The following is a 56,102-nucleotide window of genomic DNA, read 5'->3' as shown; positions in this document are numbered from 1 at the left end:
TCTTACTTTGTAAAGGCCGGCGGCTTGGGCGTTCCGCCCGGTCAGCTCCAGGCTGCGCCGGTTCACATCGACGGCCCACACCGTCGCCCCGGGCGCCCGCGAGGCCATCGTCAGCGCGATGGGCCCGTAGCCGCAGCCCAGGTCGAGCAGGTCGCCCTCCTGCGGCGGCGGCGGGACGGACTCCAGCAGCGCGCGCGTGCCGACGTCGACCCGGTCGGGTGAGAACACGCCCCGGTCGGTCTCCAGCCGCAGATGCAGGTCGGGCAGGACCAGGTCGACCGAGCCCGGCCTGCTCGCGGTCTCGGGACGTTCGGAGAAGTAGTGGGCCACGTGGGAAAACGTTACGGGATTCGGGTGCCGAACAAGACCGCGGCGCCGGCCACCAGCAGCCCCAGCACGATCGCGGCCACGATGAACCACTGGGTGATCTCCTGGCTGACCAGCTTGAACCCCAGCGAGGTGCCGATCTGCTCGTAGACGTCGCGCAGTTCGCTGCCGGACTCGGCGGCGTAGGCCCGGCCGCTGGTGCCGTCGGAGAGCGACTGCAGGGTCTGCTTGTTGACCGGCACGTTCACGGGCCTGCCGTCGATGTCGACGGTGCCCTCCTGGGTGCCGTACGCGATGGTGGAGACCGGAACGTGGGCCTGCTGGGCGGCCTCGATGGCCTCGTTCACCGACCGGCCGGAGGTGTTGTCGCCGTCGGACAGCAGCACGATCGCGGCGGGCGGCGGGTCGGTGGCGGCCTGCTGGTCGAAGGAGCGCACCGAGTCGAGCGAGTTGAAGACGGCCTCGCCGATCGCGGTGCCGGGCCGGGTGGTCAGGTTGCCGATGGCGGTGACGACGGCCTGATGGTCGGTGGTGGGGGAGATGACGACGTTGGCCGAGCGGGCGAAGGAGACCACGCCGACGTTGAAGCGGTCGGGCAGCTCCCTGGCGAACGCCTGGGCGGCGGCCTTGGCGGCGCTGATCCGGTTGGGCTGGACGTCGCCGGCGTCCATGGACAGGGAGACGTCGAGGGCGATCATGATGGTGGCGCGGTCGCGGGGGACGCGTACCTGGTCGGCGGGTTTGGCGGCGCCGACCACCAGGAGCGACATCATGACCAGGAACAGCGCGGGGGGCACGTGCCGGCGCCAGCTCGGCCCGGCGGGGGCGACGAGGTTGAGCAGCGCCAGGTTGGTGAAGCGCACGGTGTAGCGGCGGCGGGCGAACTGCGCCACGACGTATCCGGCCACCAGCAGCGCCACCAGCACGAACAGCCACAACCAGCCGGGCGCGAGAAACGTCATACGGGTCTCCGGTGGGCGAGGTGGCTCATGCGGCGCTGACGCAGGACGAACTGCGCCACGTCGAACACCCAGTCCCTGTCGGTCCGCAGCACCAGGTGGGCGATCCCGGCGCGGCGCAGGGCGAGCCGGGTGCCCTCACGCTGGAGGGCGGCGGCTTCTGCATATGCTTGCCGGACTTTGGGAGAAAGGTGCACTTCACGTACGTTCCCGGTCTCGGGATCGGTGAACGCCACCCGGCCGACGTCCGGCAGCTCCAGCTCGCGCGGGTCGATGACCTCCACGGCCAGCACCTGGTGGCGGGAGGCCAGCCGCCTGATCGGGCGTTCCCAGGGGCGTTCGGCGTCGGGGTCGAGCTCGGGACGGTCGTCGAGGAAGTCGGAGACGACCAGGCGCAGGCCCCTGCGACGCCGGGTGGCCGCCAGCACGTCGATGCCCTCGGCCAGGTCGGGGGCGTCGGGCACGGCCCGGCCGCGCGGGGCGTCCATGAGGGAGTGGAGCAGCCCGTACAGGGCCGGGCGGCCGGTACGGGCGGGCATGCGGTGGACGTACTCCTCGTGCAGCACCAGCGCGCCGAACCGGTCGCCCATGCGGCTGGACAGGAAGCCGATCGCGCCGACGGCGGCCACGACCAGGTCGCGCTTGTCGGTGTCGGCGGTGCCGAAGTCCATGCTGGCCGACAGGTCGGCCAGCGCCCAGGTCTCCAGCTCGCGGTCGGCGATCAGGTCGCGGACGTGGGGGACGGTCGTGCGGGCGGTGACGGCCCAGTCCATGCGGCGCACGTCGTCCTCGCCGGGCACGTACAGGCGGCTGTCGCCGGTCTCGCTGCCGGTGCCGGGCAGCAGCCCCTGGTGGGCGCCGTGCAGCAGGCCGTCGAGCCGCCGCGTGACGGTCAGCTCCAGCCGTCGCAGCGCCTGCTCGGCGGTGTTCAACGGTTCTGGTTCCAGACGACCAGGGGCGGCGGCACGGCGTGCAGGATCTGCTTGACGACCTGCTCGGGATCGACGCCGTCGGCCAGGGCGTCGAAGGTCAGCATGAGCCGGTGGGACATGACGTCGACCGCCACGTCGCGCACGTCGTCGGGCAGCAGGTAGTCGCGGCCGCGCAGCAGGGCCAGCGCGCGCCCGGCCGAGACCAGCCCGAGCGTGGCGCGGGGGCTGACGCCGATCTCGATCGTCTCGGCCAGGTCGCCCAGCCCGTAGTCGGCGGGCGCGCGGGTGGACATGACCAGGCGCACCACGTAGTCGGCCACGAGCTGGTGCACCGAGACCTGCTCGGCGGCCTGCTGCAGGGCCAGCAGCCTGGCCGGGTCGAGCACGCGGTCGGGCACGGGCGGCGTGACGCTCATGCGGTGGAGGATCTCCAGCTCCTCGTGCGCGCTGGGGTGCGGCACCCGTACGCGGAACAGGAAGCGGTCGCGCTGCACCTCGGGCAGCGGGTAGACGCCCTCGGACTCGATCGGGTTCTGGGTGGCCAGCACGATGAACGGCCTGGGCAGCGGATGGGTGACGCCGGCCAGCGTGACCTGGCGCTCGGCCATCACCTCCAGCAGCGCGGACTGCACCTTGGCGGGGGCGCGGTTGATCTCGTCGGCCAGCAGGAAGTTGACGAACACCGGACCCAGTTCGACGTCGAACTTCTCGTTGGAGGGGTGGAAGACGCGGGTGCCGACGATGTCGCTCGGCACGAGGTCGGGGGTGAACTGGATCCGGGCGAACGTGCCGCCCACGACGGTGGCCAGAGTGGAGGCGGCGAGGGTCTTGGCGACTCCCGGCACACCTTCGAGCAGGCAGTGACCGCGGGCCAGCAGGGCCACGACCAGCCGCTCGACCATGTGCTCCTGTCCCACGATGACACGCCGGACCTCGTCGAGACTTCGACGCAGCAGTGCCGCGTCGTTTCCGTCCGGCAACTCTTCGGCGACGCTCATGACGCCATTCCACCAAACGCGCCGCGAACGTGCACGACGCCACGTCTGTGCTTTCATGGCAAACGTGGCAAGTCCCCTGCAGTACGGTGATCCGCCCCAGCTGGGGCGCTACGTCGTGCAGGCCCGCCTGCACACGGCTCCGGCCGGGTTCGTCTACCTGGGACAGGGCCCCGACGGACGCGCGGTGTCGCTGGCCGTGCTCACGCGGGGCGCCGCCCTCGACGCGGCGGCGCGCGACCGGTTCCTGACCGCGATCAAGGAGGCGTCGGGGCGTTCCGGCGGGCGTGGGTGGCTGGGGCTCGGCCGGGCGCGCGCCTCGGTGCTCGACGGGACGCCCGAGGTGCTCGACGTGCAGGACGGGCCGGCGCCGTGGGTCGCGGTGCCGTACGCGCCGGGGCAGCCGGGGGCCGAACGGTTCCTGGACCCGGTCATGGTGGGCGGGACGTTCATCGGGCAGGCGCACGGGCCGGACTTCGTGCCGTACTGGCTGACCGACCGCGCGCCCGCGCTGCCGGGGCCGCTGGCGCGGCGGCTGCCGCTGACCGAGACGCGCCGGCGGGTGCTGCTGGCCGCGCTGGCGCTGGCGCTGCTGCTGGTGCTGGTCGCGACGATCCTGCTGTTGCTGCTGTTCGGCAGGCGCGACAGCGAGCCGATGCCCCGGCAGCTCCCGCCGACGGTGTTCGTGCCCACGCCGCCGCCCACGCCCGCCACGCCGGTGCCGGAGCCCTCGCCGTCGCAGTCGCCGTCGCCGACGCGCACCGGTCCCGGCACGCCGGGGCAGTCGCCGGGGGACGAGCTGGGCGAGTCGCCGCTTTAATGCGTTTGAGCCTCACGTTACGTGAGGCTTTAGCGTCCGCGGCATGGAGTTCATCGTTCACGACACGCTCACGGCCATGGCGGACCTGCTCGCCCGGCCGCTCGCCGACCGGCCCGAGGCGCTGCGGGAGATGCTGACGCCGATCCGGCCGGCGATCCCGGTGCCCGGCGACATCGTCGACATCCACCACCAGGGCGGCGGCTTCCGCGTCGACGCCGACGACGCGCGTTACCTGCCCGCCGTCCGGGCCATGATCGAGGCCGACGTGCTCGGCCAGGTGCGCAGGGAGCTGGAGCGCGCCTCCCACGCGCTGAAGGAGGCCAGGCAGGCTTCCTCGCTGCAGGTGATGTTCGTGCTCGGCGACCCCGACAACGAGCACCTGATGAAGATCAGCGGCGGCTACTACGGGATGGGCGGCTCGCCCGGCTGGCTGTACCTGCTGGGCTGGCCGTCGGAGGAGGTCATCGGCCGGATCGCGCACTGCGCGGTGCACGAGTTCCACCACAACGTGCGCTACACCAACGTCGAATGGGACCCCCGGAAGGTCACCGTGGGCGAGCACGTGGTGGCCGAGGGGCTGGCCGAGGCGTTCGTCCGGGAGCTGTCCGGCCCGGAGGCCATGGGGCCCTGGTCGCGGATGGTGACGGGGGAGGAGCTGGAACGCGCCCACGAGCTGATCATGGACGCGTTCGACCTGGAGGGCATGGGGAACACCCCGGCGTACGTGCTGGGCGACAGCGCTATGCGACGCTTCGGCCAGGAGCCCCGCGGCATTCCCGACATGGCGGGCTACGCGGTGGGGCTGCGCCTGGTGGACCGGGCCCTGGCCGAGAAGGGGCTGAGCGCCGCCGAGGCCACCCTGCTGCCGGCCGCGCAGCTGCTCGATCAGCCGGGGGAGACGAACCCGGACTCGTAGGCGGCGATCACGGCCTGGGTGCGGTCGCGCGCGCCCAGCTTGGCCAGGACGTTGCCGACGTGCGTCTTGACGGTCTCCTGGCTGACGACCAGCTCGGCGGCGATCTCGGTGTTGGACATGCCCTTGGTCATCAGCCGCAGCACGTCGCCCTCGCGGCCGGTGAGCCGGTCGATCCCCGGCACGTGGGCGCGCGGGCGGCGGCCGGCCAGGGTGCGGATCGCGGCCGGGAACAGCAGCGACTCGCCGGCCGCCACCAGCCTGATCGCCTGGAGCAGGTCGTCCGGTCTGGTGCGTTTGAGCAGGAAGCCGCTCGCGCCGGCGCGCAGGGCGTCGTAGACGTGGTCGTCGTTCTCGAACGTGGTCACGACCAGGACCTTGGGCGGGTCGTCGAGCGCCACCAGCCGGCGGGTGGCCTGGATGCCGTCCATGGCGGGCATGCGGACGTCCATCAGCACGACGTCGGGGCGCTCGCGGCGGACGACCGGCAGGACCGCGGCGCCGTCCCCGGCCTCGCCGACCACGCTCAGGCCGGGCTCGGCGTCGATGATGACGCGCAGCCCGGCGCGGATGAGGTCCTCGTCGTCGGCGATCACGACCTTGAGTGTCATGCCCCCGACCGTAGCGGCACCCGGGCGGGGAACGTTCCGGGCGTCATGGGGCTGACGGTGGGGGAAAGGTTCCGGGGTTTTCGGGACTGACTGTGGTGGGAGGGTTCCGGGGTTCACGGGACCGACTGTGGCGGCAGGCGGGTCGTCGCGAGGTCGCGTCCGGCTGGAGGGGTTCGGAGGGGGCGGGGTCATGGGCTCGGGCGCAGGGGGAGGCGGACCGAGACCGTCCAGCCGTCCTCGTCGGGGCCGGCGCGCAGGTCGCCGCGGAGCAGGCGGACGCGTTCGCGCATGCTCGCCACTCCCCGGCCGCCGCCCCGCCCACGGCCCCCACCGCGCCTCCCGCCGGGGTTGCTGACCTCCAGCCGCAGGTCGTCGCCCTGGACGGCGGCGGCCAGCCGGACCGTGCCGCCGCCGTGCCGGATCGCGTTGGTCAGCGCCTCCTGCAGGATGCGGTACGCCTCCCTGGAGACCACGGCGGGCACGCCGGACAGGTCGCCCACGTCCTGCCGCACCTCGGCGCCGGAGCCCGCCACCAGCGCCCCGAGGTCGGCCAGCGTCGCCTGTGGCGCCCGCCGCGCCTCCTCCCTGCCCTCCCGGTGGCTCTCGCGCCCGTCCTCGCCTGCGTCCTCGCGCCCGTTCTCGCGTGCGTCCTTGCGCCTGTCCTCGCGTGCGTCCTCGCGCAGGACGCCGAGCACGTGGTCGAGGTCCTCCAGCGCGGCGCGGGCCGACTGCTCGATGGCCGCCAGGGCGGTCCTGGCGGTGGCCGGGTCGCGGTCGAGGACGCGTCCGGCCGCGGCGGCCTGCAAGGTGACGACGCTGAGCGCGTGCCCGACCGAGTCGTGCAGCTCGCGGGCCAGCCGGTTGCGTTCGGCCAGCGTACGGGCGTGCTCCTCGGCGGCGGCGAGCCGTTCGGCGGGGGTGGGGCCGAGCAGCGGGGGAGCCAGGGCGGCCAGCAACGCGCCCGCGCCCGCCGCGCCCGCCACCAGCAGCACCAGCGCCCCCACGCCCGCCGCCGCCCACAGCAGGGCCGGCCACCCCGGCTCGGCCGTGAGTCCCAGCACCGGCATCGGCTCCCCGATGAACGGCAGCGCCAGCGTGAACCCCGTGAACGGCACCACCGCCAGCGTGAACCCGCTCACCACGCCGCCCACCGCCAGATGCAGCGTGAACCACGCGGCGGTGCGCCGCCGCTCCTGCCACGACCGCCGGGCCTGCCGCGGCGGGGTCTCCACGCGGGCCCCGAGCAGCCCCTGGGCGGCGTTCACCTCCAGCGCGCGCACCGGCAGGAACAGCCCGGTCACCGCCACCACCGGCAGCACCGCGACGAACACCCCGACCTGGATCGGCATCAGCAGCTCGGACGACACACCGCGCCACAGCCCGGCGACCAGCACCCCGGCCATCATGTACGGCATCAGCAGCGCCCCGCCCAGGATGAGGCACGCCCAACGGCGGGGGAGGTTCCTTCTCACATCCGGGATTGTATGTCGATACTTTTTCGCGCTGGGAGTAATGCGCCTTGAGTGAAATGCGCCCCCAGCGAAAATGGGCCGGAATTCACCGCCGCCGGGTCTAGCGTTTTTCGCAGAATTAGTTTCGGCAGAAAGGTGACGTCAATGACGGAGACCCAGCGCGCGGTCTGGCCTGACCAGCTCAGTCAGCGCCTGCTGAAGGAGCGCATCGTGGTCCTCGGCCAGGAGGTCGACGACGAGATTTGCAACCGGCTCTGCGGCGAGCTGCTTTTGCTGGCGGCCGAAGACCCCAACCGGGACATAACGCTCTACATCAATTCTCCGGGCGGCTCGGTGACGGCCGGCATGGCGCTCTACGACATGATGCAGTTCGTCCCGTGCGACGTGGCGACGGTGGCGATGGGCTTCGCCGCCTCCATGGGGCAGCTGCTGCTGACCGCCGGCGCGCCGGGCAAGCGTTACGCCCTGCCCAACGCCCGCGTCGTCATGCACCAGCCGCTGGGCGGCATCGGCGGCTCGGCCAGCGACATCCAGATCCAGGCCGACAACATGCTCTACACCAAGCGCAGGATGGCGGAGATCATCGCCCACCACACGGGCCAGCCGCTCGAGCGCATCCAGGCCGACTCCGACCGCGACCGGTGGTTCACCGCCCAGCAGGCGCTGGAGTACGGGTTCGTCGACCACATCGCCGAAGGGATGAACTGACCATGAGCGGTCGTTACGTGCTGCCCTCCTTCACCGAGCGCACCTCCTACGGGGTGCGGGAGATGAACCCGTACAACAAGCTGTTCGAGGACCGGGTGGTGTTCATCGGCGCCCCGATCGACGACACGGTGGCCAACGACGTCATGGCCCAGCTCCTCACGCTGGAGTCGCTCGATCCCGACCAGGACATCAACATGTACATCAACTCGCCGGGCGGGTCGTTCACGGCGATGACGGCCATCTACGACACGATGCAGTTCGTCCGGCCGGAGATCCACACGGTCTGCATCGGGGAGGCGTCCTCGGCGGCGGCCGTCCTGCTCGCGGCGGGCGCGCCGGGCAAGCGGGCGGCCCTGCCGCACGCGCGCGTCCTGCTCCACCAGCCGGCCACGGAGGGCAGCCGGGGGCAGTCGAGCGACCTGGAGATCCACGCCAGGGAGATCGTGCGGATGCGTGACCAGCAGGAGGAGATCCTGGCCCGGCACACCGGGCGCGGGGTGCTGGAGATCAGGAAGGACATCGAGCGCGACCGCATCTTCACCGCCGAGCAGGCGCGCAGCTACCAGCTGATCGACGACATCTACGCCTCCAGGAAGCGCGCCCTGGCCGCCACCCGCTGACCTACCCGCCCAAACCTGCCCTGGGCCCCTGTGGCTGGTCTGCCCGCTGGTCTCCCCGGCCTCTGCGGGCCGGTGTGGCTGGGGCCCGGCCCGCTGGCCTCCTTGGGCCCCGGGGCCCCTCCCCGGGGCCGCGGGATCATCACGCCCGCTCGTCTTGTACGGCGCGCAGGCGTCGCAGGGCCAGCAGACCGCCGACCCCGGGGACGAACGCGCTCCAGCGCGCCCCGGGCGTCCCTTGCGCCCTGGGTGTCATGGCCGCCGTGGCGATGACGACGAGGTAGGACATGCCGTGCAGCGGGCCGGCGTACGTCGTGACCGCCTGGGCGTGCACGGTGAGCAGGTTGGTCAGCAGAACCGCCAGCGTGGCGGCCTCGGCGGCGGCGGCGATACGCAGGGTCAGCACGCTCAGGCCCCCGTCTGCTCGCCGGGGCGGACGATCATGAGCACGACGACGGCCGCCCACAGCAGGTTGTAGACGCCGGTGAGCATCGTCAGCGTGCGCAACCGGCGGCCGTCGTCGGGAGCGTCGAGGGCCTGGCGCTGGCGGGGGTGGATCTGGGTGGCCAGCAGGGCGCCCGCGCCGGCGGTGAGGACCATCGACACGATGATCCAGGTCTGCCCCATGCGTCCCTGCACACTGGCCAGCACGATCCCGGCCAGCGGGACGATCAGCCCGAACGCGGCATAGCCGCCGGTGATGCGGTGCAGCGCGACTGCTACGGCGGCGCTGCGCTCCGCACCGGCGACCTTGGTGGCGGCGCCGGTGGTGGCGCCGGTGGTGGCGCCGGGGGTCGCGGTGGGGGTCGCGGTGGGGGTCGCGGCGGCGACGGGGGCGTAACGGGGGAACAAGCTCGACGCGACCGCCGAGCCGCCGACGAACACGATCCCCGCCAGCACGTGGATGGACAACAGGACATGATTCATGGATCGCCTCCAACCTTCAGGATGGCTGAAGCTTAGCGAAACCTTCAGCCACCCTGAAAGTCAGCCTGTCATTTGGGACGGCGGCGCAGCCTTCGCCTCGGTCCTCACTGGCGGCGGCGCGCCGGCCGGCTGACCGGCGGCACGTCCTGACCGGCGCCCGCCACTCTCAGCCCTGGACGGCGGAAGTTCGCCGCCCTGGCCTCGACTGCGGTTGCCGTTCGAGGCTGGACCAGGGGGATTGCCGGTAGCGCGGAGGTGAAGAAGCCAGATGTGATCAAGGCGCACGGCGGCGTTGTCGCGGTTGCGGACGCTGCTGCAGCTGACTCCCGCCTGACGCCCCGGCGACGCTGATCGCGTACGGGACGGCCCGGCTGCGCGTCCTGTACACCGACTTCCGCCACCAGATGGCCGACCTCGTCACCCGCGACCAGCAGACCGGCCGCATCCCCACCAGCCTCGACCCGTTCGACACAGCGCTCGCCCTGGTGGCGCTGGCCGAAGGGCTGTCCGCCTACGTGCTCACCGGCGTCACCGCCCGCAACCAGGTGCCGGCGGTGGCCGCAGGGGTCTACCGCTGAGTCCGCGGAGGGGAGAAAACAGGGCTGGGAGGCGGTGGGGTCAGGGGGTGGGGAAGGCGGTGCGGATCGCTTCGCCCACCTGTTGCTGGACGGGGTCGGCGTCGGGGCCGAAGAGGCGTTCGTCGACCTTGGTGATGGCCTGGGCGGCCTCCCGAAGGAGGCGTTGTCCCTCGGGGGTGAGCTCGATGGTCGAGGCCGACCCCGCCCGCGCCGTACGGTCGCGTACCAGCCCCGCCTGGACCAGCCCCTTGACCGCCGTGTGCACGCTCTGCACCGAGATGCCCGACATGCGGGCCAGATCGCTGAAGGACGCGCCGGGCACCCCGGAGATGTGTCCCAGCAGCCCCAGGCGGCTGATCGTCAGCTCAAGCGGCGCCAGCTCGGCGGAGAGCTCCGTCTCGACCCGCCGCGCCAGCGTCAGCACCACGATGGAGGTGCTCGACACGGGCGGTCCGTTCTCGATCGTCACCGGTCCAGTCTCGCCTACCCGGCCGGGACGGCGCCCGCCGGTCGCCCCGGTGCCGGGTAGACGGTGTGCAGGAGGTCGCGCAGGAAGGCGTCGAGGTCGTCGAGGCCGTACTCGGCCAGCGTCTCGGCCGGTTGGGTGAGCAGGTAGGTCAGGGCGGTGTTGAGGCACATCGTGACCGTCGCGGCGGTACGCCGGGTCGCCGGCAGGCCGGCCGCCTCGTGGGCGCGCAGGTGCAGGGCCAGGTCGGCGCGGGTGAGCTCGGCCAGCGTCGTGCGCAGCTCCGGTCGGCGTGCGGCCTCGGCGTGCAGTTCGAGGTAGGCCAGGACCCTCGACCTGTTGGCCGTGACCGCGTGGTCGACCAGGCGGCGCAGGAACGCGGCCAGCCCGTCGCGCCCCTGGATCTCCTCGGCCGGAGCCACTTGCAGGTCGGCCCAATAACGCTCGACGCAACGTTCGGCGGCGGCCCGCAGGAGGGCGTCGCGGGTGGCGAAGTCCCTGGGCCAGGGCGCCTGCCAGGCTCTCCTGGACGCCGACACCCCCACCACCTGCCTGCGGGAAGCCGGGGACGTGACGTCCGCGCTGCGTCGCTACGACGCCTCGCGCAGGAGACCGGCGCAACGCGTGGTCACCATGTCGCGCCTCATGACCCGCCTGGCCGGGCACCACCTGCAAGGCCCCCGCAACCTGCTGCTCCGCCTCCTCGCCGCCTGACTCCAGCACCGGAGGGGTGGGTGGTTGGAGGGGGGCTGTAGTCTTCTGGGCGTTTCCTGGGGGAGTGGGGGAGCGGCGTGCCGCTGGAGCAGGTTGTGGTGTTGCTGGCGGCCGCGGCCGGTGCCGGATGGGTCGACGCGGTCGTGGGCGGCGGCGGGCTGGTGCAGCTGCCCGCCCTGCTGATGACCGGCATGCCGCCCGTCCAGGCCATGGCGACCAACAAGTTCTCCCCGGTGTTCGGCACGGCCTCGGCCGCCGTGGCGTACGCGCGTTCCACCAAGATCGACCGTCAGGTGGCGTTACCGGGTGCGGCGCTGGCCGTGGTGAGCGCCGGGCTGGGCGCGTGGGCGGCCGCGGCGATCTCGGCCGACGTGCTGCGCCCGGTCGTGATGGTGGTGCTGCTCGGCGTGGCGGCGTTCGTCACGTTGCGCCCCTAGATGGGCGCCGTGCCGCAGCCGCACCTGCGGACCGACGCCCGGGTGGTGGCGGCGGTGGCCGCGGCGGGCGTGGGCATCGCCTTCTACGACGGCATCATGGGGCCGGGCACCGGCACGTTCCTCATCATCGCCTTCACCACCATCCTCGGCCTGGACTTCGTCGCCGCCTCCGCCTCCGCGAAGATCATCAACGTGGGCACCAACCTCGGGGCGCTGGCGGTGTTCGGGCTGCAGGGCCACGTCCAGTGGGCGCTCGGGCTCGGCATGGCGCTGTGCAACGTGGCCGGCGCCCAGCTCGGCGCCAGGATGGCGATCAGGCGTGGCACGGCGTTCGTCCGGGTCGTGCTGCTGTGCGTGGTGGTGGCGATGGTGATCAGGCTCGGCTGGCAGCAGTTCGGCTGACCCCCGGCACGCCGCCCCCGCGATCGGACGCCTAAGGGCGCAGCGCGGGGGCCGTCAGGGCGACGAAGGCCGCCATCAGCGCCGGTACGGCCAGCGCCCGCGGCAACCCGGCGACCTGGGCCACCGCCCCGATGATCACCGGCCCCGACAGGAACCCCAGGTACCCCACGGACGCCACCCGCGCCAGCGCCCGCCCGGCGAAGGCCGGGTCCCGGTGCCCCGCGGCCGAGAACACCTGCGGCACGATGCACGACAACCCCGCCCCGAAGCAGCCGAACCCCACCACCCCGGCCACCGGCCCCCCGCCGAGCAGCGCCAGCCCGAGCCCCGCCGCCGCCAGCAGCCCGCAGCACCGCACCAGCGCCACCGGCCCGAACCGGGCCGCCAGCCGGTCACCCGCCAGCCGCCCCGCGGTCATCGCGATCGAGAACGCGGCGTACCCGGCGGCGGCGAACCCCGCCGAGGAGGCCAGGTTCTCGCGCAGGTAGACCGAGCTCCAGTCGGCCGCCGCCCCCTCGCCCACCAGGCAGCAGAAGGCCAGCACGCCGAGGAACAGGATGCCCTTGGGCCGCCCGGCCCCCGGGCTTCCGGCCGGAAGGGGAGCGGGCACCGAGCGCAGCGCCCACCGCCCGGCCCACACCGCCAGCACGGCGATCACCGCCCCCACGCACCCGAACGTCACCGACGGCGGCAGCCCGGCCTGCGCGAACACCCCGCCCGTCGTCGCCCCGGCGAACCCGCCGATGCTGTAGACGGCGTGGAAGGACGACATCACCGGCCGCCCGTGGGCGCGTTCCACCTCGACGGCGTTGGCGTTCATGGACACGTCCAGGACGCCGTGGACGATCCCGAAGACCAGCAGCGCGGCGGCCAGCGCGCCCAGGTTCGGGGCGAAGGCGGGTGGCACCAGCACCACGCCCTGCAGCAGGGCCGCCGGGATCGTGACGCGGCTGCTGCCGTAGCGGTCCACCAGGCGGCCGACGGTCGTCATGCCCGCGACGGCGCCCGCGGCGATGGCCAGCAGCGCCAGGCTGAGCCGTCCCGCGTCGAGCCCGAGGCCCTCCTTGATGGCGGGGATACGGGCCGTCCACGTGCCGATGGCCAGGCCGGCCAGGAAGAACAGCAGGTAGACGGCCGTCCGTTCGCGTCTCACCCGGCCTCCTTGACGTCCACCCCGGCCGCGACGAGCGCGTCACGCTGCTCGGGCGGCACGCCCTCGTCGGTCACCACGACGTCCAGGCGGGAGATCGGGCAGACCGCGCCGAAGGCCGTACGGGAGAACTTGCCCGAGTCGCAGGCCACGACCACCCGCCGGGCGGCGGCGATGGCCGCCCGTTTGACCGCGACCTCGGGCAGGTCGTGCGCGGTCAGGCCGTGCTCGGCCGACAGGCCGCAACAACCGATCACCGCGGTGTCGAAGCGCAGCGCCGCGATCGAGCTCTCGGCGAGCGGACCGGTGACGTTCAGCTCGCCCTTGCGGACCTCGCCGCCGGGCAGCACCAGGCGCACCCGCGGCGCGGCGGCCAGCACCGAGACGGCCTGCAACGCCAGCGGCAGCACGGTCAGCCGCCGTCCGGCCAGGGCACGGGCCACCTCCAGCACAGTGGTGCCGCCGTCCAGCACGACCGCCTCCCCGTCGGCGATCAGCGCCGCGACCTGGACACCGATGCGCCTCTTGGTTTCCACCGCCTCCCGCTCGCGCACCCCGAACGGCGGCTCCTCGCCGCGCAGCAGCAGGGACAGCGCCCCGCCCCTGACCCGGCGGACCACGCCCTGCTGGGCCAGGTCGTCCAGGTCGCGCCGGATCGTCATCTCCGACACGCCGTGCCGCTCGGCGAGCTCGGTCACCGAGACGCTGTCCTGGGCGCGAAGGGCGTTCATGATGGCGGTCAAACGTTCCATCTGTTCATACAAACATCGAAAATGTGCGCAATACAATGACGAATATGCGTGCCAGTCGTCTGCTCTCCCTCCTCCTGCTCCTGCAGACGCGAGGCCGCATGACCGCGCCCGAGCTGGCCGCCGAGCTGGAGGTGTCGATCCGCACGGTCTACCGGGACGTCGAGGCCCTGTCGGCGGCCGGCGTCCCGGTCTACGCCGACCGCGGACCGGCGGGCGGCTACCAGCTCCTGGACGGCTACCGCACCCGCCTGACCGGGCTGACGGCCGAGGAGGCGTCCTCGCTGTTCCTGGCCGGGCTGCCGGGACCGGCCGCCGAGCTCGGGCTGGCCGAGGTCGCGGCGACCGCGGAGCTGAAGCTGCTGGCCGCGCTGCCGCCCGAGCCGCGCTCGCACGCCTCGCGCATGCGCGAACGCTTCCTGCTGGACGTGCCCGGCTGGTACCGCTCGGCCGACGACGTGCCGCACCTGAGCGACGTGGCCGAAGCGGTGTGGGAGCAGCGGCCGCTGCACATGACCTACCGCCGGTGGGGCCGGCGGGAGGTCGACCGGGTGATCCACCCGTACGGGCTGGTGCTCAAGGGCGGCTCCTGGTATCTGGTCGCCGCCCCGCCCGAGGGCACACCGCGCACCTACCGGGTCTCGCGCATCCTCACCGTCGAGCAGCTTCCCGGCCGTTTCCGCAGGCCGGAGGGGTTCGAGCTGGCGGCGTTCTGGCGGGAGTACGCCAAGGAGTTCCGCGAGCGCATGTACACCGCCGAGGCCGTCATCAGGCTGGCGCCCGGCCGGGAGGACCTGCTGGCGTACACGATGGGGTCCGACGTGGTCGCCGCGGCGCTGGGGGCGGCGGGCGAGCCCGACCCCGAGGGCTGGCGCACGATCACCGTGCCGGTCGAGTCGCTCACCCACGCCCGCTGGCTGCTGCTGCGCATGGGCGCCGACGTCGAGGTGCTGGAGCCGGCCGAGTTGCGGGCGCTGATGGCCGAGGCGGTGGCCGGCCTCGGCAAGCTGTACCTCTAGATCAACCTGTCCGGATAAATCGCGAGAAAAAAGGCCGCTTTCTCTGTCAGCATGCCCAGCATGTACCTTCTGGCTTTCGTGGGCGCATGCTTCCTGGTGGCCATGGTCCCCGGCGTGAGCACCGCCATCATCCTGCGTCAGACGCTCCGCTCCGGTCGCGGCTCCGGCCTGGCGGCCACGCTGGGCAACGAGACCGGCATCCTGCTGTGGGGGCTGGCCGCCGCGTTCGGGCTCTCGGCGCTGCTGGTGGCCTCGCAGGTCGCCTACGACGTCATGCGCGTCACGGGCGCGGTCGTGCTGGTGGTGATGGGCGCGCAGGCGCTGTGGAACTCACGCAGGGGGACCCCGCCGGTGGAGGGCGAGGCGGTGGCCGGGCTGCGCAGGTCCTACCTGTCGGGGCTCGGCACCTGCCTGGCCAACCCCAAGGCCGCGGTGTTCGCGATGTCGTTCCTGCCGCCGTTCGTGCCGGCCGGGCAGAACGTGCCGCTGACGCTGGTCACCCTCGCCGTCGTGTGGGTGCTGGTGGACACCGTCTGGTACGGCCTGCTCATCTGGACCGTCGCCAAGGCCAGGGACTTCCTCGGCCGCCCGGCCGTCAGGCGCCGCCTGGAGCAGATCTCCGGCGTCGTGCTCATCGGCCTCGGCGTCCGTCTGGTCCTGGACGCGCGATGACCCGCTGAGCCGGCGGGAGATCGTGGACTACCTTTAGGACATGACCAACGACCTGGCGTCCCTGATGAGGCAGGCGCAGGACGACGATCCGCTGCTGGCCCTGCACGCCACCACCGCGCTGCGGCGCGAGATCGAGCGCCTGGAGGCCGTCCAGGTGCGCCGGGCCAGGGTGGCGGGCCTGCCCTGGGCGCAGATCGCCGACGCGATCGGCGTCAGCAAGCAGGCCGTGCACAAGAAGTACGGCCGCCGCTGATCACGCTCGCGTCCATCGGGCGGCGAACCAGCCCAGGACGATGTTCCAGGAGTAGCCGCGGCGGATGCGCCCGGCCACGTCCGGGGGCAGGGTGTCCAGGCCGCGGTGTTCGAGCAGCACCTGCGTGCCGTCCTCGACCGGGGTGAAGGCCACCTCGATCTCCATCCGGCCGCCCGGGTTGAGCAGGTCGGCCCAGACCAGGCGGCGGGGCGGCTCCCAGCGCACGATCCGGCCCATGTCGGCGTGGCCGCCGTCGTCCCACAGCTCGCGCAGGTAGCCGTCCTGGAAGCGGATGGCCACCGCGCGGGCGGGGTCGACCGAGCTGTGGCGGCCGCGCACGTACCACTGGTCGATCTCGTCGGTGAACATCCGGAACGCGGTCGCCGGATCGACCGGCACGACGACCTCCGCCCGCACCGCGTTCACCGCCCGCGCTCCACGTGGTCCTTGAACGAGCCGAGCTGCTCGGCCCAGAACGCCTGCACCTGGTCCAGCCACGCCTGCAGCGCCGCGAACGGCTCCTGGCGCAGGGTGTAGAGCCGCAGCCGGGCGTCGTCGCCGTCCGCCTCCGCCCGCACCAGGCCGCCGGCCCGCAACACGCGCAGGTGCCTGCTGAGCGCGGGGGCGCTCATCCGCACCGCCTGGGCCAGCTCGCCGGCCGGGCGCGGGCCCTCGCGCAGCAGGTCGATCACCTTGCGCCGGGTGGGGTCGGCGAGGGCGGCCAGCGTGGCGTCCAGATCGTTAACGTCGCTGTTAATCTTTGCCTGCTTCCGTTATGGTGTTGGTGCTTAACGATAACGGCAATTGTTGCGGGGAGACGTGCATGAGTGTCCAGCTGGGTTACTACACCCTGTCGGTCGAGGACCTGGAGCGGGCGGCGGCCTTCTACGGGCCGCTGTTCGGCTGGGAGTTCAGGCGCGAGCACGAGCGCTACCTGCACGTCACCAACACCGACGTGCCGATGGGCCTGCACGCCGCCGGCCCGTCCGCGCAGCCCAACCTCTACTACCACGTCGAGGACATCGACGCCGCCGTCGAGCGGGTGCGCGAGCTCGGCGGCACGACCGGCGAGGTCTACGAGAGCAAGTCCGGCCGCGGCTGCTCCTGCACCGACGACCAGGGGACCGAGATCAGCCTGTGGCAGCCCGCCCCCGGCTTCGAGTGACCCTGACCCGGCCGGGCTCGCTGTCTGGGTAAGCTCCGCCGGTGACGACAGACGCGTGGCGCATCACCGGCCAATCCCAAATAGACAGTTATGTCGGAAGATGGGTGGATCTGGCCGTCCTGCTGGTCAACGAACTGGCCGTCACCCAGGCGCGCGGCCGTCCCGCCGAGCCGCCCGCCGACCGGCGCGCCGCACTCGACGCCGCCTTCGTCCGGTACGGATGGACGCCCAGCCGGGCGCTGACCAGCGCCGACGCCGACCGGCTGGCCGGAGTGGCCGACGAGCTGTGGCCCGCCTTCACCGCCGGCCCCGCCGCGCCGGCCGCGCTGAACCGGGCCCTGCTGCGGCACGGCGCCGTGCCCAACCTGCACGGCGACCCGCCCGTCCTGGCCTTCCACGGCCCCGCCGCCGGCCTGGTGGACGCGTGGGCGGCCGACACGGCCACCGCCCTGGCCATGGTGATCGGCGTCGGCCAGGGGGTACGGCTGCGCACGTGCGAGGCGGCGGCCTGCGAGCTGGTCTTCTTCGACGCCACCCGCAACGCCTCGCGCCGGTTCTGCGGCCTGTCGTGCCAGAACCGCGCCAAGGCCAGCGCCTACCGCGCCCGCCGCCGCGCCTGATGTGATCTACAATGTAAAGGCGTCGGGCCGGAACGGCCGCCACCGTCAGTGCACGGAGAAACCGCCGTCGACGAAGAGCAGCTGGCCGGTGACGAACGCCGAGGCGTCCCCCGCCAGGAACACCGCCGCGCCCGCGAAGTCGCCGGGCAGGCCGTTGCGGCCGGTCATGTGCCGGGCGGCCAGCTCCTCGACGCGCCCGGGGACGGCCTGGGCGGGCTCGGTGAGCGGGGTGAGCACGAATCCGGGGATGATCGTGTTGACGCAGACGCCGTGGGCCGACCACGCCTCGGCCTGCGAGCGGGTGAGGCCGGTGACGGCGGCCTTGGCCGCGCCGTAGACGCCGCTGTGGCCGAAGGCGCTGATGGACTGCTGGGAGCCGATGTTGATGATGCGGCCCCGGCCGCGGGCGGCCATGCGCGGGCCGAAGTGCTGGCCGAGCAGGTAGGGGGCGGTCAGGTGCACGGCGATGGTCTGCTCGTAGTCGCCGGGGGTGAGCTCGGCCATGGGCTTGCGGATGTTGTTGCCGGCGGCGTTGACCAGGATGTCGATCTCTCCGGCGGCGGCGCACAGGCGGGCGAGGTCGTCCCGGTCGTGCAGGTCGGCGCTGACGGCGGAGGTGGTGACGCCGTGGGCGCGCAGCCGTTCGGCGGCCCGGTCGAGCTCGGCGGGCCTGCGGGCGGCGAGAACGACCTCGGCTCCGGCCCGGCCGATCGCCTCGGCCATGGCCAGGCCGATGCCGGAGCTGCCGCCGGTGACGAGCGCGCGGCGGCCGTGCAGGGAGAACAGGTCACGCAGATAGTCCGACACGACCGCTCAAGTTAGCACCAGCCACGGCAAGGCGGACGGGCGGCGTCGGTTGCCGGGAAGGCGAAGGAGGGCTAAGCTCGTGAGCTCGGCAATACGATAAGCGGCTCCACAGAGCTCCCGTAAAGGAGTATAGCAGGGAATGGCTAATCGTCAAGATGGTCTCGCGGAAGCTCTTGACAACGAGCAGCGTACGGTCCGGTGGCTGTACGCCCGGCTCGACGCGGCCAGGGAGCGGGCGCAGGCGACGCTGCGCCAGGTGTACGCCGGCGGTGGCGCGCTGGGCAGCCGGCAGGCGCGGGTCGAGCGCGAGGTGACCGCCTCCGAGCAGGCGCGGCGGCTGGCCCAGCTCAACGCGGTCGAGCGCGGCCTGTGCTTCGGCCGGATCGACGACTCCGGCGGCGTCAGCACGTACGTCGGCCGGATCGGGCTGCGCGACGAGGACCACGAGTCGGTGCTGATCGACTGGCGGGCCCCGGCCGCGCGCCCGTTCTACGTGGCCACCGCCACCGACCCGGGCGGCCTGGTGCGGCGCAGGCATCTGCATCTGAAGGACCGCACGGTGGTCGGCATCGACGACGAGGTCTTCGACCTGGACGGCATGTCCGACGGCGACCGGCGCACGCTGGTGGGGGAGGCGGCGCTGCTGGCGGCGCTGCGGCGCGGCCGTACCGGCCGGATGGGCGACGTGGTGGCCACGATCCAGATCGAGCAGGACCGGGTGATCAGGGCGGGCCTGCAGGGGGCACTGGTGGTGCAGGGCGGGCCGGGCACCGGCAAGACCGTCGCGGCCCTGCACCGGGCCGCCTACCTGCTCTACACCCACCGCGACACGCTGGAGCGGCGCGGGGTGCTGGTGGTGGGGCCCAACCCGATGTTCCTGCGCTACATCGGGCAGGTGCTGCCGGCGCTGGGGGAGACGCAGGTGGTGATGGCCACGGTGGGCGAGCTGTTCCCCGGGGTGCGGGCGGTGGCCGCCGATCCGCCGGCGGCCGCGGTGGTCAAGGGCGACCTGCGGATGGCCGAGGTGGTGGCCGCGGCGGTGGCCGACCGGCAGCGGGTGCCGGCGGGGGATCTGCAGGTGGAGCTCGACGGTCTGCGGCTGCGCGTGCCGCACGCGGTGTGCGTGCGGCTGCGCGAACGGGCGCGGGCGGTGCGCCTGCCGCACAACATGGCTCGCAAGCTGTACGTCACCGAGCTGCTGAAGGAGCTGGCCAGGGCGGAGGCGCGGGCGCTGGAGGAGTCGCTGCACCTGGAGGAGCTGGCGGTCGACGACCCGGAGCTGGCCGAGCCGCTGGACCTGGAGGGCGACCTGGACGAGACGGACATCGCGCTGGCGGCCGAGCGGCTGTGGGGGAGGAGCCGGTGCGGCGCGCGGTGGCCGAGCTGTGGCCGGAGCTGACGCCGCAGGAGCTGGTCGCCGATCTGCTGTCCGCGCCGGACACGTTGTGGTCGGTGTGCCCGCCGGGCCTGGACTGGACTCCGCTGGTACGGCCCCGCGAGTCGCCGTGGACGGTCGGCGACGTGCCGCTGCTGGACGAGGCGGCCGAGCTGCTGGGCCACGACGACTCGGCCGACCGGACGGCGGCGCGGCGCGCGGGGGAGGAGTGGGCCGAGCAGGAGCTGTACGCGCGCGAGGTGCTGGAGACCACCGGCCTGCTGGAGGAGGGCGTCTTCGACCGGGCCGACGTGCTGGCCGAGCGGCAGGCCGACGACGGCGCGGGGCTGACGACGGCCGAGCGGGCGGCGGCCGACCGCACGTGGGCGTACGGGCACGTGATCGTGGACGAGGCGCAGGAGCTGTCGCCGATGGCCTGGCGGACGGTGGTGCGGCGGGTCCCGGCGCGGTCGCTGACCGTGGTGGGCGACCTGGCCCAGACGGGGTCGGCGGCGGGGGCGCGCTCGTGGGCGCAGGTGCTCGACCCGTACCTGGAGGGGCGCTGGCGGGAGGAGCGGCTGCTGGTCAACTACCGCACGCCGGTGGAGATCATGCGGGTGGCGGCCGACGTGCTGGCGGCGGTGGCGCCGTGGCAGGAGCCGCCGGAGTCGGTGCGGGACGGCGGCGACGAGCCGCGCGCGGTGCGGGCGGCGGTGGAGGAGCTGCCGGCGCTGGTGGCGGCGGAGCTGGCCGAGCTGGGCGCGCGGGGCGAGGGCGGCCGGTTGGGGATCATCACGTCCGACGGGCTGCACGCGCGGGTGGCGGCCCTGTTCCCGGGGGCGGACGACCTGGACGCGCCGGTGGCGGTGCTGACGGTGACGCAGGCCAAGGGCCTGGAGTTCGACGGGGTGGTGGTGGTCGACCCGGCGGGGATCCTGGAGCAGTCGCCGATGGGCGGCCACGACCTGTACGTGGCGGTGACGCGGGCGACGCGGCGGCTGACGGTGGCCCACGAGGGCGAGCTGCCGGCGATGTTGTCCCGCCTGAAATCTACAATGTAAAGCCGCCGGGTTGGTGACATTCATCCGGAATTCACCGAAAAAGCGGCCACGATCGGGAGCGCGCCGGACGGGTCACTCGTTGTAGAGCTTGTCCGCGACTTCGTGGATGCGGCGGATGGCGTGGTCGAGGGCGCGCAGGGTCTCGGTGTCCAGGTGGGACATGATGCGCTTGTAGTGTCTGAGGCCCGCGTCGTTGATCTCGGCGATCAGGGTGGCGCCGGCGGGGGTGAGCTCGACCCGGCGCACCCGGCGGTCGTTGGGGTCTTCGTGCCGGCTGACCAGGCCCTGGGCGACCAGGCGGTCAACGATGCCGGTGACGGTGGCCAGGCTGACGCCGAGGGTGTGGGCGAGGTCCTGACCCGAGGCGGAGCCCTGCGTCGACAGCTGCATGACGACGCGGAGCTGCCGGATGGTGAGATTGGAGCTGAACAGGGGGGACTGTTGCCGGGTGAACAGTCTTCCCAGGTCGCGCTGTGTCTCGGTGATCCGGCGGATCAGGTCTTCGCGGTCGTCGCTCACGCTCACCTCTCGCTTCCTGAGAAGGTTATCAGGAAAGCTGCATCAGGCTAAATATTCGTATTAGGCAAAGTGTTAGTCTGGGGCGAACTTTGGAGGGGAGCCTATGACCGCTTTCGCCCGGTTGAGTCTGCTCAACCGCAGTCTTGTCATCTTGGTAGCGGTCGTGATCACCGCGTTCGGCGCGTTCACGATTCCGCAGTTGAAGCAGCAGCTCCTGCCGTCGTTGGCGTTCCCGGGCGTGTTCGTCATCGCGCCCTTCCCGGGCGCCTCGCCGGAGATCGTCGAAGACCAGGTGACGAAGCCGATCGAGGACTCCTTCCAGGGGATCCCCGGCATGGAGCAGATGACCTCCACGTCGAAGGAGGGCATGGCCCAGATCCAGGTGGCCTTCGAGTACGGCACCGACGTCGAGGCCTCACTGAACAAGATGCAGCAGGCCGTCGCCAGGATCACGCTCCCGCAGGGCGTCGATCCGCAGGTGGTGGCGGGCAACACCGACGACATCCCGGTGCTGGTGCTGGCGGTGGGCGACGGCGGCGACGAGCGGGCGATGGCCGACAAGCTGCGCCGCATCATGGTGCCGGAGCTGCAGAGCGTCGAGGGGGTGCGCGAGGCCGCGGTCACCGGCACCCGTGACGAGGTCGTCACGATCGAGCCGGACGTCAAGAAGATGGCTCTGGCCGGGGTGTCGGCGGCGCAGATCCCCGAGGTGCTCAAGGCGAACGGCACGCCGATCCCGGCCGGGTCGCTGACCTCCGACGGCAGGTCGCTGACCGTGCAGGTGGGGGCGCGGGTCGACTCGCTGGAGAAGCTGAAGAACCTCTACCTGACCCCCGCGCAGCCCGCCCAGCAGCAGGCCCAGACCCCGGCCCAGACTCCGGGGCAGGCACAGGGCCGCCCGCAGGCCGGTCAGCCGGCCCAGACGGGCCGGGCGGCCGTGCCGCAGCAGGTGGCGCGGCCCAAGCCGCTCAAGCCGGTCAAGCTCGGTGACGTGGCCGAGATCAAGCGCGGCCTGGCCGACGCCTCGACGATCACCCGTACCGACGGCAAGACCAGCCTCGGCGTGTCGGTGACGATGACGCCCGACGGCAACGCGGTGACGATCTCCCACGAGATCCGCGAGAAGCTGCCGGAGCTGACGCGGTCGCTGGGCGACTCCTCCGACACGCAGGTGTCGGTGGTGTTCGACCAGGCGCCGTACGTGGAGGAGTCGATCGAGAACCTGACCACCGAGGGCCTGCTGGGGCTGGCGTTCGCGGTGCTGGTCATCCTGGTGTTCCTGCTGTCGGTGCGTTCGACGCTGGTCACGGCGGTGTCGATCCCGCTGTCGGTGGTGATCGCGCTGCTGGCGCTGTGGGCGGGTGACTACTCGCTCAACATGCTGACGCTGGGCGCGCTGACGATCGCGGTGGGCCGGGTGGTCGACGACTCGATCGTGGTGCTGGAGAACATCAAGCGCCATCTGGGTTACGGCGAGGCCAAGCTGCAGGCGATCCTGACCGCGGTGCGGGAGGTGTCGGGGGCGGTGACGGCCTCGACGCTGACGACGGTGGCGGTGTTCGCGCCGATCGCGATCGTGGGCGGCATGGTCGGCGAGCTGTTCCGGCCGTTCGCGGTGACGGTGGCGGTGGCGTTGCTGGCCTCGCTGGTGGTGTCGCTGACGGTGGTGCCGGTGCTGGCGTACTGGTTCCTCAAGGCGCCGGCGTTGTCGCCGGAGCAGGCGCGGGCCCAGCGTGAGGAGGCCGAGGCCAAGGAACTGCGCAGCCCGTTGCAGCGGGCGTACCTGCCGGTGTTGCGGTTCGCCACGCGGTACAAGCTGGTGACGGTGCTGATCGGGGTGGCGGTGTTCGTCGGGACGATGGGCCTGGCGGGCGGTCTGCGGACGAACTTCCTGGACTCCTCCGGGCAGAACACGATCTCGCTGACGCAGAAGATGCCGGTCGGCACCGATCTGGCCACGACGGACAAGGCCGCCAAGAAGGTCGAGGGCGTGCTGTCGGGGCTGGCCGGTGTGGAGACGTACCAGGTCAACGTGGGTGGCGGCAACGCCATGCAGGGCGGCGTGGGCGGTGGCGCGGACCGGGCGTCGTTCTCGGTGACGGTCAAGGACGGCGCCGAGCCGGCGACCGTGGAGCAGCAGCTCCGCGAGAAGCTCACGGGCCTGTCCGGGGTCGGCGAGGTCACCGTCGGCGGCTCCGGCGGGGGCGGGTTCTCCTCCGACACGGTGAGCGTGATCGTGCAGGCGCCCGACGCCGAGTCGCTGCGCACCGCGACCGACGCGGTCAAGGGCGCGATGGGCCAGGTGAAGGGTCTGCGTGACCTGTCGTCGAACCTGGAGGCCAGCGCGCCGCGCATCGAGGTCGCGGTGGACCGGGAGAAGGCGGCAGCCAAGGGGCTGTCGGAGGGGCAGGTCGGCCAGGCGGTGGCGCAGGCGTTCCGCGGCGCGCCGCTGGGCCAGATCACTCTGGACGGCCGTAGCAGCGACCTGGTGCTGCGCGGGGGCGAGGCGCCCGAAGACGTCAAGGCGATCGAGGACCTGAAGCTGCCGACGGCGGCGGGGCTGGTGAAGTTGTCGTCGGTGGCCAAGGTGGAGCAGGTGGCCGCTCCGACGCAGGTGACCAGGATCGACGGTGAGCGTTCCGCGACGGTGTCGGGCAAGGTGGAGGCGTCGGATCTGGGCACTGTCACGCAGGAGCTGACGACGAAGCTGGAGTCGGTGGCACTGGGCGCCGGTGCTCGGTACGAGATCGGCGGCGCCTCGGCCGACCAGGCGGACGCGTTCTCCGACCTGGGCATGGCGATGCTGGCGGCGATCGCGATCGTGTTCATGATCATGGTGGCGACGTTCCGGAGCTTCGTCCAGCCGCTCATCCTGCTGGTGTCGATCCCGTTCGCGGCGACCGGCGCGGTGGGGCTGCTGGTGGCGACCGACACCGCGATGGGCGTGCCGGCGCTGATCGGCATGCTGATGCTGATCGGCATCGTGGTGACGAACGCGATCGTGCTGATCGACCTGATCAACCAGTACCGGGATCAGGGGATGGGCGTGGTCGAGGCGGTGATCGAGGGCGGCCGGCGCAGGTTGCGGCCGATCCTGATGACGGCGGTGGCCACGATCTGCGCGCTGACGCCGATGGCGCTGGGCGTGACCGGGTCGGGCGGGTTCATCTCGCAGCCGCTGGCGATCGTGGTGATCGGAGGCCTGGTGACCTCGACGCTTCTGACGCTGGTGCTGGTGCCCACCCTCTATGTCGCCGTGACTCGGAAGCGTGATCGAGGACCGCGCCACGCTGATTCCAGCCATCGCCTCCGTGAGAGTGTCGATGATGCTGGAGGAAAAGATCTCGCCGGCAATCCGGCGTGATGCCATAAGGCGTCAGCCGCCCGGCGGGGTTACTACATCCCGCCGGGCGCTTGGCCGGACGGCGGCTGGATCGAAGATCTTGACGTGTCCGGGAGGAACTTCCAGCGGACGATCATGGCGGCCATCTCCCAAGTGGAGAAGGGTGCTGCCAAGGCGATCCTCGTGTGGAAGTATTCCCGCTCCGGCCGCAACCGGATGGGCAACCAGCTCAACCTCGCCCGGATGGAAACAGCGGGCGGCGAACTGGTCTCGGCCACCGAGGAAGTGGACGGGAAGACCGCAGTCGGCAAGTTCACCTTCATGACCCGGACTGCTTGTGCGGGAAGGCGTCGCGCTGCCACCGGAGGGTGTTCCGGCCCGGGGCGCATGATGCTCTCATCAGTAACGAGCTGTGGAAGCGGTACCTGCGGCTGCGAGAAGCCAGGGTGACACGGCCGTCGCATTTCCGCGCACCGGTTCACCGGTTTCATCACCTGCCGGCATTGCGGCGGCGGGATGTACCTGAACAGCCACCAGAAGGGTTTCATCTGCGGGTCCCGTGCCCGGCACGACGAGGTGGTGTGCGGGTCACGGTTCGCGCTGTTGAAGGCCGTGGACGACGCTCTGCTGCGGCTGCTGGTGGAGTGGGCGCCCGAGATCGAGGCCGCCGCCGGAATGTGCACGGCCGAACCGGAACCCGCGCGGCCGGACGCCAACCTGAAATGGCGGCGTGACCAGATCGCCAACCGCAAGCGCAAGGGCAGCCGAGGAGGCCGCCCGCGCGCCTTCGACGCGCTCACCTACAAGCACCGCAACCTGGCCGAACGCTGCATCGGCAAGCTCAAGCAATGGCGCGCCATCGCCACCCGCTTCGACAAGCCGGCCAGCCGCTACCTGGCCGGCGTCACCATCGCCTCACTCATGCTCTGGCTCCGGCAAGCCGAATTGTCGGACACGCTCTAGTGGATTCTGGAGGCGTCCGGGACCGACTCGACCGGTCCCGGACGTACGGCACCGGACCGCCGGATCACCGGCGGACGCGGTCTACTTCACGCAGTCTTCCTTCCTCCACTCGATCCGGACGACGGTCGCGGGGATTCGGAGATCGGTGTACTCGTGTCCCTGCCCGAGGTCACCGTCCACGGCGCGGTGAACGCATCTCGCCGCGCCGGTGCCGTCCCCATAGATGTAGGTGACCCAGACGGGTCATAGGTTTCTTGCCTGCCGTTGTTGAAGAAGGATCGGACGTTCTTGTACGGGCTGGCGGCCACGCTGGAAGACCAGTTCTCGCCACGGCCGATACCGATCTTCGTTCCTGGGGAGATGACCTCTGTCGAATACACACAGAAGTCTCCAGCCGCGCAGCCGTACTGGGTGGAAGAGGAAAGGCTGCCTGCGCTCGCAGGCGACGCGAACGTCAGCCCTGTCAGAGAGATGGCGGCGACGGCTGCCGGGATGAATCTTCTCAGCATGAGTTCTCCTCGTTAGTTGCCTGGGCCGGCCCAGGGCGGCGAAAGGCCGGCTTGCCGACTGACGTCTCTGCGCGGTGCGCGAATGGGTCAGCGCCAGATTCGGACCGTCCACTGTGCGTTCTTCACCGGGTCTATCGGCCCACAGTGCATACGGAGGTCGAGCGTGCCCGCTTCGTCGTAGAGGTCGCACTTATGGAAGTAGTTTTTAATACTTGTGAATACTTCTGGGAAGCGATAAGCCGTCGTGAACCATTGCTGCGAGGAGTCGGCCGCTGAGCACCCGGCGAGCACCACCCCGTTGCTGGCTTCGCTTCTTCCGGCCAGACAACGGCCAGGGAACCTGACGCTCTCCAGCGAGTAGACGTCGAGAGCCCAGGAGTGGATTCTCCAGAGCTGCCACCCCTCTTCCGGCTTTCCTGCCTCTTTGTTGCATGCCCTGGTGTGGACGTCGCCCGTACCAGCGTCTATGCAGTCGCCGGTTCCCCGGCTGAAGATTCTGACGATTGGATCGGCGGAGGCTTGGGCGGGGCTGCTCGACAGCCCGACGATCGTGAGCCCGACGACCGCGAGGACGCTGGCCAGCATCCGAGTCATGCTTCCCTTCCTCGGCCGGAGTGTTTTTGATTTCCGCACGGATCTCTCCTTCGTTCGAGTGGTAATTGCCCGTGACGTCGCGCAGCATCACGGCGGCGGCTCTCAGCCGGGGCGACTGCGGGATTGTCCGGAACCCCGATTCACCGCCTGGACAACACTTGATCGCGCTACCGATGCGACAGAGCAAGTTCATCCCGTCGGGGCCCGTTTGCGCCGAAGGTCTGGCCCACGGGCGCTCGCTTCGCTGGTCATGGAGGAATTCCTCCCGGAGTAGAAATCGATCGAGATAAACTGACCTGGAGCTATCGAAGCCAGTCGCGCTTAATTTCGCTATGGCCGCGCTTTTGGCCGATGTCAGACGTTCGCGTCTATGACCACCAGGTCCATCGCCTCTGCCTCGCTGACCTGATGGCCGCCTGCGTATCCCCAGGTGAGGCGGTACGCAATTGGCCTAGCTCCACCCGACGCTTGTCGTTCTTGGGGTGGAGACGACCGTGTGCCGTCGAGGGCGAGTGCCAGGCGTGCTTGTCCACCAGCCACGTCACCGACCTCGGCCCAGTGGGGGGAGCGGGTCCGAAAGTGAGGAAGGCCGCGCAGTGCGCGGCCTTCCCGAGGTCGAGACCCGCGACCAGATCGCTCAGCTGCAGGCGGTCAACCTACGCGAGCTGAGCAGCCGAGTCGCCGTTCCGGCCTCCAGAACATCACATCGCGCCTGACGGTGCTCTCACGCGGCGGCCCGAGCCGTTGCGGGGCCTTCGCGCGCCAAAATCGTGACGCTTGGAGCCGACCACAGCACGCCGCCAAGCGGCCATCTCGGCATGCCCGGAAACCGAATCCGCGGCGTGCGAGGCAGCCGCGTCCTCACCAGCCCCCACCGACGCGATGGACGGGGGAGTGGCACCGCTCGTCCCCGCCGGGCACATCGTCGCGCCCGCCCACCCCCTCTGGCATGACCTGCCAGGCGAACCGGCGCGCTGACTGAGCACGGAACGCTCTGCGGTCCGCCTGGCAGGTCATGCGCCGCTCGACCTGGGCGATGCTGACCCGCGCCGAAGAAGGGAGCCACCTGGCGGCACCTGGCCGCCGAGCTCGGCCTGTCGCAGCGGACCGTTGCCAAGCTGTACGCGTGGTTCATCGACGCCGGCCTGCTGGCTCGCGCCGTGCCCGGCACGACCGCCCGCTACCGCAAGGGCACCCGATGCGGGCTGGACGACGATGGGCGCGGCAACCAAGCCGCGCAGTACTTGCTAATCATCCCGGAGGCGATCCTGGAGGCCGAGGACGACGACGATTTGGCATCAGCGACAGTGGCCCCGGCCGGAGAGGATGAGGTGCCCTGGCCGTGCCAGACGGTCCCGACCCGCCCCCCAGCCCGGCATTCCCGCACCTCAAACCCCTGTGGAAAGATCGTTCACCCCCACCCCCACCCACTCCTGAAGGTGATGACTCTCCCCCACGCGCGCGAGGCGCGTCCGGCCATACGCACGACGCCGGACGGTGGGTGGCCGGCGACCGTCACCCCGGGGGACCGACTCGCCGCGTGCGAGCGATTGCGGGAGGAGCTGCCCCCGCTCCGGAAGCTGTCAGTGCGACATCTCCGCTCGTTGCTGCGGACCGCGTCCGACCTCGGCGCGACCGTCAGCGACATCCGGCACGCGCTCGACCACCGGCCGGACGGCAGCGCATGGATTCACACCAGTGCCCCGCGCTGGGTGCCCCGATGGGTGCAGCACCTCTTGTCAGTGTGGATCGCACGGGACGAGCAGCTCGTCGCCCCGTGACCGGTTCAGCGGCGGATGGCCGAGCATGCCGCACTGCTCACCGAGCAGCGTGCCCGCCGCGAGGCGTACGAGCAGGCTGACCAGAACCGGCTTGGTGGCCGCTTGGGCTACAGCCAGAGGTGGTCATGGTGATGATCGGCAGGGCCGGTCGCTGCCTGCCGAACCCGTGGGTCGGCGAGAGTCGCGAGCGCTGGTCAGGCCCAGGCGGCAGGAGGCTCGCTAACGTGATCTACTTTGTAAAGGGCGGGAAGCTGTTGTGAATCAACACTTCAGGCTGCAGAAACCTCAGCCATGACCAAGGCTCTCTACTTGCGAATCAGGGCGGGGAGCTCCTCGATCGAAGGTCCGCCTCGCGTGAAGGCGGCGCGCGCGGCCACTTCGGGGAGAAGGCACCCTCGCCGGGCTCGCGCCTGGGCGAGGGTGCGGCCAGCGGCGGCGAGCGCCGCCGAGGGCGGCGTGTTTCTGGCCGGAAACCCAGGGACGCCTGGTGGTCAACGGTCAGGCCGCTGGTTCTCCTGAGCTCCTCGGCAACATGCCGGTCACTCACGTGGCATCCACCATGAGTACGAGTCCACTGCCTGGACGGCGACACAGCACAATGCCCCCTGACCAATGGCCCGATAGGGGCCGAAAACGGTCGCGATCAACGCGAATGCCGTGCCCCGTAGGTTCAGGGCACGGCAAGCGGCGTCAGCGGATCAGACCCGGTCGACTCAGGCGGGCGGCGTGATGTCGGCGAAGGGGCTGCAGTTGGCAGGCCAGGGCCGCGTCGCCATGGTGCCCGGAGGCGGGAAGACGGTGCACGTGCTCTGCGCTATGCGGGAGTGTGCGTTGAGCACGGTGACGTGCACTGTCGTCCCCTCGTCGGGCGCAGCCAGAGTGATGTCGACCAGGTGGCCGAAATTCCTGGGCAGTCGCGAGGACAGGTCGTGCCATCGTGGCGTCGTCCGCGGGTCCCTGATGAATACCTTGTGCTCCCGAATGACCCCTACGAACTTGGTCGGCGGCCTCTCCTCGTCCTCTGGGTCCCCCTGGAAGGCCGAGTCGATCGCGACAGCGTTGTCGTCGTCCATCCCGACGGGGAAGGAGCGATTGTTCGCCTTCACGACCTTGGCATCCGCGAGGCCGTGAGCGCTGACGACCGATGTCGCCTGGACGCCGGCAAATGCTGAGGCTGGAAGTGAAAGAGCCGTGAGTGCGCTGGTTGCCGTAGCGGCTAGAGCAAACGCCAGCGTACGTGTGATGCCGAGTGGGTGCGAAGCGCGCCCGCTCTGGTGTTGAGCCACGTGTTTCCCCTGTAGATGCCAGTTTGTACGAACGGGGTCAATAGCTGCCCCTAAATGGTTGCAAATTTGAGGTACCCCTCCAGTGAAGCGATAAAGCGCGCAAGTCTTTCTGTAGAAGGCAAGGAGTATCGAAAAGACAAATAAAAAGCAATCATGTAGCAGCAAATAGGGGCGAGCGTGCATATTTGGGCAAATCGTCCCAGACGTGGCGAGTGAGCTCCGGGCTCGCATGTACCGGGCGCGGACGCGGCAACCCGACCCGGGCGGCGCGCCTGCCCTCTACGCCCGCCCGCCCGACAGGGGCCGGCCGAGCAGGCGGTCCAGCAGGTCACCGGCACCTATTCGGGGTTCGTCCTGGGGCCTCATCATCACCATCCGCGCGAACCGGGTCGACCGCATGCCGCTTCCTCGCAGAGCGCATGGAGGACACGGGCACGACCTGCCCGCCCTCGCGCTCATGCACGCACCCCTGTCAGCCGATCCCGCCCCCCTCGCCAACCGCCGCACCCCTCATCCCCGCCCTCGAAGGGAGAAGCATTCGTGTCGGACGCCGTACCGCCTGACGGCCCGCCACTGCGTCGCCAACGCCCCGGGAAGAACCTCACGGGGCGCTCATCCGTGCGCTCGCGTTGATCGCTGCGCAGCGTCCCCGCCGCACCGGCGCCTTCCGGCCCTCAAGGAGCGGGAGCCGTACGCCTGCATCGCGGTCGCCCTCCTGGCATCTCGGGACTTGCCGTCCGGCTGCGACCTCCGGCAGGCGCCGAGCCGCGTCAGGCATCTGTTCACGCCCGGCGCGCTCTCGCTGCTCAAACACCTCCATGAGGCCAACCACCGCGGAACCTTGTGGGGAGAACTGCCCGACCTCGCCGAGCGCCTGTTCGCATGCGCGTGACGTCGCTGTTGCGAGGACGGCACGTTGACGTCCGATCTGACCCTCATCGTCGGCGCGCTCGTACGGCTTGCCGTTCGCCGCGAGGGGATCACACAACAGCGCAGCGTTCAACGTGTGAAGCGCTACGCCGATCAGCTGTAGCCAACCGGAGGCCGCGCGGCTTTTCGCGTGTCGGCGAGCCCCCCACCCCGCCGACAGCCGGCCTGACGGCCGCCTGCGGTTGGTGTCCGGGTTCTTGGTTCATGCTGGTGGTGAGTGGGGGGATCTTGTTGCGGCTGCGGGCCGGTGTGGGGTGTCGGTGAGGTCGGTTCGGCGGTGGGTGGGGGAAGGAAGGCTTGGGCCGGATGCGGCGGGGCCGACCACGATGTTGCGGGGTGATGGCCGGCGGGTGGTGCGTGCTGACCGGTTGTTGCAGGTGGAGCGTCCGGTGCGGGCGCGGCGGTGCGATCGGGGTGTGCGGCCGGTGGGGAAGAGGGCGCGGTAGGTGCCGATCGTCAGGTGGGTGATGACGAGGGTGAGTGCGATGAGACCGCCGAGGGCAATGATGAGCAGCATGAGCTGGTCGATGGTCTCGCGGGTGGCCTGAACGGCAGAGAGCATGCGCGTCCCTTCCAGGTTCTGGAAGGGACGGCGATGGCCCTTGGTGTGTGGTGCTGTGTTGCCCAGTCTGCCATGTTCGGATAGCGGGCGGGGAGGTGTAATCGGGGGTTCGGCTGCCGACGCCTCCGAATGGCTGAGGGGATTGGTCTCGCGTCTTGGGGACGCTGCGAGGGAGGGCCGTTGTCGTGGCGGATGTGCGTGGCCAGCGCATCGAGCACATGCGCCTGCACGCGATCCCGCGCGCGGACCGCAACCCCAAGGAGCACGACATACCCGCCATCCGCCGTTCGATCGAGGAGTCATGGCCGACGACCACCAGCCCGAGGAGAACTGCCCGAGCCGCGTGGCGTCGACGAGGGGTGGCACGTCCGCGCGCTCATGTGCCATTCGCTTGCGTGAGGGACATACGCGTCCAGCGCGCAGCGATCGTCCTCCTACGCTTGGCGAGAACCTCGAGGCATTGTCACTGATATCGATGACAAGCGCTGAAGCGCGGCTTGGCCGATGAGGGTGGCGTGGTTGAAGAAGATGTTGGTGTTCCACCACCCGTAGCCCACCAGATTCACTGGCGCGCTGAGTCACGACTCACGGGAATGACCTGCGCCGGAGCTTACGTTGACGAAGCGACCTTGACCCCTGAGACGTTCTGGGACCAGCTCCTCGCCGGTGTGGCGTGCCCGGCTCGATGATCTTCTGCACGACGAATCCCGACGCGCCCAACCACTGGCTCCGTCAGAGATTCATCCTCGGGCAGGGCGAGCCACTTCCGGAGTGCGGTGAACGCCCAATCTCACTCCGGTGGGGAGACCTTGCAGAGTGCCGCCCACTTTCGCTCAGCCTCCTGCAGCCTCTCCAGCTCTGCTTGGCTGTTCTGCTCTCTTCGTAGCGCGGCCGCCCAGTCCTGGTGGGCGTATACCGACTCGCGCAAGCTCCCGCGGAGCTTCGGATCATCGGTTGCCTCCGCAGCAGTGAGCAGCCTATCGGCATATGCCAGGGCATTCACTTGCCATTCCTCTGGCGTCACAGTGATCGTCTGGGCATTGCGAGCAGCGACTGCCAGGGCGCAAGCTTTGGACCGTGCAGAGTCCTTGTTGTTCAACAGGTCATCGAAACTCTTGATGCCGAAGAACGCCAAGATGGTGATTATGGACACCGCGATCCCCAGGACCGCAGCGAATTTCAGCTTATCAGAACCGTCGCTCACCTATTTGTCTCCGTCACCCGAAAGCGTTGCTGCCCCGAGTATAGGATTGAGGTGGCGGTTTGGCGGAGCTTTTTGCCTGGAATCTGGCCTGGCCGTGCAAACCGACAAGCTCGCCCTCTCCAAGAGCTCATAGTGGCCGCAGAAGTGGCGCGGATGGTCGCCCGGTGCGGGCGTCCTGAAGCTCGGCCGCCGTGGTGACGAGGTGGTCATCTAGCCGCCGGCTGCTGCCCCAGTGCGTAGGTGCTCGATCTTCGGATGCCTGGACCGCTTTTGCGGAGGGCCAGGTGCTGGAACCGGCTCGACGTCACGCGTCTCGCTCGTACTTTCGACGGCACGGCGGCCTGCGGAAGATCGCAGACAAGGATGGTGACGGCCCCCGGAATGCTGCCCCTGTCCGGAACCCGGGGGCCGTTCCTGGCTGCCGAAGCAGAGCGACCACAGGACGCGGGCGCGCTCGGCGGAGACAACCAGTGGTGCTCTCCATCATGGGATCTTCCGCGTCCCCCCGGGCGTCACACGTCGTTGAAGGAGGCGCTCTGGTCGAACAGGGTCCGGAAGGGGTAGAGGCTTTCGAAGATGACGGCGCGGGTGGTCACCTGCGCGCCGCCGACCGCCCATTGCGAGGCGATGACGTAGTGGGCGTTGACGGCGATGTTGGCGCAGCCGGTGAGGTCGGCGTACCCCATGGGCTGGTCGGATGAGTAGGCGCGGCCTTCGCCTCTGCAGCCGTTGCCGGTCTCTCCCTTGGCGACGATGTAGATGTCGGAGATCAGGTCGAGCCCGTTCTTGCCGGCGCAGAGCCGGATGGTCCAGCCGTTCTGCGACCTGTCGGCGCATCCGCCGGCCGCCTGGGCCGGAGTCGTGGCGCCGGCCACGACAGAGGCGCTCATCAGGAGCGCGCCGAGCACTGCTGCCGTCCGGCGGAGATTGCTGCGGTCGCGGTGTGTTCCGTCGGCATGGGGCATGCGCCGTTCCCTTCGTCGAACCGTTCCGTGGAATTGCGTGTTCTGGCGCGAAGGCCAGGTGCTTCATGTGTAATTTCTGTGGTCCGCGGGCGGCAACGTGTTCATTGGATCCACGGCGGGCTCGGGCTGTGGTGGTTTTGGGGGACACGGGCTCCGCGGTGGCGGCTCCTGGTGACCGGCCCGCCACCGCGCGCATTGCGAGAATGGCAATTACCACTTGGTTCGGTCAGATTAATCGTCCGAAGGGCGTTCGGTGTTACCGGAATCGGCTTTTTATTCGTTGTGATCTTTGCCATGTTGCCGCAAGATCTTGACGCCCGGTAAAGCTTGTTTGCTATTTCAGCTCACGACAGATTGTGGTGTCAGTGAACAAGTTAGTCAGCCGGGCCAGGTTGAGCGGGAGACCGTCTCAGCGCCTCGCCGTCGCCGCGGCGCTCACGGTGGCGGCATCGCTGCTGGTCGCAGGGGCCGTCCCGCCGGCCCAGGCCGAGCCGGAGCCCACCCGCCCCTCTGCTCCCACGGTCACGGCGTTCCCCCGCCCAGAAGATCCGGACGCTCCGCTCAGAGCCGCCGTCGAGACCGCCAGGCAACTGAACAAGCCCGTCCCGGTGGAGGCGGTCTTCACCGAGACGTCGCGTACCTGGGCCTATCCCGACGGGCATCTGACCCTGCAGTCCTATGCGGGCCCGTCGCAGCTCAAGCAGGCCGACGGCTCCTGGGCCTGGATCGACACCGACCTGGTCGAGCGGAACGGTGTGCTCAAACCCAGGCTGTCCAAGGCGGACATCGCGTTCTCGCTGGGCGGTGGCACGCCGTTCGCCTCGATGGAGCGCGGGAAGGGGCAGCGGCTCGCGCTGTCCTGGCCGACGGAGCTGCCGAAGCCCGAGGTCAGCGGCAACGTCGCCCGTTACGCCGATGCGGCGGGGGCCGGCGCGGACCTGGTGGTGACGGCGTTGCCGACGGGGTTCCGGCACGACGTGGTGCTGCGGCAGCGTCCCGCCGGTCCGGTCGAGCTGCGCATCCCGGTCACGACCGAGGGGCTGACCCTGGGTGAGGGCAAGAAGGGCAAGGGGCTGACGCTGACGGACGCCAAGGGCAGGCAGGTGGCCTCGGCCGCCGAGCCCGTGGCCGTCGACGCCGGTCCCAGCGCGGCTGAGGCCAAGGCCGGGAAGGTGGTCCCCCCTCGTACGGGGAAGATCGACACCGAGGTGGTGACCGAGAAGGGCCGCCAGGTGCTGGTGCTGCGGCCGGATGCGGCGTTCCTGGCCGACCCGGCCACCCGCTACCCCCTGACCGTCGACCCCACCACGACGTTGCCGCTGCTCAGCGACGTGGTCATCAGCAACGACCTCAACGACAACACCTCGGCGACCTCCCCGAAGCTGGAGACGAGTCTCGCCCGCACCTACACCGACGGTCACCTGACCAACGTCAACTCGCTGCTGAAGTTCGACACCTCCGCGCTGACCGGCCGTTCGGTGGGCAACGCCCGGCTGGAGATGTACGCCGAGCAGGATGTCGCCTGCCGCTGGTACGGCCCGGGTGGGGTGGAGGTCAAGCGGGTCACCTCCGGGTGGAACGCCGACGGCGTGGGCTGGAGCACGAGGCCGTCGGTGACCAGTTTCGGATCCTCCGTGCAGATCTGCCCGAGCACGTCGTCGATCGATGACAACGGCAACTGGATCCCGCGCACCATCACGTGGGACGTCACCGCGATCGCCAACGCCTGGGCGTCCGGGGCGCAGAGCGAGGGTGTGCAGGTCTCGGCCTACACCGACTTCGACCACCAGCCCTCCCAGGGCAACGGCTTCTGGATCTACTACCACTCCGCCGAGCGGGTGGGGGCAAGCCGCCGAAGCTGACGGTGTCGTACTGGCTGCCGCCGGAGATCCCCACGGTGACCGCCGAGTCGATCGACGTCATGAACGGCAACGACGCCATCGCGCGCAGCCAGAGCGTGAAGGTCGGCTTCAAGTCCAGCGTCCCGGAGGCGACGAAGCTGGACTACACCGTCACCGTCAACGACTCCACCATGGCCCCGCCGCCGGCCTTCCCCGCCGGTCACGTCGCGCACTGGAAGTTCGACGAGGCCGACGGCGCGGCCAGCGCGGCCGACGCCGGCGGCAACGGCTACACCGCCACCTACACCGGCAGCAGGCGCAAGACCGTCACCGGCAAGCTCGGCTCGGGCATCCAGCTCAACGACATGACCGGCAGCAACGGCTGCTGCGTGCCCGACAGCTACGCCTCCACCAGCAAGGCGGTGCTCAACCAGAACTCCAGCTTCTCCATCAGCACCTGGGTCAAGCTGCACGACAGCGAGGCCATCCAGTACGTGGCCAGCCAGGACGGCAGCCCGTTCGGGCTGAGCATCTACTACCTGGGCAGCAGTTGGCAGAAGTGGCGGCTGCAGGTCTCCGGCTCCGGCGGCACGGTCGGCACCGGCGTCTGGGTCGACTCCCAGAAACTCGTCAAGGCCGACACCTGGTCCCACCTGGTGGCCATGTACGACGCGAGCGCGGGCAAGATCCGGCTGTACGTCGACGGCGTGCTGTCGGGTGAGACGGACTACCAGCCCACCGGCACGGTGACCAGCGGCCGGTTCCGCATCGGCACGCGTGAGGCGGCCGCCTCGATCCACAACCTGCAGGGCTCGGTCGACGACATGCGTCTCTACCAGCGCGCGTTGACCGTGAAGGAGATCAAGGACCTGTACGGCGAGGTCGCGGCGACCAGCTACAACGCCAAGCCGTCCGGTCAGGTCATCGAGCAGACCTTCCAGCTGCACAACCCGGCGAGCCTGAAGTTCGTGGTCAAGGCGTGCCGCAGCGGCGTCACCCCGCCCTCCTGCAACGAGAGCGCGGCCTACCGGCTCACCTCGGACGCGCCGGTGCTGCCGTCCGACACCGAGACGGGCATGGCCGACCCGACGCGGCCGATCCTGTCGGGCATGGTCAACCGCCCGTCCGGCGGCGCGGTGACGGCCAAGTACTACCTGTACGACAACGCCGGCGCCCCCGTCGGCGCGGCCCCGCTGGGCACGCGGAGCGTGAACGGCGGTGAGCGGGCCTCGTTCCAGCTGCCGGCGAACACCGTGCAGCCGGGAAGCACCTACACCTGGCAGATGGCGGCCTGCGTGGGCCAGGTGAACAGCTCGCCCGACCCCGAGCCGACCCCGACCCCGACGCCCACGCCGACGCCGAGCCCGGCCGCCGACCTGAAGGCGCGCTGGTCCTTCGACGAGGGCAGGGGCACCACCGCGGCCGACTCCTCGGGCAACAACCACCCCGCGACCCTGACGGGGACGACGTGGGGAACCGGCAAGGACCAGCTGGGCCTGCAGCTCGGAGGAACCTCCGCCAGTTACGGCGTGGTCAGCGGGCCGGCGATCCACACCAACGCCGGCTACACGGTCTCGGCCTGGGCCAAGATCGACAACATCACCGCCGACCACGCGGTGGTCAGTCAGGACGGCGCCGTCAACAGCGCCTTCAAGCTTGCCTACTCCCCGGGCGACAAGAAGTGGCGCATGGTCACGTACCAGGCCGACACCAGCGGCGCCACCCCGCTGCGCGCCCTGTCGACCGCCAACGCCGTGGCCGGTCAGTGGACCCATCTGGTGGGCGTCTATGACGCCGCCGCGGGCAGGATCAGGCTGTACGTGGACGGCGTCCTCAACGCCGAGACCGCCTTCACCAGCGGCTGGGACGCCACCGGCAACGTCCAGCTCGGCCGCACCAAGGCCAACGGGACGATCAGCAACTACCTCAAGGGCACCATCGACGAGGTCCGCCTCTACCAGAAGGCGCTGACCGCCGCCGAGATCGCCGCCCTGTACGCCACCCCCGCCCAGGTGGGGCTCGCGCCGGCGGTGAGCGGGGCTCAGGAGGTCGTCAACGGCCCGGAGGTCTGCACCTCCAAGACCGCCCCGGTCTCCTTCACCACCCCGGGCACGCCCCCGCCGCCCCCGGTGGAGGACGTGCGGCATCTGACCCTGGGCAAGGACAACTTCGTCATCAAGTCGGCCAAGACCGACCCGGCGGCCTGCGACGGTTCGCCGTGCACGGTGACCGATGACACGGTGATGAGGATCGGCGGCACCGGCACCGACAAGACCGCCGCCGTGATCGGCATCAAGCTCGATGAGCTGCCCGACGGCGCCGGGGTGTCGGAAGGGCTGCTCAAGCTCGGCACGGCCGTGTGCCCGGCAGGCGCCTGCCCGAGCGGCGCGGTGATCACGGTGACCCCGCTGAAGAGCCCCGTCACCGGTGAGTCCAAGGGTTCCGCGCTGGCGGCGGACGCCGATCCCGACCTGAAGCCCGTCACGGTGCCGCTGTCGGCTCCGCAGGGTGACATCGGCGACGGCGCCTTCGCCTGGCTCCTGGTCACCTCCGACAAGGACGAGGTGATCACCTTCGGCGAGCCGGGTGCGGCCGAGCAACCCTCGCTGGCCGTCAGCTACCTGCCGGCCGGGCCGCCGAGCGACGTGCTCAACCTCACGGCCTCCGGCGGCGACGGCGGTGTGCTGGCCAGCTGGGGACTGCCCACGTCCAACGGCAGCATGGCCATGCTCGACGGCTATGACGTCGAGGTGGCCGACAACGGCGGCGACACCGTCAAGACCGTGCAGGTGAGTGAGCCGTACGCGGCCGTCGGCGGCCTCGCCAACGGTCAGACCTTCACCGTCAAGGTCAGGGCCAGGACGGCGTTCGGCGTCAGCGGGTGGCAGAGCACCACCGCGACCACCAAGGCGGTGCCGCCGCCGGCGGTTCCCCAGCCGGGTACCGCCTGTGTGCCCTTCCTGGACACACCGCCCTCCGTCAGGAGCGCAGCCGCGGCCGACTCGGGCGCTCAGGAGTACCTCGACCGCGTCAAGGCCTACTACCAGGCACAGGACGCCGTGCTCGAAGGCCGTGCCGACGCCGTATGGGATGCCCCCGGCGTGAGTGCGAGCACTCCCAGCACGGCCAAGCTGTCGCTGCTGAACCCGGGCCTGTTGCAGGAGCGGGACACCCTGACCGGGAACGGGACGACGCGGTCGGGCTCCTCCGTCCAGCTGGCCGGTCCCGTCGTGCAGGCCATGCCCGACGGCAGTGTCCGCGTCACCGTCGAGGTCACCCGCAAGTGGACCGAGACCACGGCATCGGCGTCCGGACAGGCACGTGCCTCAACCGCTCCGGCGGGCACGGTCGAACCCAGCGAGGCGACGATCTCGATCTTCGTCTTCGACCGGTGCGGCAACATCACCATCATCGACGCCCCCATCGAGGTCAACGAGGACTCCAGCGATCACGCCGACATCCCCAGTGGAAGCGGCGGCGGGAGCGTCGGGGGCAGCGAGCCGGTCGTGGTTCCGTGCGGCAAGCAGGTGGACAAGCGCATCATCGCCTGTGAGGTCCGTGACCGTCTGGGGTCGAAGGGGTGGATCGTCCGCTCCTTCTTCAAGTCGCACTGGCCGGCCGACACCGGTGAGGGGAACACCGGCAGGTACCAGCGCTGGCTGCTGGACTCCTACGAGAACGTCTCGATCCTCCAGCCCACCTGGAGCTTCTGGGGCTACGGCACCTTGTTCGGCAAGACGCTGGTGAAGAACTTCAAGCTGAAGCAGACCGGCGGAGCCTGCTTCGTCAGCAAGTACGTCAAGACCTCGACCTCGGTGGGCACCTCGGTGGATCCCGCGACGGTGGGGGCGAGCTGGGGGTACTCCTTCTCCAGCGACGCCGGCGAGAAGTGCTCGGCCTACCACGGGAGCCCCGAGGCGACCTCGCGGCACAAGGTGATCCTTCCGCAGGCTCTGGTCGAGTCGGAGTGCCACGTGGGCAGCGGGGACGACTGCTGGGTGGTGCGCTACAAGCACTACCTGCACACGCAGTACTCCTTCGACTTCAAGTACACGACCGACAACGGCATGGGGCACCCGGTGGAGCAGCGGTACTCCACGACGCCGGTCATGCATGATCTGTGGTGCAAGGTCGACCGGAACTACGGAAACCTGTTCCCGGTCAACTGGAACAGCGTGCGTTATGACGGAGTCGGCTGCCAGGCGCGTTCCACGCTCGGCAAGAAGAAGCCGCTCTGACGACAGGCAGCGCCAGGCGGGGTGCCGGTCGTCACGACGACCGGCACCCCGCCGCCTCATGTCCGGGAAAGAACGCCCGGAAAAGGCAAAGGGTGTTCTCCGAGTAATGCTTCGAGAAGTAATGGCTGCGCGACAAAACGTTTCGGGCGAAGAAATGCGTGCGGCGGCGGAAAATAAATTCAGGGCGGGTGTCTTGACGTTTCCCGGTAATGGCGGGCCACGATGGAGGGGCCAGAGGAAGATGTCCTGTGGGAGGAAACGTGCTCAAGGAAGCATGCGCTGTCAGCGCCCTTGTCGCTGCCGCCCTCGCCCCTTCGATGGCCTCGCAGGCGCTGGGGGAGAAAGTCCACGCCACCACCGCTACGCCCGCCACGTCGGCCGCGCTTGCCGACTGTGCCGCGGGAGGCGCCGCCAGTGGCGCGCCCAAGTGCAAATATCTGGAGGAAGGCAACAAGCGGTGCTACTACTGCCGCGACAAGAAGGGCAGTGGGTACAAGAAGCAGTACTGCGAGCAGAAGACCAAGCAGCCGGAGCAGTCGACCGAGCGCGAGTGCAAGACCACCAAGGAACCGATCACGGGGAGCCCGGACCGTACGTGCAAGACCTGCACGGACGCCAAGACCGGCAAGGTCCTGTCGCGGGAGTGCAACAGCTAGCCGGCGTGCGGCACACGCTTCCGATGACGGTCCGGCCGGTCCGGTAGCAGGGGCCGGTGACCGGGAAGCGGGGGAGGCGGTGCGGTGCGGGGTCGAGTCGACCCGCCGCACCGCCCCCCAAGCTCGCAGTCCCCGCCGGACGGCCCGGCGGTCACTTCTTGAAGGCGTCCTTGACCTTCTTGCCGGCGTCCTTGACCTTCTCGCCCGCCTGCTTCAGGCCGCCTTCGGTCTGGTCGGCGCGGCCTTCGGCCTGAAGGCTCTCGTTGTCGGTGGCGTCGCCGATGTTCTCCTTGGCGCGTCCCTTGAGCTCCTGGGCCTTGTTGCGGATCTTGTCGTCGGTGCTCATGTTCATGCCTTTCTGGTCGGTTCCTCGCGACTTCCTGTACTTTCCGGCCAGGACAGGCGGAAACATGACCTCCGCCCGGCCGGACGCGTGACGGCCCTGGTCAGCGCCCGTCCGGGCGGACGAACGGGCCCGCCGGGAAGCCCGTGCGGGCTGGATGCGGTGCGGGTGACGGGGTGTGAATAGACTTGTCCAACGTGACTTCCAAGCCGCGCATCCCGAACGTCCTGGCCGCCCGCTACGCCTCACCCGGGCTGGCCCGCCTGTGGTCTCCCGAGTACAAGATCATCGCTGAGCGGCGGTTGTGGCTGGCGGTGCTGCGGGCGCAGGCCGAGCTCGGGGTGGCGGTGCCCGAGGGCGCGGTCGCCGACTACGAGAAGGTGGTCGAGCAGGTCGACCTGGAGTCGATCGCGGCGCGCGAGCGCGTCACCCGCCACGACGTCAAGGCGCGCATCGAGGAGTTCAACGCGCTGGCCGGGCACGAGCAGGTGCACAAGGGCATGACCTCGCGCGACCTGACCGAGAACGTCGAGCAGCTGCAGATCCGCGACAGCCTGCTGCTGGTCCGCGACCGCGTCGTGGCGCTGCTGGCCCGCCTGGCCTCCCTGGCCGAGGAGCACACGTCCACCGTCATGGCCGGGCGTTCCCACAACGTGGCGGCGCAGGCGACGACGCTGGGCAAGCGGTTCGCCTCGGCCGCCGACGAGCTGCTGGCCGGCTACCACCGGCTGGAGGACCTGATCGGCCGCTACCCGCTGCGCGGCGTCAAGGGCCCGGTCGGCACCTCCCAGGACATGCTCGACCTGCTGGGCGGCCGCCAGGACAGGCTGGCCGAGCTGGAGGAGAAGGTCACCGCCCACCTGGGGTTCTCCCGGCGGCTGACCAGCGTCGGCCAGGTCTACCCGCGGTCCCTGGACTTCGAGGTGGTCTCGGCGCTGGTGCAGCTGGCCGCCGCGCCGTCCTCGCTGGCCAAGACGATCCGGCTGATGGCCGGGCACGAGCTGGTCACCGAGGGGTTCAAGGAGGGGCAGGTCGGCTCCTCGGCGATGCCCCACAAGATGAACACCCGCTCCTGCGAACGCGTCAACGGCCTGACGGTGGTGCTGCGCGGCTACGCCTCCATGGTGGGCGAGCTGGCCGGCGACCAGTGGAACGAGGGCGACGTGTCCTGCTCGGTGGTGCGCAGGGTGGCGCTGCCGGACGCGTTCTTCGCCTTCGACGGGCTGGTGGAGACGATGCTGACCGTGCTGGAGGAGTTCGGCGCGTTCCCGGCGGTGATCTCGGCCGAGCTGGGCCGCTACCTGCCGTTCCTGGGCACGACGAAGATGCTGATGGCCGCCGTGCGCGCCGGCATGGGCCGCGAGCAGGCCCACGAGCTGATCAAGGAGCACGCGGTGGCGGCGGCGCTGGCGATGCGGTCGCGGGGCGCGTCCAACGAGCTGCTGGACCTGCTGGGCGGCGACGAGCGGTTCCCGCTGGACCGCGGCGAGCTGGAGGCGCTGCTGGCCGACCGGGTCTCCTTCACCGGCGCGGCCGCCGCGCAGGTGGCCGAGGTGGTGCGGCAGGTGGGGCAGGTCGTGGCCGAGCACCCGGAGGCCGCCGCGTACCGGCCGGGCGAGATCTTGTGATCCACCGGCTCGGCGACCCGGGCGCGCTGCGCGCCGCGTGCGGCGACGACGACCTGGTCATGTGGACGGCCCAGGGCCTGCGCGGCCAGGCCCGCGCCTGGGCGTTACGGGAGGCGGTGGTGGCCGCCGCCCCGCGCATCGCCCGGCACGACCGGCTGGCGGTGTGGGGCGACCCGGACGACGCGGCCGAGCTGGTCCGGCACGCGCTGGCCGAGCTGGGCCCCACCTACCGGCCGCTGGGCGAGCGGGAGCTGATGCGGCGGGTGGCGGCCAGGCTGGCGGGCGTGCGGGAGAGCGGCGCGTTCTCCTGGATGAGCCTGCCGGGGCCGCCCCGCGCCCGGGACGGCCTGCCCGGCCAGGCTGCGGGGCTGCCTTCGATGGTCGGCTGGCTGGCGGGTGAGGACGAGCAGGAGATCACCGCGCTGCTGGCCGGGGACGCGCCCTCGTCGTACGCGGTGCCGGGCGTGGCCGGGGTGCGGCGCTGGGCGGGTGTGCGGGTGGGGCGCGAGCTGGCGGCGGTGGCGGCCGACGCGTGGTCGGCGCCGTCGGTGGGGTTGCTGGCCGGGGTCGCCACGGCCGCCCGCTTCCGCGGGCGGGGGCTGGCCGAGCGAGTGTGCGGCTGGATGTCGTCCCAGCTCGTGGCCACGCACGGCCGCGCGGCGCTGATGGTGGACGACGTCAACGTCGCGGCGATCAAGGTGTACGAGCGGCTCGGCTACCGCCGGCGCCTGGTGCTGGCCTGCCACGTCGCCGAGTGAACCCCGCGCGGCCCATCCGGCGGGGTGGGTCAGGTGATGGCGCGGTAGGTCAGGTGGGTGGCCAGGGGGGAGAAGTGCGTCTCGACCGGCTCCCACTGGCGGGGGCGCGCCTGCGCGAACAGCCGGGTGCCCGCGCCGAGCAGCAGCGGCACCAGGTGCAGGCGCAGCTCGTCGAGCAGCCCTTCGTCGGTGGCCTGGCCGATCAGGTCGGCGCCGCCCATGATGACGACGTCGCCGTCGCCGGCCACGGTGCGGGCGTGCTCGACGGCCGCGGCCGGGCCGTCGGTGACGAAGGTGAACAGTTCGGGGCGGCGTACCGCTGAGGGCGGGTTGTGGGTGACGACGAACACGGGCGTCGCCTGCGGGCGGTCGCGGGCCGAGCCGTAGCCGAGCGGGTCGCCCCAGCCGTAGGGGCCGTCGACCACGTCGAAGGTGCGCCGTCCCATGATGACCGCGCCGGTGGCGCGGACGGCGCCGCCCAGGACGCGCGCGTCGACGTCGGTGGGCTGGCGGGCCCAGGCGTGCAGCAGTTCGCCGCCGGTGCCGAGGCCGTGTTCGAGGCCGGGGTCGGGGCCGGTGACGTAGCCGTCCAGCGATACGGAGATGTCGGCGACGACCTTGCTCAACGGATCCCTCCCCGTGGCGTGTCCGGTCGGTCACCACGCTGTCATCGGCGGCGGGAAAACCGGGTGAGGTTCGGGCGGTGCTCGTGCAGAGTTGACGGCGTGATGTCCAACTTTGTGCCTGGTATTGAGCTTTCTCGTGCCTTCTACGGCGAAGTCGTCGCGCCGCTCCTTCCCGGGGTGCGGCACAGCGCCGCGTTGATCGGCCCGGGGTCTGAGGTGCTCGCGTTCGACACGGCCCGCTCGGCCGACCATGACTGGGGGCCGCGGGTCCTGTTGTTCGTGCCCGCCGGTCAGGTGGAGCCGGTACGGGAGCGGGTGACGGCGGGGCTGCCCGACCGGTTCGGGGGTTTTGACACGGTGTTCGAGTACCACGGGGTGCGGCAGCCGGGGGTCGTGGTCGCCGAGCTGGGGGAGTGGCTGGTCGGGCGGCTCGGGTTCGATCCGCGTGCGGGTGTGTCCCTGCTGGACTGGTTGTCCGTGCCGTGGCAGGCGCTGGCCGAGGTGACGGGCGGTGAGGTCTTCTGCGACGGGTTGCCGGGTGCGGGGCTGGAGGCGGCCCGGCAGGCGTTGCGCTGGTATCCGCAGGACGTGTGGCGGTACGTGCTGGCCTGCCAGTGGCAGCGCATCGGCCAGGAGGAGCCGTTCCCTGGGCGGTGCGGGGAGGTGGGGGACGAGCTGGGGTCGGCCGTGGTGGGGGCGCGGCTGGCGCGGGAGGTGATGCGGCTGGCGTTGCTGCTGCGGCGCCGTTACCCGCCGTACGCCAAATGGCTGGGCAGCGCGCTGGCCCGGCTGCCGGGCTCGGCCGAGCTGGGTGAGGCGCTGGCGGTGGCGGTGGCGGCGCGGTCGTGGCGCGAGCGGGAGGAGGGCCTGACGGCGGCGTACGGACGGCTGGCGGCGCTGCAGAACCGGATGGCGCTGACCGAGCGGCTGGAGGAGGGGGTGCGAGGGTTCTACGACCGGCCGTTCCGGGTGATCGGCGGGGAGCGGTTCGCGCGGGCGTTGCTGGCGTCGGTGACGGATCCGGTGGTCAGGGGGCTGCCGGTGGCAGGGTGCGTGGACCAGTTGTCGGACACGGTGGAGCTGGTGACCTCTCCCCGGCGGGCGCGCGCGCTGACGGCCGCCGCGCTGGACCTCCCAGCTTAGAAATCTACATTGTAAAGGTACTGGGTCTGGACATGATCCAGTTTTTCGAACACAAAACCTCTCATCCAGGTCAGAGACGGCGGGCGTTGGCGTGGATGGCCTGGCGGTAGTACGCGGCCAGGCCGGGGGCGCGGTCGTCGTAGGTGGCGGTGAAGCGGGGGTCGGTGGCGTACAGGTCGCCGAGGCCGCGGTGGATTTCGGGCGTGCAGTCGTAGAACCAGCGGGTGATGTGCGCGCGGTGGCGTTCTGCGATGTCCATGACCTGGGGGTCGTCGGGGGCGAGTCCGCGGGTGTGGGCGGCGCGCATGTCGTCGTCGACGGCGGTGGCTTCGGTGGTGAGCTGGAGCCAGTCGGTCTTGGTGTAGGAGGCGACGCGGCGGCGGCTTTCGGCGTAGGTGTCGGTGTGGCCCCAGCGGCGTTGGACTTCGGCCTGGTGGTCTTCGGGGGTGAAGTCGCCGAAGACGTCGAGGCGTTCTTGAGGGGTGAGGGGGATGCGGTGGGTGTGGGCTTGGATGGCGCGTTCGACGTTGGTGATGACCTGGTGGAGGCGTTGGGCTTTGCGGGTGAGGAGTTCGTGTTGGCGGTGGAGGTGGGTGAGGTCGTCGGTGTGGCGGTGGTCGAGGATGTCGGTGATCTGTTCGAGGGGGAAGCCGAGTTCGCGGTAGAGGAGGATTTGCTGGAGGCGGAGGAGGTCGTCGTCGGTGTAGCGGCGGTAGCCGGCGGTGGTGCGTTGGCTGGGGGTGAGGAGGGCGATTTCGTCGTAGTGGTGGAGGGTTCGTACGGTGATTCCGGCGAGTTGGGCGACTTGGCCGATGGACAGGGTCATGGGTCTGACGTTACGTGAGGGTGGGTGTGTTGGTGGATGAGGAGTTGCTGCCGATTGGGCAGTTTGCGCGGCTTGGTCGGTTGAGTGTGAAGCAGTTGCGGCATTACGACGAGTTGGGGTTGTTGCGTCCGGCGTATGTGGATGCGGTGACGGGTTATCGGTATTACCGGGCCGGCCAGGCGCGGGAGGCGTTGTCGATCGGGTTGTTGCGGTCGTTGGACGTGCCGTTGGCGGTGGTGGGGCGGGTGTTGTCGGGCGAGGTGGGGGCGCTGGAGTCGGTTCGGGTGTCGTTGGAGGTGGAGTTGGCGCGGCGGCGGCGGACGTTGGCGTCGTTGGAGCGGGTGCTGGCTGTGGGGTTGCCGGCGGCTGAGGTGGGGTTGGTGCGGGAGCCTGGGGGGCGGGCGGCGTTCGTGGGTGAGCGGGCGGCGGGGCCGGAGGATGTGGGGCGGGCTACGTCTGCGGCGGTGGCGCGGTTGGTGGCGGGGGTGCCGGAGGGGTTCGGGCCGGTGCGGTTGGTGGGGTTGTTCCCGGTCGATGTGGGTGAGGTGGTGGACGTCCGGGTGGCGTTGTTGCTGGACGACGAGAGGGAGGTCGGTCAGGGTTTCGAGGTGGGCGTGTTGCCGGGTGGGGTGTTCGCGCGGGCCACTCATGTGGGGCCTTATGACCAGATTGCGTTGACGGTGCACGCTGTTCTGGCGTGGTGTGCTGAGCGGCGTTTGGTGGTGAGGGGTGCGGTGCGGGAGGTGTATGTGTCGGATCCGGGGTGTACGCCGGCCGGGGAGTTGGTGACGCACGTGCTGGTTCCGGTGGTGGACGGGGTTTCGTGAGGGGTGTCGTCGTCAGAGGCAGCCGTTGGCGGGCCGGACGGCGACGACGATGTCGACGGTGGAGCCTGCGGTCGCGGTGTGGCCGGGTTGGGGGTTCTGGCTGACGATCTCGCCGAGGTGGTTGCACAGGCGGCTGTCGGGGGTGGTGGTCGTGGTGCCGGGGAGGAGGCCGACGGCGAGGAGTGGCCGGTTTGCCAGGACTCCGAGCGTTGCGGTCAGGTCGGGTACGACGACGGGTCCGGGTGCCGCGACGGCGAGGGGGACGAGGCCGGCGCTGGCGGTGACCACGCCGGTCAGGCCGTTGACCGGGGTGGGGGTGAGGACGGGGTGGTCGGGGCCGGCGGTGCCGTTGCCGGCTTGGCCGTAGGTGTTGTCGCCCCAGTAGCGCAGTGTGCCGGTGGTGTCGATGGCCAGGCTTTCTCCTGTGCCGGCGCTGACGTGGGTGATGCCGGTCAGGGGGAGGTGGACGGGGGTGGCGTGGTCGGTGGTGGTGCCGTCGCCGAGTTGGCCGGTCCAGTTTCTGCCCCAGGTCCAGATGGTGCCGTCGGCGGCGCGTGCGAGGGTGTGGGCGATGCCTGCGGAGACGGTGGTGATGCCGGAGACGTGGCGGTCCACGCGGATGGGGGTGGGGTGGTCGGTGGTGGTGCCGTCGCCGAGTTCGCCGGAGGAGTTGGTTCCCCAGGACCAGAGGGAGCCGTCGTTGCGCAGTGCCATGCCGAATTCGCCGGTGGCGGAGATCTGGGTGATGCCGTAGGGGACTTTGACGCGGACCGGGGTGGTGCGCTGGGTGGTGGTGCCGTCGCCGAGTTGTCCGAAGCGGTTGAGTCCCCAGGCGAATGCTTCGCCGTTGGATTTGAGGGCGAGGGTGAAGCCGGTTCCGGCGGCGGCTTGGACGATGCCGGTGATGGGGGCTTTTTTGGGGGTGGGGGTGCGGGTGGTGGTGCCGTCGCCGAGTTCGCCGAACTCGTTGCTGCCCCATGCCCACAGTGAGCCGTCGCGTCCGACGGCGAGGTTGTGGCCGGTGCCGCTGCTGATCTGTTTGATCGGGGGGAGGCCGGGGACGGGGCGGGGGATTTGCTGGGTTCCGTTGCCCCAGGTCCAGAGGGTTCCGTCGGTGTGGAGGGCGTAGCTTTCGAGGTAGACGCCGCTGGTCTGGGTGACGTTGTGGCCGCCGGTGGAGACCATGGGGATGGGGTGGGTGACGGGGGTGTCGTTGGTGCCGTTGCCGACTTGGCCGAAGAAGTTGTAGCCCCATGCGTGGACGATGGGTGTGGTGTCGGCGTGGGCGGCGGGTGTGGGCAGGGCGGTGGTCAGGAGGAGTGCGGCTGCGAGCAGGGGGCGTTTCACGCTGGTCTCTTTCTGGTGGATGGTCTTTGTCGGCTGGGCGTTCCATCCCGTTCCAGGTTTCCGGATTTCAGGGGTTTTGTCGGTTTCGTGATGAGGTCACGGGCGGTCGGTGACGAGGTCTCTGGTTCGACGATCAACGACCCGGCAGAGTCGTGGACGTCCCCACCGGAACCGAAAGGACCCTGATGAAATCCCTTGCCCTGTTGTCCGCGGCCACCCTGACGGCCACCCTGCTGGCGGCCCCGGCGCACGCCGCCGTCACCCCGTGGAACGCCTGCCTGCCCGGCGAGGGTGTCGATCCCCGCCAGGAGTGCACGACGATCGAGGTGCCGATGGACTACTCCGCCTCTGGCGGTCCGTCGGTCACGCTGGCGGTGTCGCGGATCAGGACGGCTCGTCCCGACCTCCGCCGTGGCGTGTTGCTGATCATCCCGGGTGGTCCCGGCAGCCCGGGTCTGAACCGGCCCAGCACCTTGGTCAGGAAGCTGCCCAAGGAGGTGCTCGACCGCTTCGACATCGTCGGGTTCGACCCGCGCGGCGTGGGGAAGAGCTCGCCGGTCTCCTGCGGGCTCGCGCCCGAGGACCTGTCGCTGACGCGGATGAAGCCCTACCCCGACGCCGACGGCGGCATCGCCGGGAACGCGGCGTGGTCGCGCCGGATCGCCGAGGCCTGCGCCCGCAACGGCGGGCCGCTGATCCGGCACATCAGCACCCGCAACCACGCCAGGGACATCGACCGCATCCGGGTGGCGCTCGGCGAGGACAAGATCTCCTACTGGGGCGTCTCGTACGGCACCTACGCCGGCGCCGTGCACGCCACGATGTTCCCCGGCACCACCGATCGGGTGATCCTGGACAGCAATGACGACCCCGATCCGCGCAGGGTGGCGCGCCAGTGGCTGGCCAACTACGCCGTCGGTGTGGAGGACGGTTTCCCCGACTTCGGCGCGTGGGCGGCTGCCCGCGACGGCGAGTACGGCCTGGGCGCCGACGTGGCCGCGGTGCGCCGGACGTTCCTGGACCTGGCCGCCCGGCTGGACCGTGAGCCGCTCGCCTGGCCGGGCGCGGGGCCGGAGCAGCGGCTGAGCGGCAACCTGCTGCGGGAGACGCTGCTCAACGCGCTGTACTCCAGGGCCAATTACCCGATGCTGGCCGGGCTGTTGAAGGCCGCGCTGAACGGCGCCGAGCTGCCCGCGCCGAACCAGCCGCCGCCGGCCGCTCTGCAGAACACCGCCGCGCACGCCGGTGCCACGATGTGCAACGACGTCGTGTGGCCGAGCTCGATCGCCCGGCACGAGCAGCAGGTGCGGCGCAGCCGGGTCGCCCACCCGTTGACCGCGGGCATGCCGGTGAATCTGGGGCCGTGTGCGTTCTGGCCGTTCCGGCCTGCCGAGCGGGCCACGCGGGTCGGTTCGCGGGGCCCGGCCAACGTCCTGCTGGTCCAAAATCTGCGGGATCCGGCCACGCCCTACAGCGGGGCGCTGAAGATGCGCGAGGCGTTGGGGCGGCGGGCCCGGATGGTCGCCGTGGACTCCAGCGGTCACGGGGTGTATCTCGCCAACGGCAACGCCTGCGGTGATCGTGCCGTCACCGACTTCCTCGTCACGGGCCGGCTGCCGGCGCGCGACCTGAGCTGCTGACTCTGCGGCGGGGTTCCGGCCGGGCGGGCTCTGCCGGTCCCGCACCCGCATTTGTCCAGATTCTGACGTAATGTCCACGGGTGCGGCCTTCGCCTGTTAGATTCCGGGTCGTGATCAAGGAGAGGCACGGCAACGGCCCCGCCACGGGCCGCTGAGGCAGGGACAGGGATGCTCCACGGCCAGGCCAGGGGGCCCGAACGTGCGCCGTGCGAGCAGCCCCGCCCGCCGATCGACGTGCCGATCGACGATGGGAGCAAAGTGCTGAGAAGAACATCCCTGCTCGCCACCACCCTCACGACGGTGGCGACGCTGTTGACCGTCCCGATGGCGGGGACGGCCGGCGCGGCGGTGACCCGGCAGGACGTCACGGATGCCGTCGGCAAGCGCGGCATCACCTGGGGGCCGTGCGAGGAGGAACCCACCGTCGAGTGCGGCACGCTGGCCGTGCCCGTCGACTGGTCCAAGCCCGACGGGCCGACCGTCGCACTGGCCCTGGCCCGCCGCAAGGCCACCGCCCCGTCCGCGCGGATCGGCTCCCTGCTGAGCAACCCCGGCGGGCCCGGCAACTCCGGCGTGAACGACATCCTGCGCCCCTCCGGCTTCAGCCAGGACATCCAGCGGCGCTTCGACATCGTCGGCTACGACCCCCGCGGCGTCGCCCGCAGCCGCTCGGTGACCTGCTCGGCCTCGGTGTACAACCAGATGCCCTACCCGGTCATGACCAGCCAGGCCGACTACCTGACCTGGGTCGCCTTCGACAAGAGGCTGCGCGCCGACTGCCGCAAGCTCACCGGCCCCCTGTACGACCACCTCGACTCGGTCAACGTGGCCCGTGACATGGACGCCATCCGCGCCGCGCTGGGCGAGGACAAGCTGACCTCCTACGGCGTCTCCTACGGCACGCTGGCCCAGCAGATGTACGCCGAGCTGTTCCCGGGCCGGATCCGCGCCATGGTGCTGGACAGCAACATGGACCACAGCCTGGACGTCAAGGCGTTCCAGGTGAGCGAGGCGGCCACCGTCCAGGACAGCTTCGAGGAGTTCATCGCCTGGTGCGAGCGCGACAGCGACTGCGTGCTGCGCGGCCGCGACATCCGGGCGTTGTGGAAGGGGCTGCTGGCCAAGGCGGGCCGCGGTCAGCTGTTGTGGCCGGGCGACGGCCGCCCGGTGAGCGCGCACAACCTGCAGTGGCTGGGCGTGGTGCTCAACGAGGCGCCCGCCTGGCGGCAGGAGGCCAAGGTGCTGCTCGCGCTGGCGGGCGGCCCGGTGCCGGACGACATGCCCGGCCCTCCCGGCAACTGGCCGGTGAACGGCACGTACGCCGAGCTGCCCACCGCGATCCTGTGCCAGGACTGGAACCTGTCGCTGCGGGGCTACGGCGAGTACGCCGAGGTGATGCGTGCCGCCAACGCGGTGGCGCCGGACATGCGCTACAACCCGATGCCGATGGGCGACATGCCGATCTGCCAGGGCCATCCGGTCAACAACCCCCAGCACCCGCTGCGGTACAAGGGCAGCACGCCGCTGCTGGTGGCCACCTCCAAGCACGACCCCGACACGCCGTACGAGTGGTCGGCCAACGTGGCCCGCCAGCTCGGCCCCAAGGCCACCCTGCTCACCTACGAGGGCTGGGGCCACGGCGTCTACGGCATGACCGCGTGCACCACGGCCGCCATGGACAGCTACCTGATCTCGGCGGCCCTGCCCGCCAAGGGCATCGCCTGCCCGGCGGAGGAGCCCCAGGGCTGACACCGGGCCGACCCAGGGCTGATCGTGCCGGGAGCGGCACGATCAGCCTGTTCGCGGCCGGTCAGGCAAGCGCGGCGGCCAGGTGCGCGGCGGTGAGCGAGCCGGACGCCGTCAGCAGACCTTCGGGGGTGCCCTGGAACATCAGCCGGCCGCCGTGTTTGCCGCCGCCCGGCCCCAGATCGATGATCCAGTCGGCCCGTTTGACCATCTGTGTGTGGTGTTCGACGACGATGACCGTGTTGCCGGCGTCGACGATGCGGTCGAGCAGGTCGATGAGGGTGTCGACGTCGGACAGGTGCAGGCCGGTGGTGGGCTCGTCCAGGACGTAGACGGCGCCGGTCTTGGTGAGCTCGCCGGCCAGTTTCATGCGCTGGCGTTCGCCGCCGGACAGCGTGGAGGTGGGCTGGCCGAGGGTGAGATAGCCCAGGCCGACGTCGACCAGGGTGGTGACGCGGTCGCGGATGGCCGGTTCGGTGAAGAACGCGGCGGCCTGTTCGGCGGTCAGGGCCAGGACGTCGACGATGGTGTGGCCGCGCAGGCGGTGCCGCAGAGCCTCGGGGTTGTAGCGGGTGCCGCCGCACATCTCGCACACGGCGGTGACCGGGTCCATGAAGGCCAGGTCGGTGTGGATCACGCCGCGGCCCTCGCAGGCCGGGCAGGCGCCGGTGGAGTTGTAGCTGAACAGGCCCGGCTGGGTGCCGGTGGCGCGGGCGAACAGGCGGCGGACGGGGTCGAGGACGCCGATGAAGGAGGCCGGGCTGGAGCGGGCCGAGACGGCGACCGCGCCCTGGTCGACGGTGACGGCACCGGGGTGCTGGGCGGTGAACACCTCGCCGATGAGAGTCGACTTGCCGGACCCGGCGACGCCGGTGACGCAGGTCAGGACGCCGGTGGGCACGTCGAGGGTGAGGTGGTCGAGGTTGTGCAGGGCCGCGTCGGTGATGGTGAGATGGCCGGTCGGGCGGCGCACGGCGGTCTTGAGCGGGGTGCGGGCGCGCAGGTGACGGCCGGTGAGGGTGCCGGAGCGGGCCAGCCCCTCGACGCTGCCCTGGTAGACGACGGTGCCGCCGTGCAGGCCGGCGCCGGGACCGAGGTCGATGACGTGGTCGGCGACGGCGATGACGTCGGGGTCGTGCTCGACCACCAGGACGGTGTTGCCCTTGTCGCGCAGGGCCTGGAGCAGCGTGTTGAGCCGGCCGACGTCGGCGGGGTGGAGGCCGGCGCTGGGCTCGTCGAAGACGTAGGTCATGCCGGTGAGGCTGGAGCCGAGGTGGCGGACGGTCTTCAGGCGCTGGCTCTCGCCGCCGGACAGGGTGGTGGTCTCGCGGTCGAGGGTGAGATAGCCCAGGCCGATCTGGTCGATACGGCGCAGCGCGGCGGCCGCGGTGTCGGCGACGGGGTTGCCGAGCCCGGTCAGGACGGCGATGAGGTCGCTGATCTCCATGGCGGCGTGGTCGGCGATGGTGTGGGGGCCGATGGTGGTGGCCAGCGCGGCCTGGTTGAGGCGGGCGCCCTGGCACTGGGGGCAGGTGCCCTCGGTGACGAAGGCCAGCACGGCCTCGCGGGTCTTGTCGCTCAGGCCCGACAGGTCACGTTTGAGGTAGAGGCGGGTGAAGCGGTCGGCGACGCCTTCGTAGTCGACCTTGTTCAGGGTGCCGTTCTTGCCGCGGACCTCGACGGTGAAGCCGCCGCCGTGCAGCAGCAGGTGGCGCTCTTCGGCGGTGTAGCCGGTGAGGGGCTTGGCGGGGTCGAAGGTGCCGGAGCGGGCGTAGATCTGCCACTGCCAGGTGCCGACCCCGAACAGCGGGAAGCGGATGGCGCCCTCGTCGAGGGACCTGCTGGTGTCCAGCAGCGCGTCGAGGTCGAGGCGGACGGCCCGGCCCAGGCCGTCGCAGCCGGGGCACATGCCGTGGGGGTCGTTGAAGGAGTAGGCGTAGGAGTAGCCGGCGCTGGGGGTGCCGTAGCGGGAGAACAGCACGCGCAGGACGGGCAGGATGTCGGTCATGGTGCCGACGGTGGAGCGTGAGCTGCCGCCGACCGGCTTCTGGTCGACGACGATGGCGGCGCCGAGGTTGTCGATGGCCTCGGCTTCGGGTTTTTCGTGTTTGGGCAGCCGGTTGCGGATGAACCAGGAGTAGGTTTCGTTGAGCTGGCGCTGGGACTCGACGGCGACGGTGTCGAAGACGACCGAGGACTTGCCGGAGCCGGACACGCCGGTGAAGACGACGAGCCGGTTCTTGGGGATGCGCAGGGACAGGTTCTTGAGGTTGTTCACGCGCGCGCCGGTGATGACGATGCTGTCGTCCATGCGGTCACGGTAGCGGCGGGCGCCGACAGATTCCGGCGATGCCAGGAGGGGGCGGAAGTGGGCGAGGAGACGGCGTCCGGGGTCGGGCCGGCCGGGGTGGACATCGTCTACGAGCGGCTGGGCGATCGGGCCGCGCCGCCCGTGCTGCTGATCATGGGGGCGGGCGGTCAGCTGATCAACTGGCCTGACGGGTTGTGCGCCGAGCTGGTCGGGCACGGCCTGCAGCTGATCCGGTTCGACGGCCGTGACTGCGGGCGCTCCACCCGGTTCGACGGCGCGGGCGAGCCGGACTTCGCCGCGGCGCTGGCCGGTGACCTTTCCTCGCTGGCCTACACGCTGGCCGATCTGGTCGCCGACACCGTGGGGCTGCTGGACGTCCTGGGCCTGGACAGCGTCCACCTGGTGGGCGCGTCGCTGGGCGGCATGATCGCCCAGGCGGTCGCCGTCGGGCACCCCGGGCGGGTCAGGTCGCTCACCTCGATCATGTCCACGCACGGCGACCGCATGACACCGCCACCGCCGCGCCCCGGTGCCGCGCGCGGCGTCCCGGGGCCGCCGCCGACCACCCGTGAGCTGTACGTGGCGCGCATGGTGGCCGGTGCGAGCGCCGGCGGCATGCCCGCCGACCTGCAGGCGGTGCGGGCCGTGGCCGAGCGGGCGTGGGACCGCGGCTGGTCGCTGGCCGGCATGTTGCGGCAGGCGGCCTCGGTGATCGGGTCGGGCGACCGGCGGGAGGCGCTGGCCGGGCTGGCGGTGCCGGCGCTGGTGATCCACGGCGCGGCCGACGCCGCCGCCGACCCCGCCGGCGGGCGGGCCACGGCGCAGGCGATCCCGGGCGCGGAGTTCCTGCTGGTCGAGGGGATGGGGCACGGGTTCCCGCCGGGGGTGTGGCGGCAGGTGAGCGCCCGGATCGCCGCGCTGGTCCACCGAGCCGAACGGCAGGCCGCCGGGACGGGTCACGAGGAGGGGCGGATCAGGCCGCTCTCATAGGCGAACACCACGACCTGGGCGCGGTGACGCAGCCCCAGTTTGAGCAGCACGCGGCTCAGGTGCGTCTTGACGGTGGCCTCGGCCAGATGCAGCGCCGCGGCGACCTCGGCGTTGGACAGGCCACGCGCCACCTGGACGAGCACGTCGTGCTCCCGGGCGGTCAGCAGGCCCAGCAGCCGGTGCTGCTCGCGGGGGGCGGGGGTGAGCTGGGGGGCGAACCTGTCCAGCAGGCGGCGGGTGACACGCGGCGACAGGACGGCCTCGCCCGCAGCGACGCTGCGGATCGCGCTGAGCAGGTCGGCGGGCGGGGTGTTCTTGGGCAGGAACCCGGCGGCACCGGCCTTGAGCCCGGCGAAGGCGTACTCGTCGAGGTCGAAGGTGGTCAGGATGAGCACCCGCGAGGCGGGACAGTCACGGACGATCCGGCGGGTGGCCTCGATGCCGTCCAGACCGGGCATGCGGACGTCCATGAGCACGACGTCGGGGCGCAGCCGCCGGGCCAGCAGGGCGGCCTGTTCCCCTTCGGCGGCCTCGCCGGCGACGTGCAGGTCGGGTTCGGCGTCCAGCACCATGCGGAAGGCCATGCGCAGCAGCGCCTCGTCGTCGGCGATCAGCAGCCGGATGGTCATGGCACGTCCGGGCCGGACAGATGGGGGCCCGACAGGTCGAGGACGGCCGCGACCCGCCAGCCGCCGCCGGGGGCCGGGCCGGCGTGCAGGGTGCCGTCGTAGGCGGCGACGCGTTCGCGCATCCCGGCCAGTCCCCGCCCGTCGGGCCGCAGGGGCGCCGGGCGGCCGCCGCCGCCGCCGTCGTCGGTGATCTCGAGGTCGGCCCGCCTGTGGGTCAGCCGCACCTGGACGTGCGCGCGGGCGCCGGGGGCGTGCCGCAGCGTGTTCGTCAGCGCCTCCTGGGCCAGCCGGTAGAGGGTGAGCTGCGCGGCGGCCGGGACGTCGGCCGGGTCGCCGTCGACGTGCAGCCGGGTCGGCAGGCCGGCGGCGCGCATCCGGTCGGCCAGCGGGGCGAGATCGGCGATCCCGGGCGCCGGGTGCAGCGGGGCGATGCCAGGCGCCTGCTCCTGGCCGACGCCCTCCTCGACGCCCTCCTCGACGCTCTCGTCAGCGGCCTGGCCGGCGCTCTGGCCGGGGGCTTGGCCAGCGCTCTGGCCGGCGGATTGGTCGGCGTTGAGGGAGCGGCGCATGTCGCGCAGCGCCTGGCGGCCGGTGTCGGCGATCTGCGCCATCGCGGCCACAGCCTGACCGGGCGCGCGGTCGTGGACGTAGGCGGCGCTGTCGGCCAGCGCCACCATGACCGACAGATTGTGGGTGACGATGTCATGCATGTCGCGCGTCATCCGGGCGCGTTCCTCGGCCACCGCCAGACGTGCCCGCTGGTCGCGGTCGCGTTCCAGGGAGGCGACGTAGGCCCGCCGGGTACGCGTCCACAGGCCGGCGGCCAGGGCGGCGGCCGACATCGCGCTCAGCGCCGCCACCGTCAACGGCATCCGGCCCGGCGGCGCCCACCGCGCCGCGGCCGCCACCACCCCGGCCTCCAGTACGAACGCGGCGGCCAGAGTCGCTTGCCACGGGCGGCGGGACGCCACCGTGTAGAACGCGACCAGCAGCGCGGCGTCGGCCGGAAGCTGCACCCCCACGGCCCACTGCAGGGCGGCAGCCCCGCCGATCGCGCACAGCGCCAGCAGCGGCGCGCGCCGCCGCCACACCAACGGCACCACCAGAGCCACCTGCAAGGCCAGCACCGCCGGGCCACCCTCGGCCAC

At 71.0% G+C, this 56,102-nt stretch carries 54 protein-coding genes and 2 pseudogenes (2 of these 56 cut by a window edge); 28 read left to right on the top strand and 28 right to left on the bottom strand.

From position 1 onward, the window contains the following. The 4 genes in view from ACNF49_RS32965 to ACNF49_RS32950 are tightly spaced (at most 11 nt apart) and all read right to left on the bottom strand, a layout consistent with a single transcriptional unit that may run on beyond the window. Positions 1-330, bottom strand: the 5' portion of a protein-coding gene (locus tag ACNF49_RS32965) for a class I SAM-dependent methyltransferase (RefSeq protein WP_352350751.1). It extends 261 nt beyond the left edge of the window; only the first 330 of its 591 coding nucleotides appear in the window; its start codon is at positions 328-330; its stop codon lies off the left edge, out of view. A gap of 11 nt (positions 331-341) precedes the next feature. Continuing rightward, a complete protein-coding gene (locus ACNF49_RS32960; RefSeq protein ID WP_357975735.1) occupies positions 342-1,289 on the bottom strand; it encodes a VWA domain-containing protein in 948 nt (315 codons plus the stop codon). Then, complete coding sequence (locus ACNF49_RS32955; RefSeq protein WP_482940019.1) at positions 1,286-2,218, bottom strand: DUF58 domain-containing protein; 933 nt, start codon at positions 2,216-2,218, stop codon at positions 1,286-1,288. The genes ACNF49_RS32960 and ACNF49_RS32955 overlap by 4 nt, the downstream gene beginning before the upstream one ends. Continuing rightward, positions 2,215-3,216 carry an AAA family ATPase gene (locus ACNF49_RS32950; RefSeq protein ID WP_357975741.1) on the bottom strand — a complete coding sequence of 334 codons (1,002 nt, stop codon included), beginning with the start codon at positions 3,214-3,216 and terminating at the stop codon, positions 2,215-2,217. Before ACNF49_RS32950 ends, ACNF49_RS32955 begins: the two co-directional genes overlap by 4 nt. Before the next feature lie 55 nt (positions 3,217-3,271). Between ACNF49_RS32950 and ACNF49_RS32945 the strand changes: the two genes are divergently transcribed. Both ACNF49_RS32945 and ACNF49_RS32940 read left to right on the top strand, forming a co-directional pair. Then, on the top strand, positions 3,272-4,033 hold the full coding sequence (locus ACNF49_RS32945; protein ID WP_357975744.1) for a hypothetical protein: 762 nt from the start codon (positions 3,272-3,274) through the stop codon (positions 4,031-4,033). 43 nt (positions 4,034-4,076) lie between these two features. Beyond that, complete coding sequence (locus tag ACNF49_RS32940; protein ID WP_482940018.1) at positions 4,077-4,949, top strand: DUF2268 domain-containing putative Zn-dependent protease; 873 nt, start codon at positions 4,077-4,079, stop codon at positions 4,947-4,949. Here ACNF49_RS32940 and ACNF49_RS32935 read toward each other — a convergent pair. Beyond that, positions 4,919-5,557: a response regulator gene (locus tag ACNF49_RS32935; protein WP_357975750.1), complete on the bottom strand. Its 639-nt coding sequence runs from the start codon at positions 5,555-5,557 to the stop codon at positions 4,919-4,921. The genes ACNF49_RS32940 and ACNF49_RS32935 overlap by 31 nt on opposite strands. A 188-nt stretch (positions 5,558-5,745) precedes the next feature. Next, positions 5,746-7,029 (bottom strand): sensor histidine kinase, encoded by a 1,284-nt coding sequence (locus ACNF49_RS32930; RefSeq protein WP_482940017.1) that lies wholly within the window; start codon positions 7,027-7,029, stop codon positions 5,746-5,748. 144 nt (positions 7,030-7,173) lie between these two features. On the opposite strand from ACNF49_RS32930, the gene ACNF49_RS32925 reads away from it, so the two are divergent. After that, entirely contained in the window at positions 7,174-7,737 is a 564-nt protein-coding gene (locus ACNF49_RS32925) for a ClpP family protease (protein WP_482940016.1), read from the top strand. Between the two features lie 2 nt (positions 7,738-7,739). Next, on the top strand, positions 7,740-8,357 hold the full coding sequence (locus tag ACNF49_RS32920) for an ATP-dependent Clp protease proteolytic subunit (protein WP_357975760.1): 618 nt from the start codon (positions 7,740-7,742) through the stop codon (positions 8,355-8,357). A 139-nt stretch (positions 8,358-8,496) separates the two neighbouring features. Here ACNF49_RS32920 and ACNF49_RS32915 read toward each other — a convergent pair whose 3' ends face one another. Both ACNF49_RS32915 and ACNF49_RS32910 read right to left on the bottom strand, forming a co-directional pair. Then, positions 8,497-8,760 carry a hypothetical protein gene (locus ACNF49_RS32915; RefSeq protein WP_357975763.1) on the bottom strand — a complete coding sequence of 88 codons (264 nt, stop codon included), beginning with the start codon at positions 8,758-8,760 and terminating at the stop codon, positions 8,497-8,499. A 2-nt stretch (positions 8,761-8,762) separates the two neighbouring features. Further along, the gene (locus ACNF49_RS32910; protein WP_482940015.1) at positions 8,763-9,281 is read right to left on the bottom strand and encodes a hypothetical protein; all 519 of its coding nucleotides are present in this window, start codon (positions 9,279-9,281) and stop codon (positions 8,763-8,765) included. Positions 9,282-9,685: 404 nt separating this feature from the next. On the opposite strand from ACNF49_RS32910, the gene ACNF49_RS32905 reads away from it, so the two are divergent. Next, entirely contained in the window at positions 9,686-9,859 is a 174-nt protein-coding gene (locus ACNF49_RS32905) for a hypothetical protein (RefSeq protein WP_482940014.1), read from the top strand. Between the two features lie 40 nt (positions 9,860-9,899). Here the strand turns inward: ACNF49_RS32905 and ACNF49_RS32900 are convergent, their stop codons facing one another. Both ACNF49_RS32900 and ACNF49_RS32895 read right to left on the bottom strand, forming a co-directional pair. Continuing rightward, positions 9,900-10,328, bottom strand: a complete 429-nt coding sequence (locus ACNF49_RS32900) for a MarR family winged helix-turn-helix transcriptional regulator (protein ID WP_357975772.1) — start codon at positions 10,326-10,328, stop codon at positions 9,900-9,902. A 14-nt stretch (positions 10,329-10,342) separates the two neighbouring features. Further along, on the bottom strand, positions 10,343-10,864 hold the full coding sequence (locus ACNF49_RS32895) for a TetR/AcrR family transcriptional regulator (protein ID WP_482940013.1): 522 nt from the start codon (positions 10,862-10,864) through the stop codon (positions 10,343-10,345). Positions 10,865-10,895: 31 nt separating this feature from the next. Between ACNF49_RS32895 and ACNF49_RS32890 the strand changes: the two genes are divergently transcribed. Further along, positions 10,896-11,039, top strand: a complete 144-nt coding sequence (locus tag ACNF49_RS32890) for a hypothetical protein (RefSeq protein WP_482940012.1) — start codon at positions 10,896-10,898, stop codon at positions 11,037-11,039. Positions 11,040-11,116: 77 nt separating this feature from the next. Continuing rightward, positions 11,117-11,878, top strand: a pseudogene (locus ACNF49_RS32885) (TSUP family transporter). Between the two features lie 31 nt (positions 11,879-11,909). Here the strand turns inward: ACNF49_RS32885 and ACNF49_RS32880 are convergent. Together ACNF49_RS32880 and ACNF49_RS32875 are read right to left on the bottom strand one after the other, a co-directional pair. Next, positions 11,910-13,031 (bottom strand): MFS transporter, encoded by a 1,122-nt coding sequence (locus ACNF49_RS32880; protein ID WP_482940011.1) that lies wholly within the window; start codon positions 13,029-13,031, stop codon positions 11,910-11,912. Next, positions 13,028-13,780, bottom strand: coding sequence for a DeoR/GlpR family DNA-binding transcription regulator (locus tag ACNF49_RS32875; RefSeq protein ID WP_482940010.1), 753 nt, complete (start codon positions 13,778-13,780; stop codon positions 13,028-13,030). The genes ACNF49_RS32880 and ACNF49_RS32875 overlap by 4 nt, the downstream gene beginning before the upstream one ends. Positions 13,781-13,824: 44 nt before the next feature. Between ACNF49_RS32875 and ACNF49_RS32870 the strand changes: the two genes are divergently transcribed. The 3 genes from ACNF49_RS32870 to ACNF49_RS32860 are packed head-to-tail and all read left to right on the top strand — an operon-like array spanning position 13,825 to position 15,721. After that, on the top strand, positions 13,825-14,796 hold the full coding sequence (locus ACNF49_RS32870; RefSeq protein WP_482940009.1) for a helix-turn-helix transcriptional regulator: 972 nt from the start codon (positions 13,825-13,827) through the stop codon (positions 14,794-14,796). A gap of 60 nt (positions 14,797-14,856) precedes the next feature. Then, the gene (locus ACNF49_RS32865; RefSeq protein WP_482940008.1) at positions 14,857-15,468 is read left to right on the top strand and encodes a LysE family translocator; all 612 of its coding nucleotides are present in this window, start codon (positions 14,857-14,859) and stop codon (positions 15,466-15,468) included. A 40-nt stretch (positions 15,469-15,508) separates the two neighbouring features. Further along, entirely contained in the window at positions 15,509-15,721 is a 213-nt protein-coding gene (locus ACNF49_RS32860) for a hypothetical protein (RefSeq protein ID WP_352328267.1), read from the top strand. Here the strand turns inward: ACNF49_RS32860 and ACNF49_RS32855 are convergent, their stop codons facing one another. Both ACNF49_RS32855 and ACNF49_RS32850 read right to left on the bottom strand, forming a co-directional pair. Beyond that, the gene (locus ACNF49_RS32855; protein ID WP_482940007.1) at positions 15,722-16,147 is read right to left on the bottom strand and encodes an SRPBCC domain-containing protein; all 426 of its coding nucleotides are present in this window, start codon (positions 16,145-16,147) and stop codon (positions 15,722-15,724) included. It lies immediately after the preceding gene. Beyond that, the gene (locus tag ACNF49_RS32850) at positions 16,144-16,446 is read right to left on the bottom strand and encodes an ArsR/SmtB family transcription factor (RefSeq protein ID WP_498703858.1); all 303 of its coding nucleotides are present in this window, start codon (positions 16,444-16,446) and stop codon (positions 16,144-16,146) included. The genes ACNF49_RS32855 and ACNF49_RS32850 overlap by 4 nt, the downstream gene beginning before the upstream one ends. 98 nt (positions 16,447-16,544) lie before the next feature. Here ACNF49_RS32850 and ACNF49_RS32845 point away from each other — a divergent pair, with 98 nt between their 5' ends. Together ACNF49_RS32845 and ACNF49_RS32840 are read left to right on the top strand one after the other, a co-directional pair. Next, complete coding sequence (locus ACNF49_RS32845) at positions 16,545-16,886, top strand: VOC family protein (protein WP_357975799.1); 342 nt, start codon at positions 16,545-16,547, stop codon at positions 16,884-16,886. 104 nt (positions 16,887-16,990) lie between these two features. Beyond that, on the top strand, positions 16,991-17,506 hold the full coding sequence (locus ACNF49_RS32840; protein WP_357975802.1) for a CGNR zinc finger domain-containing protein: 516 nt from the start codon (positions 16,991-16,993) through the stop codon (positions 17,504-17,506). A gap of 45 nt (positions 17,507-17,551) precedes the next feature. Here ACNF49_RS32840 and ACNF49_RS32835 read toward each other — a convergent pair whose 3' ends face one another. Next, the gene (locus ACNF49_RS32835) at positions 17,552-18,313 is read right to left on the bottom strand and encodes an SDR family NAD(P)-dependent oxidoreductase (RefSeq protein ID WP_357975804.1); all 762 of its coding nucleotides are present in this window, start codon (positions 18,311-18,313) and stop codon (positions 17,552-17,554) included. Between the two features lie 139 nt (positions 18,314-18,452). Between ACNF49_RS32835 and ACNF49_RS32830 the strand changes: the two are divergent. Beyond that, positions 18,453-20,749: pseudogene (locus tag ACNF49_RS32830) on the top strand (HelD family protein). A 72-nt stretch (positions 20,750-20,821) separates the two neighbouring features. Here ACNF49_RS32830 and ACNF49_RS32825 read toward each other — a convergent pair. Next, the gene (locus tag ACNF49_RS32825; protein WP_482940005.1) at positions 20,822-21,268 is read right to left on the bottom strand and encodes a MarR family winged helix-turn-helix transcriptional regulator; all 447 of its coding nucleotides are present in this window, start codon (positions 21,266-21,268) and stop codon (positions 20,822-20,824) included. 103 nt (positions 21,269-21,371) lie between these two features. On the opposite strand from ACNF49_RS32825, the gene ACNF49_RS32820 reads away from it, so the two are divergent. From ACNF49_RS32820 to ACNF49_RS32805, 4 genes are all read left to right on the top strand, one after another. After that, positions 21,372-24,632 (top strand): efflux RND transporter permease subunit, encoded by a 3,261-nt coding sequence (locus tag ACNF49_RS32820; protein WP_498703275.1) that lies wholly within the window; start codon positions 21,372-21,374, stop codon positions 24,630-24,632. A 36-nt stretch (positions 24,633-24,668) separates the two neighbouring features. Next, positions 24,669-25,061 (top strand): recombinase family protein, encoded by a 393-nt coding sequence (locus tag ACNF49_RS32815; protein ID WP_498703857.1) that lies wholly within the window; start codon positions 24,669-24,671, stop codon positions 25,059-25,061. Between the two features lie 66 nt (positions 25,062-25,127). Further along, positions 25,128-25,574, top strand: coding sequence for a hypothetical protein (locus ACNF49_RS32810; protein ID WP_482940002.1), 447 nt, complete (start codon positions 25,128-25,130; stop codon positions 25,572-25,574). Positions 25,575-25,841: 267 nt separating this feature from the next. Beyond that, positions 25,842-26,099: a hypothetical protein gene (locus tag ACNF49_RS32805; RefSeq protein WP_482940001.1), complete on the top strand. Its 258-nt coding sequence runs from the start codon at positions 25,842-25,844 to the stop codon at positions 26,097-26,099. Positions 26,100-26,170: 71 nt separating this feature from the next. On the opposite strand, the gene ACNF49_RS32800 is transcribed toward ACNF49_RS32805, so the two are convergent. Beyond that, positions 26,171-26,668, bottom strand: a complete 498-nt coding sequence (locus ACNF49_RS32800) for a ricin-type beta-trefoil lectin domain protein (protein WP_482940000.1) — start codon at positions 26,666-26,668, stop codon at positions 26,171-26,173. Between the two features lie 1,595 nt (positions 26,669-28,263). On the opposite strand from ACNF49_RS32800, the gene ACNF49_RS32795 reads away from it, so the two are divergent. Beyond that, entirely contained in the window at positions 28,264-28,458 is a 195-nt protein-coding gene (locus ACNF49_RS32795) for a hypothetical protein (protein WP_482939999.1), read from the top strand. A 713-nt stretch (positions 28,459-29,171) separates the two neighbouring features. Here ACNF49_RS32795 and ACNF49_RS32790 read toward each other — a convergent pair. The 4 genes from ACNF49_RS32790 to ACNF49_RS32775 all read right to left on the bottom strand — a co-directional run bounded on the left by ACNF49_RS32790 (position 29,172) and on the right by ACNF49_RS32775 (position 33,405). Next, a complete protein-coding gene (locus tag ACNF49_RS32790; protein ID WP_482939998.1) occupies positions 29,172-29,531 on the bottom strand; it encodes a hypothetical protein in 360 nt (119 codons plus the stop codon). Between the two features lie 1,345 nt (positions 29,532-30,876). Further along, positions 30,877-31,236, bottom strand: coding sequence for a hypothetical protein (locus ACNF49_RS32785; RefSeq protein ID WP_482939997.1), 360 nt, complete (start codon positions 31,234-31,236; stop codon positions 30,877-30,879). A 790-nt stretch (positions 31,237-32,026) separates the two neighbouring features. Next, the gene (locus tag ACNF49_RS32780; RefSeq protein WP_482939996.1) at positions 32,027-32,440 is read right to left on the bottom strand and encodes a hypothetical protein; all 414 of its coding nucleotides are present in this window, start codon (positions 32,438-32,440) and stop codon (positions 32,027-32,029) included. A gap of 512 nt (positions 32,441-32,952) precedes the next feature. Further along, on the bottom strand, positions 32,953-33,405 hold the full coding sequence (locus ACNF49_RS32775) for a hypothetical protein (RefSeq protein WP_482939995.1): 453 nt from the start codon (positions 33,403-33,405) through the stop codon (positions 32,953-32,955). Positions 33,406-33,770: 365 nt separating this feature from the next. On the opposite strand from ACNF49_RS32775, the gene ACNF49_RS32770 reads away from it, so the two are divergent. The 3 genes from ACNF49_RS32770 to ACNF49_RS32760 all read left to right on the top strand — a co-directional run bounded on the left by ACNF49_RS32770 (position 33,771) and on the right by ACNF49_RS32760 (position 40,140). Beyond that, positions 33,771-35,267, top strand: coding sequence for a DNRLRE domain-containing protein (locus tag ACNF49_RS32770; RefSeq protein WP_482939994.1), 1,497 nt, complete (start codon positions 33,771-33,773; stop codon positions 35,265-35,267). A 2-nt stretch (positions 35,268-35,269) separates the two neighbouring features. Further along, positions 35,270-39,484, top strand: a complete 4,215-nt coding sequence (locus ACNF49_RS32765) for a LamG-like jellyroll fold domain-containing protein (protein ID WP_482939993.1) — start codon at positions 35,270-35,272, stop codon at positions 39,482-39,484. Between the two features lie 260 nt (positions 39,485-39,744). Continuing rightward, positions 39,745-40,140: a hypothetical protein gene (locus tag ACNF49_RS32760; RefSeq protein WP_482939992.1), complete on the top strand. Its 396-nt coding sequence runs from the start codon at positions 39,745-39,747 to the stop codon at positions 40,138-40,140. A 151-nt stretch (positions 40,141-40,291) separates the two neighbouring features. Here the strand turns inward: ACNF49_RS32760 and ACNF49_RS32755 are convergent, their stop codons facing one another. Next, on the bottom strand, positions 40,292-40,486 hold the full coding sequence (locus ACNF49_RS32755) for a CsbD family protein (RefSeq protein ID WP_352350685.1): 195 nt from the start codon (positions 40,484-40,486) through the stop codon (positions 40,292-40,294). Between the two features lie 194 nt (positions 40,487-40,680). Between ACNF49_RS32755 and purB the strand changes: the two genes are divergently transcribed. Next, positions 40,681-42,111, top strand: coding sequence for an adenylosuccinate lyase (gene purB, locus ACNF49_RS32750; protein ID WP_357975843.1), 1,431 nt, complete (start codon positions 40,681-40,683; stop codon positions 42,109-42,111). Further along, entirely contained in the window at positions 42,108-42,869 is a 762-nt protein-coding gene (locus ACNF49_RS32745) for a GNAT family N-acetyltransferase (RefSeq protein WP_482939991.1), read from the top strand. The genes purB and ACNF49_RS32745 overlap by 4 nt, the downstream gene beginning before the upstream one ends. 29 nt (positions 42,870-42,898) lie before the next feature. Here ACNF49_RS32745 and ACNF49_RS32740 read toward each other — a convergent pair whose 3' ends face one another. Beyond that, positions 42,899-43,495: a dihydrofolate reductase family protein gene (locus ACNF49_RS32740; protein ID WP_482939990.1), complete on the bottom strand. Its 597-nt coding sequence runs from the start codon at positions 43,493-43,495 to the stop codon at positions 42,899-42,901. Positions 43,496-43,711: 216 nt separating this feature from the next. Between ACNF49_RS32740 and ACNF49_RS32735 the strand changes: the two genes are divergently transcribed. Beyond that, positions 43,712-44,638: a DUF4037 domain-containing protein gene (locus ACNF49_RS32735; protein ID WP_357975852.1), complete on the top strand. Its 927-nt coding sequence runs from the start codon at positions 43,712-43,714 to the stop codon at positions 44,636-44,638. Between the two features lie 70 nt (positions 44,639-44,708). On the opposite strand, the gene ACNF49_RS32730 is transcribed toward ACNF49_RS32735, so the two are convergent. Next, on the bottom strand, positions 44,709-45,464 hold the full coding sequence (locus ACNF49_RS32730) for a MerR family transcriptional regulator (RefSeq protein WP_482939989.1): 756 nt from the start codon (positions 45,462-45,464) through the stop codon (positions 44,709-44,711). A gap of 32 nt (positions 45,465-45,496) precedes the next feature. On the opposite strand from ACNF49_RS32730, the gene ACNF49_RS32725 reads away from it, so the two are divergent. Further along, complete coding sequence (locus ACNF49_RS32725) at positions 45,497-46,291, top strand: MerR family transcriptional regulator (protein ID WP_357975858.1); 795 nt, start codon at positions 45,497-45,499, stop codon at positions 46,289-46,291. A gap of 12 nt (positions 46,292-46,303) precedes the next feature. On the opposite strand, the gene ACNF49_RS32720 is transcribed toward ACNF49_RS32725, so the two are convergent. Beyond that, complete coding sequence (locus tag ACNF49_RS32720) at positions 46,304-47,638, bottom strand: RCC1-like domain-containing protein (protein WP_482939988.1); 1,335 nt, start codon at positions 47,636-47,638, stop codon at positions 46,304-46,306. A 185-nt stretch (positions 47,639-47,823) separates the two neighbouring features. Between ACNF49_RS32720 and ACNF49_RS32715 the strand changes: the two genes are divergently transcribed. Together ACNF49_RS32715 and ACNF49_RS32710 are read left to right on the top strand one after the other, a co-directional pair. Continuing rightward, positions 47,824-49,278, top strand: coding sequence for an alpha/beta hydrolase (locus tag ACNF49_RS32715; protein ID WP_482939987.1), 1,455 nt, complete (start codon positions 47,824-47,826; stop codon positions 49,276-49,278). A 300-nt stretch (positions 49,279-49,578) separates the two neighbouring features. Continuing rightward, positions 49,579-51,027 (top strand): alpha/beta fold hydrolase, encoded by a 1,449-nt coding sequence (locus ACNF49_RS32710; RefSeq protein ID WP_482939986.1) that lies wholly within the window; start codon positions 49,579-49,581, stop codon positions 51,025-51,027. A 61-nt stretch (positions 51,028-51,088) separates the two neighbouring features. Here the strand turns inward: ACNF49_RS32710 and ACNF49_RS32705 are convergent, their stop codons facing one another. Beyond that, positions 51,089-53,335 carry an ATP-binding cassette domain-containing protein gene (locus ACNF49_RS32705; RefSeq protein ID WP_357975869.1) on the bottom strand — a complete coding sequence of 749 codons (2,247 nt, stop codon included), beginning with the start codon at positions 53,333-53,335 and terminating at the stop codon, positions 51,089-51,091. Between the two features lie 57 nt (positions 53,336-53,392). Here ACNF49_RS32705 and ACNF49_RS32700 point away from each other — a divergent pair, with 57 nt between their 5' ends. Beyond that, the gene (locus tag ACNF49_RS32700; RefSeq protein ID WP_482939985.1) at positions 53,393-54,325 is read left to right on the top strand and encodes an alpha/beta fold hydrolase; all 933 of its coding nucleotides are present in this window, start codon (positions 53,393-53,395) and stop codon (positions 54,323-54,325) included. Here the strand turns inward: ACNF49_RS32700 and ACNF49_RS32695 are convergent. Both ACNF49_RS32695 and ACNF49_RS32690 read right to left on the bottom strand, forming a co-directional pair. After that, positions 54,292-54,954, bottom strand: coding sequence for a response regulator (locus tag ACNF49_RS32695; RefSeq protein WP_482939984.1), 663 nt, complete (start codon positions 54,952-54,954; stop codon positions 54,292-54,294). The two genes, ACNF49_RS32700 and ACNF49_RS32695, sit on opposite strands and share 34 nt — an antisense overlap. Then, positions 54,951-56,102, bottom strand: partial view of a sensor histidine kinase gene (locus ACNF49_RS32690; protein WP_482945619.1) — the 3' portion only. 78 nt of this gene lie beyond the right edge of the window; the window shows 1,152 of its 1,230 coding nt (coding positions 79-1,230); the start codon falls outside the window, past its right edge; the stop codon is at positions 54,951-54,953. The genes ACNF49_RS32695 and ACNF49_RS32690 overlap by 4 nt, the downstream gene beginning before the upstream one ends.

It is taken from the genome of Actinomadura sp. ATCC 39365 (genome assembly GCF_054392275.1).
This window is presented reverse-complemented; position numbering and strand designations above follow the sequence as displayed.

Excerpts from the sequence above, each read along its gene's own strand:
- ACNF49_RS32960 (WP_357975735.1), bottom strand. The coding sequence starts at position 1,289 with ATGACGTTTCTCGCGCCCGGCTGGTTGTGGCTGTTCGTGCTGGTGGCG.
- ACNF49_RS32950 (WP_357975741.1), bottom strand. The coding sequence starts at position 3,216 with ATGAGCGTCGCCGAAGAGTTGCCGGACGGAAACGACGCGGCACTGCTG.
- ACNF49_RS32945 (WP_357975744.1), top strand. The coding sequence starts at position 3,272 with ATGGCAAACGTGGCAAGTCCCCTGCAGTACGGTGATCCGCCCCAGCTG.
- ACNF49_RS32940 (WP_482940018.1), top strand. The coding sequence starts at position 4,077 with ATGGAGTTCATCGTTCACGACACGCTCACGGCCATGGCGGACCTGCTC.
- ACNF49_RS32935 (WP_357975750.1), bottom strand. The coding sequence starts at position 5,557 with ATGACACTCAAGGTCGTGATCGCCGACGACGAGGACCTCATCCGCGCC.
- ACNF49_RS32925 (WP_482940016.1), top strand. The coding sequence starts at position 7,174 with ATGACGGAGACCCAGCGCGCGGTCTGGCCTGACCAGCTCAGTCAGCGC.
- ACNF49_RS32920 (WP_357975760.1), top strand. The coding sequence starts at position 7,740 with ATGAGCGGTCGTTACGTGCTGCCCTCCTTCACCGAGCGCACCTCCTAC.
- ACNF49_RS32910 (WP_482940015.1), bottom strand. The coding sequence starts at position 9,281 with ATGAATCATGTCCTGTTGTCCATCCACGTGCTGGCGGGGATCGTGTTC.
- ACNF49_RS32905 (WP_482940014.1), top strand. The coding sequence starts at position 9,686 with ATGGCCGACCTCGTCACCCGCGACCAGCAGACCGGCCGCATCCCCACC.
- ACNF49_RS32875 (WP_482940010.1), bottom strand. The coding sequence starts at position 13,780 with ATGGAACGTTTGACCGCCATCATGAACGCCCTTCGCGCCCAGGACAGC.
- ACNF49_RS32870 (WP_482940009.1), top strand. The coding sequence starts at position 13,825 with ATGCGTGCCAGTCGTCTGCTCTCCCTCCTCCTGCTCCTGCAGACGCGA.
- ACNF49_RS32865 (WP_482940008.1), top strand. The coding sequence starts at position 14,857 with ATGTACCTTCTGGCTTTCGTGGGCGCATGCTTCCTGGTGGCCATGGTC.
- ACNF49_RS32860 (WP_352328267.1), top strand. The coding sequence starts at position 15,509 with ATGACCAACGACCTGGCGTCCCTGATGAGGCAGGCGCAGGACGACGAT.
- ACNF49_RS32845 (WP_357975799.1), top strand. The coding sequence starts at position 16,545 with ATGAGTGTCCAGCTGGGTTACTACACCCTGTCGGTCGAGGACCTGGAG.
- ACNF49_RS32820 (WP_498703275.1), top strand. The coding sequence starts at position 21,372 with ATGACCGCTTTCGCCCGGTTGAGTCTGCTCAACCGCAGTCTTGTCATC.
- ACNF49_RS32810 (WP_482940002.1), top strand. The coding sequence starts at position 25,128 with ATGTACCTGAACAGCCACCAGAAGGGTTTCATCTGCGGGTCCCGTGCC.
- ACNF49_RS32800 (WP_482940000.1), bottom strand. The coding sequence starts at position 26,668 with ATGCTGGCCAGCGTCCTCGCGGTCGTCGGGCTCACGATCGTCGGGCTG.
- ACNF49_RS32790 (WP_482939998.1), bottom strand. The coding sequence starts at position 29,531 with ATGGACGACGACAACGCTGTCGCGATCGACTCGGCCTTCCAGGGGGAC.
- ACNF49_RS32785 (WP_482939997.1), bottom strand. The coding sequence starts at position 31,236 with ATGCTCTCTGCCGTTCAGGCCACCCGCGAGACCATCGACCAGCTCATG.
- ACNF49_RS32775 (WP_482939995.1), bottom strand. The coding sequence starts at position 33,405 with ATGCCCCATGCCGACGGAACACACCGCGACCGCAGCAATCTCCGCCGG.
- ACNF49_RS32755 (WP_352350685.1), bottom strand. The coding sequence starts at position 40,486 with ATGAGCACCGACGACAAGATCCGCAACAAGGCCCAGGAGCTCAAGGGA.
- ACNF49_RS32730 (WP_482939989.1), bottom strand. The coding sequence starts at position 45,464 with ATGACCCTGTCCATCGGCCAAGTCGCCCAACTCGCCGGAATCACCGTA.
- ACNF49_RS32715 (WP_482939987.1), top strand. The coding sequence starts at position 47,824 with ATGAAATCCCTTGCCCTGTTGTCCGCGGCCACCCTGACGGCCACCCTG.
- ACNF49_RS32705 (WP_357975869.1), bottom strand. The coding sequence starts at position 53,335 with ATGGACGACAGCATCGTCATCACCGGCGCGCGCGTGAACAACCTCAAG.
- ACNF49_RS32695 (WP_482939984.1), bottom strand. The coding sequence starts at position 54,954 with ATGACCATCCGGCTGCTGATCGCCGACGACGAGGCGCTGCTGCGCATG.